Origin of the sequence: Micrococcus endophyticus, assembly GCF_014205115.1 — a bacterium.
Lineage (GTDB): Bacteria > Actinomycetota > Actinomycetes > Actinomycetales > Micrococcaceae > Micrococcus > Micrococcus endophyticus.
Window position 1 is genome coordinate 797040 of the sequence record NZ_JACHMW010000001.1, and the last position, 57671, is coordinate 854710.

The 57671-nt window shown below is 72.9% G+C and carries 48 protein-coding genes and 1 pseudogene (2 of these 49 cut by a window edge); 16 read left to right on the forward strand and 33 right to left on the reverse strand.

From position 1 onward, the window contains the following. Nucleotides 1-534, forward strand: partial view of a KPN_02809 family neutral zinc metallopeptidase gene (gene ypfJ, locus HDA33_RS03595; protein ID WP_184170992.1) — the 3' portion only. 402 nt of this gene lie to the left of the window's left edge; only the last 534 of its 936 coding nucleotides appear in the window; its start codon lies beyond the left edge, outside the window; its stop codon occupies nucleotides 532-534. Between the two features lie 87 nt (nucleotides 535-621). Here the strand turns inward: ypfJ and HDA33_RS03600 are convergent, their stop codons facing one another. The 6 genes from HDA33_RS03600 to HDA33_RS03625 all read right to left on the reverse strand — a co-directional run bounded on the left by HDA33_RS03600 (nucleotide 622) and on the right by HDA33_RS03625 (nucleotide 6155). Beyond that, entirely contained in the window at nucleotides 622-1263 is a 642-nt protein-coding gene (locus HDA33_RS03600; RefSeq protein ID WP_184170995.1) for a hypothetical protein, read from the reverse strand. Between the two features lie 267 nt (nucleotides 1264-1530). Beyond that, nucleotides 1531-1857 carry a metal-sulfur cluster assembly factor gene (locus tag HDA33_RS03605; protein WP_017489214.1) on the reverse strand — a complete coding sequence of 109 codons (327 nt, stop codon included), beginning with the start codon at nucleotides 1855-1857 and terminating at the stop codon, nucleotides 1531-1533. 1 nt (nucleotide 1858) lies between these two features. Continuing rightward, nucleotides 1859-2623: a Fe-S cluster assembly ATPase SufC gene (sufC, locus tag HDA33_RS03610; RefSeq protein WP_158494616.1), complete on the reverse strand. Its 765-nt coding sequence runs from the start codon at nucleotides 2621-2623 to the stop codon at nucleotides 1859-1861. Between the two features lie 47 nt (nucleotides 2624-2670). Continuing rightward, a complete protein-coding gene (sufD, locus tag HDA33_RS03615) occupies nucleotides 2671-3909 on the reverse strand; it encodes a Fe-S cluster assembly protein SufD (protein ID WP_184170998.1) in 1239 nt (412 codons plus the stop codon). Nucleotide 3910: 1 nt separating this feature from the next. After that, nucleotides 3911-5383: a Fe-S cluster assembly protein SufB gene (sufB, locus tag HDA33_RS03620; protein ID WP_017489211.1), complete on the reverse strand. Its 1473-nt coding sequence runs from the start codon at nucleotides 5381-5383 to the stop codon at nucleotides 3911-3913. Between the two features lie 76 nt (nucleotides 5384-5459). Further along, nucleotides 5460-6155 carry a helix-turn-helix domain-containing protein gene (locus tag HDA33_RS03625; protein WP_261982033.1) on the reverse strand — a complete coding sequence of 232 codons (696 nt, stop codon included), beginning with the start codon at nucleotides 6153-6155 and terminating at the stop codon, nucleotides 5460-5462. 139 nt (nucleotides 6156-6294) lie between these two features. On the opposite strand from HDA33_RS03625, the gene HDA33_RS03630 reads away from it, so the two are divergent. Genes HDA33_RS03630 through HDA33_RS03640 form a run of 3 tightly spaced genes read left to right on the forward strand, consistent with a single transcriptional unit; the run spans nucleotide 6295 to nucleotide 9144 of the window. Further along, nucleotides 6295-7263 carry an ABC transporter ATP-binding protein gene (locus HDA33_RS03630; RefSeq protein WP_158494618.1) on the forward strand — a complete coding sequence of 323 codons (969 nt, stop codon included), beginning with the start codon at nucleotides 6295-6297 and terminating at the stop codon, nucleotides 7261-7263. Continuing rightward, entirely contained in the window at nucleotides 7260-8078 is an 819-nt protein-coding gene (locus tag HDA33_RS03635) for an ABC transporter permease (protein WP_246416858.1), read from the forward strand. The genes HDA33_RS03630 and HDA33_RS03635 overlap by 4 nt, the downstream gene beginning before the upstream one ends. A gap of 49 nt (nucleotides 8079-8127) precedes the next feature. Next, complete coding sequence (locus HDA33_RS03640) at nucleotides 8128-9144, forward strand: COX15/CtaA family protein (protein ID WP_184171001.1); 1017 nt, start codon at nucleotides 8128-8130, stop codon at nucleotides 9142-9144. Nucleotides 9145-9333: 189 nt separating this feature from the next. Here HDA33_RS03640 and HDA33_RS03645 read toward each other — a convergent pair whose 3' ends face one another. Further along, the gene (locus HDA33_RS03645) at nucleotides 9334-10317 is read right to left on the reverse strand and encodes a heme o synthase (RefSeq protein WP_184171003.1); all 984 of its coding nucleotides are present in this window, start codon (nucleotides 10315-10317) and stop codon (nucleotides 9334-9336) included. Nucleotides 10318-10596: 279 nt separating this feature from the next. Between HDA33_RS03645 and tkt the strand changes: the two genes are divergently transcribed. The 5 genes from tkt to HDA33_RS03670 all read left to right on the forward strand — a co-directional run bounded on the left by tkt (nucleotide 10597) and on the right by HDA33_RS03670 (nucleotide 18143). Further along, a complete protein-coding gene (gene tkt / locus HDA33_RS03650; RefSeq protein WP_184171006.1) occupies nucleotides 10597-12771 on the forward strand; it encodes a transketolase in 2175 nt (724 codons plus the stop codon). A gap of 103 nt (nucleotides 12772-12874) precedes the next feature. Beyond that, entirely contained in the window at nucleotides 12875-13993 is a 1119-nt protein-coding gene (gene tal, locus HDA33_RS03655) for a transaldolase (RefSeq protein WP_184171009.1), read from the forward strand. Between the two features lie 58 nt (nucleotides 13994-14051). Further along, entirely contained in the window at nucleotides 14052-15653 is a 1602-nt protein-coding gene (locus HDA33_RS03660) for a glucose-6-phosphate isomerase (protein ID WP_184171012.1), read from the forward strand. Further along, nucleotides 15643-17205, forward strand: coding sequence for a glucose-6-phosphate dehydrogenase (zwf, locus tag HDA33_RS03665; protein WP_184171014.1), 1563 nt, complete (start codon nucleotides 15643-15645; stop codon nucleotides 17203-17205). Before HDA33_RS03660 ends, zwf begins: the two co-directional genes overlap by 11 nt. After that, nucleotides 17202-18143 (forward strand): glucose-6-phosphate dehydrogenase assembly protein OpcA, encoded by a 942-nt coding sequence (locus HDA33_RS03670; RefSeq protein ID WP_017488101.1) that lies wholly within the window; start codon nucleotides 17202-17204, stop codon nucleotides 18141-18143. The genes zwf and HDA33_RS03670 overlap by 4 nt, the downstream gene beginning before the upstream one ends. A gap of 109 nt (nucleotides 18144-18252) precedes the next feature. Here HDA33_RS03670 and secG read toward each other — a convergent pair whose 3' ends face one another. The 11 genes from secG to uvrA form a co-directional block, all read right to left on the reverse strand. Continuing rightward, nucleotides 18253-18504, reverse strand: coding sequence for a preprotein translocase subunit SecG (gene secG / locus HDA33_RS03675; protein WP_184171017.1), 252 nt, complete (start codon nucleotides 18502-18504; stop codon nucleotides 18253-18255). A gap of 86 nt (nucleotides 18505-18590) precedes the next feature. Next, nucleotides 18591-19382 carry a triose-phosphate isomerase gene (tpiA, locus tag HDA33_RS03680; protein WP_184171020.1) on the reverse strand — a complete coding sequence of 264 codons (792 nt, stop codon included), beginning with the start codon at nucleotides 19380-19382 and terminating at the stop codon, nucleotides 18591-18593. A 2-nt stretch (nucleotides 19383-19384) separates the two neighbouring features. Further along, complete coding sequence (locus HDA33_RS03685; protein ID WP_184171023.1) at nucleotides 19385-20632, reverse strand: phosphoglycerate kinase; 1248 nt, start codon at nucleotides 20630-20632, stop codon at nucleotides 19385-19387. Nucleotides 20633-20740: 108 nt separating this feature from the next. Next, nucleotides 20741-21751 (reverse strand): type I glyceraldehyde-3-phosphate dehydrogenase, encoded by a 1011-nt coding sequence (gene gap / locus HDA33_RS03690; protein ID WP_184171026.1) that lies wholly within the window; start codon nucleotides 21749-21751, stop codon nucleotides 20741-20743. A gap of 174 nt (nucleotides 21752-21925) precedes the next feature. Next, nucleotides 21926-22552: a superoxide dismutase gene (locus tag HDA33_RS03695; protein ID WP_158492510.1), complete on the reverse strand. Its 627-nt coding sequence runs from the start codon at nucleotides 22550-22552 to the stop codon at nucleotides 21926-21928. Between the two features lie 158 nt (nucleotides 22553-22710). After that, complete coding sequence (gene whiA, locus HDA33_RS03700; RefSeq protein WP_184171029.1) at nucleotides 22711-23676, reverse strand: DNA-binding protein WhiA; 966 nt, start codon at nucleotides 23674-23676, stop codon at nucleotides 22711-22713. A gap of 32 nt (nucleotides 23677-23708) precedes the next feature. Further along, on the reverse strand, nucleotides 23709-24755 hold the full coding sequence (locus HDA33_RS03705) for a uridine diphosphate-N-acetylglucosamine-binding protein YvcK (RefSeq protein WP_184171032.1): 1047 nt from the start codon (nucleotides 24753-24755) through the stop codon (nucleotides 23709-23711). Then, nucleotides 24752-25648 carry an RNase adapter RapZ gene (gene rapZ / locus HDA33_RS03710; protein WP_184171037.1) on the reverse strand — a complete coding sequence of 299 codons (897 nt, stop codon included), beginning with the start codon at nucleotides 25646-25648 and terminating at the stop codon, nucleotides 24752-24754. Before rapZ ends, HDA33_RS03705 begins: the two co-directional genes overlap by 4 nt. Next, the gene (gene uvrC, locus HDA33_RS03715; protein ID WP_184171039.1) at nucleotides 25645-27570 is read right to left on the reverse strand and encodes an excinuclease ABC subunit UvrC; all 1926 of its coding nucleotides are present in this window, start codon (nucleotides 27568-27570) and stop codon (nucleotides 25645-25647) included. Before uvrC ends, rapZ begins: the two co-directional genes overlap by 4 nt. Continuing rightward, on the reverse strand, nucleotides 27563-28234 hold the full coding sequence (locus HDA33_RS03720) for a lysophospholipid acyltransferase family protein (protein WP_184171043.1): 672 nt from the start codon (nucleotides 28232-28234) through the stop codon (nucleotides 27563-27565). The genes uvrC and HDA33_RS03720 overlap by 8 nt, the downstream gene beginning before the upstream one ends. Nucleotides 28235-28322: 88 nt before the next feature. Further along, nucleotides 28323-31310, reverse strand: a complete 2988-nt coding sequence (gene uvrA, locus HDA33_RS03725; protein WP_184171046.1) for an excinuclease ABC subunit UvrA — start codon at nucleotides 31308-31310, stop codon at nucleotides 28323-28325. A 113-nt stretch (nucleotides 31311-31423) separates the two neighbouring features. Between uvrA and HDA33_RS03730 the strand changes: the two genes are divergently transcribed. Continuing rightward, nucleotides 31424-32107, forward strand: a complete 684-nt coding sequence (locus tag HDA33_RS03730) for an MBL fold metallo-hydrolase (RefSeq protein ID WP_017488113.1) — start codon at nucleotides 31424-31426, stop codon at nucleotides 32105-32107. A gap of 10 nt (nucleotides 32108-32117) precedes the next feature. Here HDA33_RS03730 and HDA33_RS03735 read toward each other — a convergent pair whose 3' ends face one another. Continuing rightward, the gene (locus HDA33_RS03735; protein WP_184171049.1) at nucleotides 32118-33005 is read right to left on the reverse strand and encodes a methyltransferase domain-containing protein; all 888 of its coding nucleotides are present in this window, start codon (nucleotides 33003-33005) and stop codon (nucleotides 32118-32120) included. A 41-nt stretch (nucleotides 33006-33046) separates the two neighbouring features. Between HDA33_RS03735 and HDA33_RS03740 the strand changes: the two are divergent. Continuing rightward, nucleotides 33047-33388, forward strand: a pseudogene (locus HDA33_RS03740) (DEAD/DEAH box helicase); the annotation flags it as partial. Between the two features lie 104 nt (nucleotides 33389-33492). Here HDA33_RS03740 and HDA33_RS03745 read toward each other — a convergent pair. Genes HDA33_RS03745 through HDA33_RS03755 form a run of 3 tightly spaced genes read right to left on the reverse strand, consistent with a single transcriptional unit; the run spans nucleotide 33493 to nucleotide 35962 of the window. Next, nucleotides 33493-34578: an ABC transporter permease gene (locus HDA33_RS03745; RefSeq protein WP_184171051.1), complete on the reverse strand. Its 1086-nt coding sequence runs from the start codon at nucleotides 34576-34578 to the stop codon at nucleotides 33493-33495. Continuing rightward, entirely contained in the window at nucleotides 34575-35183 is a 609-nt protein-coding gene (locus tag HDA33_RS03750; protein WP_184171054.1) for an ATP-binding cassette domain-containing protein, read from the reverse strand. The genes HDA33_RS03745 and HDA33_RS03750 overlap by 4 nt, the downstream gene beginning before the upstream one ends. An 8-nt stretch (nucleotides 35184-35191) precedes the next feature. After that, on the reverse strand, nucleotides 35192-35962 hold the full coding sequence (locus tag HDA33_RS03755; protein ID WP_184171056.1) for a hypothetical protein: 771 nt from the start codon (nucleotides 35960-35962) through the stop codon (nucleotides 35192-35194). Between the two features lie 109 nt (nucleotides 35963-36071). On the opposite strand from HDA33_RS03755, the gene HDA33_RS03760 reads away from it, so the two are divergent. Next, a protein-coding gene (locus tag HDA33_RS03760; RefSeq protein ID WP_184171058.1) for an IS3 family transposase occupies nucleotides 36072-37222 on the forward strand; the annotation gives its coding sequence in 2 pieces (ribosomal slippage) (nucleotides 36072-36342 and nucleotides 36342-37222; 1152 coding nt in all). Here the strand turns inward: HDA33_RS03760 and HDA33_RS03765 are convergent. Then, nucleotides 37199-37735 carry a hypothetical protein gene (locus HDA33_RS03765; protein ID WP_184171062.1) on the reverse strand — a complete coding sequence of 179 codons (537 nt, stop codon included), beginning with the start codon at nucleotides 37733-37735 and terminating at the stop codon, nucleotides 37199-37201. The genes HDA33_RS03760 and HDA33_RS03765 overlap by 24 nt on opposite strands. Before the next feature lie 62 nt (nucleotides 37736-37797). Further along, nucleotides 37798-38295, reverse strand: coding sequence for a hypothetical protein (locus HDA33_RS03770; RefSeq protein WP_184171065.1), 498 nt, complete (start codon nucleotides 38293-38295; stop codon nucleotides 37798-37800). 291 nt (nucleotides 38296-38586) lie between these two features. On the opposite strand from HDA33_RS03770, the gene HDA33_RS03775 reads away from it, so the two are divergent. Further along, nucleotides 38587-41220, forward strand: coding sequence for a DEAD/DEAH box helicase (locus HDA33_RS03775; protein ID WP_184171067.1), 2634 nt, complete (start codon nucleotides 38587-38589; stop codon nucleotides 41218-41220). A gap of 17 nt (nucleotides 41221-41237) precedes the next feature. After that, nucleotides 41238-42770 (forward strand): alpha/beta fold hydrolase, encoded by a 1533-nt coding sequence (locus HDA33_RS03780; protein ID WP_338104362.1) that lies wholly within the window; start codon nucleotides 41238-41240, stop codon nucleotides 42768-42770. Nucleotides 42771-42864: 94 nt separating this feature from the next. On the opposite strand, the gene HDA33_RS03785 is transcribed toward HDA33_RS03780, so the two are convergent. The 8 genes from HDA33_RS03785 to coaE (HDA33_RS03820) form a co-directional block, all read right to left on the reverse strand. Continuing rightward, a complete protein-coding gene (locus HDA33_RS03785; protein ID WP_184171070.1) occupies nucleotides 42865-44124 on the reverse strand; it encodes a TerC family protein in 1260 nt (419 codons plus the stop codon). 280 nt (nucleotides 44125-44404) lie between these two features. Beyond that, a complete protein-coding gene (locus HDA33_RS03790; protein WP_184171073.1) occupies nucleotides 44405-45163 on the reverse strand; it encodes a hypothetical protein in 759 nt (252 codons plus the stop codon). Further along, nucleotides 45160-45849, reverse strand: coding sequence for a SatD family protein (locus HDA33_RS03795; RefSeq protein ID WP_184171075.1), 690 nt, complete (start codon nucleotides 45847-45849; stop codon nucleotides 45160-45162). The genes HDA33_RS03790 and HDA33_RS03795 overlap by 4 nt, the downstream gene beginning before the upstream one ends. Next, entirely contained in the window at nucleotides 45846-47174 is a 1329-nt protein-coding gene (locus HDA33_RS03800; RefSeq protein WP_338104242.1) for an MFS transporter, read from the reverse strand. The genes HDA33_RS03795 and HDA33_RS03800 overlap by 4 nt, the downstream gene beginning before the upstream one ends. Further along, entirely contained in the window at nucleotides 47171-49300 is a 2130-nt protein-coding gene (gene uvrB / locus HDA33_RS03805) for an excinuclease ABC subunit UvrB (protein WP_184171078.1), read from the reverse strand. Before uvrB ends, HDA33_RS03800 begins: the two co-directional genes overlap by 4 nt. 38 nt (nucleotides 49301-49338) lie before the next feature. Further along, nucleotides 49339-49986 carry a dephospho-CoA kinase gene (gene coaE, locus HDA33_RS03810; protein WP_184171081.1) on the reverse strand — a complete coding sequence of 216 codons (648 nt, stop codon included), beginning with the start codon at nucleotides 49984-49986 and terminating at the stop codon, nucleotides 49339-49341. After that, nucleotides 49983-52352, reverse strand: a complete 2370-nt coding sequence (gene coaE, locus HDA33_RS03815) for a dephospho-CoA kinase (RefSeq protein ID WP_184171084.1) — start codon at nucleotides 52350-52352, stop codon at nucleotides 49983-49985. Before coaE (HDA33_RS03815) ends, coaE (HDA33_RS03810) begins: the two co-directional genes overlap by 4 nt. A 169-nt stretch (nucleotides 52353-52521) precedes the next feature. Continuing rightward, nucleotides 52522-54906, reverse strand: coding sequence for a dephospho-CoA kinase (gene coaE, locus HDA33_RS03820; RefSeq protein ID WP_184171086.1), 2385 nt, complete (start codon nucleotides 54904-54906; stop codon nucleotides 52522-52524). Between the two features lie 172 nt (nucleotides 54907-55078). Between coaE (HDA33_RS03820) and HDA33_RS03825 the strand changes: the two genes are divergently transcribed. Then, nucleotides 55079-55768, forward strand: a complete 690-nt coding sequence (locus tag HDA33_RS03825; protein WP_184171089.1) for an IMPACT family protein — start codon at nucleotides 55079-55081, stop codon at nucleotides 55766-55768. Beyond that, nucleotides 55761-56978, forward strand: coding sequence for a class I SAM-dependent methyltransferase (locus tag HDA33_RS03830; RefSeq protein WP_246416860.1), 1218 nt, complete (start codon nucleotides 55761-55763; stop codon nucleotides 56976-56978). The genes HDA33_RS03825 and HDA33_RS03830 overlap by 8 nt, the downstream gene beginning before the upstream one ends. Nucleotides 56979-57136: 158 nt before the next feature. Here the strand turns inward: HDA33_RS03830 and rpsA are convergent, their stop codons facing one another. Continuing rightward, nucleotides 57137-57671: the end of a 30S ribosomal protein S1 gene (gene rpsA / locus HDA33_RS03835; protein ID WP_017489147.1), read on the reverse strand. Its footprint extends 923 nt past the window's final position; only the last 535 of its 1458 coding nucleotides appear in the window; the start codon falls outside the window, past its right edge; its stop codon occupies nucleotides 57137-57139.

Here is a 57671-nt window from a genome sequence, read left to right on the forward strand (position 1 = left end):
GCGTCCTCGGCCATGGGCCCGTTCTACTGCCCGGCGGACGAGTCCATGTACTTCGACACCTCGTTCTTCGAGACCCTGCAGTCGGACTTCGGCGCCGAGGGCGGCCCGCTGGCGGAGCAGTACATCGTGGCCCACGAGTACGGCCACCATGTCCAGCACGTCACCGGCTACCTGCAGTACTCGCGGGACGGCAGCACCGGCCCTGAGTCGGGCGCCGTGCGCGCCGAGCTCCAGGCCGACTGCCTCGCGGGCATGTGGGCCGGCGCCGCGACCACCACCGTGGACCCCGAGTCCGGCGAGCCCTACCTGCAGCCTATCTCCCGCGAGCAGCTGCGCCAGGCGATCGATGCCGCGGCCGCCGTGGGCGACGACCGCATCCAGGAGATGTCCACCGGCCGCGTGAACCCGGAGGCCTTCACCCACGGCTCCTCCGAGCAGCGCATGGCGTGGTTCCTGCGCGGCTACGAGACCTCCCAGCAGGAGCCGGACTTCCGCCAGTGCGACACCTTCCGCGCATCCTCGCTGGACATCTGAGCCGCACCTGCGCAGCACGACGGCGCCCCCGCCCTCCCCACGGAAGGCGGGGGCGCCGGCGTCGGTCCGGGTGCGGGGACGGGCCGCTCAGCGCTCGAGCAGCTCCTCGGTCCGGCGCTGCACGTCCGCCAGCGTGACGGCCCCGTCCGGCAGGATGAACTCCCCGTCGCCGGGCACCATCACCGTGCTCAGCGTCCCGCCGGCATCGGGCCCGATCACGCCGGACCGGCTCACCGTGAACAGGGCGTCCGGTGTGTCCGCGGGCATCAGGTACCAGAGGTACGACTCGGTGGGCGGCTCCGCTGTCGGGGCAGGGCCGGCGACCCACACCCGGACGGTGTCCCCCGCCTCCCCGGTGATCCGCTCCTCCACCCGCACGGTGAGCAGGGAGGAGGTCTGGTCACCGTCGGCCGGGGCGACGACGACGCGCCCGTCCACCTCCCGGACGCCGGCCGCCGCCATGACGGGACCGCGCACGATCACCGTCGACTTCTCCGTCAGGTCGTCGAAGCTCAACGCCGGGTCGATCTCGCTGACCATCGTGGCCTGGTAGCGCGCCCAGAAGGCCTCCTCCGCCGACGGGGAGGCGCCCGTCGAGGTCGGCGCCGGCGCGGCGGCGGAGTCCCCGTCGACGGGCCCGGCCGCCTCGGCGGCGCAGCCGGTCAGGGCGAGTGCGAGGGCCGTCGCCAGGGCGACCACGGGGCGGGCTGAGCGGGCGATCAGGACCATGCGGGGACCCCTGTCCAGGATGCACCCCTCCCGGTGAGGGGCCTGTGCCCGATTGTCCACCGACGGCCCGGCCAGCGCCACCACGCGCGTCCATCCGGACCTTCGGACCGGAATCCGGCGCCCATACCGGTCGGAAGGTCCGGATGGGCGGCAGGTGCGGGCGGGAGTCCCACCGGTCCCCCGGCATGACGACGCCGGCCCGCACCTCCCCGTGGAGGTGCGGGCCGGCGTCGTGGTCCGGGGCGCGCACGCCCGGGACGGGAGGGGTCAGATGTTGAAGCCGAGGGCCCGCATCTGGTCGCGGCCGTCCTCGGTGATCCGCTCGGGACCCCACGGCGGCATCCAGACCCAGTTCAGGCGCCACTCGTCCACCATGGTGCCGATGGCGCGCGAGACCTGGTCCTCGATCTCGTCGGTCAGCGGGCACGCCGCGGTGGTGAGGGTCATGTCCACGAGCAGCGCGCCGTCCTCGGCGTAGTGCAGCCCGTAGAGCAGGCCCAGGTCCACGACGTTGACGCCGAGCTCCGGGTCGATCACGTCCTTGAGGGCCTCACGGACGTCCTCCGTGGGCACCTGGTTCGCGGTCTCGGTCATCTCAGACCCCCGCCGCGGCCTTCTCGAAGCGGGCGTAGCCCTCGGCCTCGAGCTGCGCGGCGAGCTCCGGGCCGCCGGACTCGGCCACGCGGCCGTCCACGAGCACGTGCACGTGGTCCGGCTTGATGTAGTTGAGGATGCGCGTGTAGTGGGTGATGAGCAGGGTGCCCATCTCGTTCTGCTCGGCGGCTCGGTTCACGCCCTCGGAGACGATGCGCAGCGCGTCCACGTCGAGGCCGGAGTCGGTCTCATCGAGGATGGCGAACTTCGGCTTGAACAGCTCGAGCTGGAGGATCTCGGCGCGCTTCTTCTCGCCGCCGGAGAAGCCCTCGTTGACGTTGCGGTTCATGAACGCCGGGTCGATCTGCAGGGCCTCGAAGGCGCCCTTGACGTCCTTGGTCCAGGTGCGCAGCGAGGGGGCCTCGCCGTCGAGGGCGGTCTTGGCGGTGCGCAGGAAGTTGGTCATGGTGACGCCCGGGATCTCCACGGGGTACTGCATGGCCAGGAACAGGCCGGCCTGGGCGCGCTCGTCGACGCCCATCTCCAGCACGTCCTCGCCGTCGAGGGTGATGGAGCCGGAGGTGACCTCGTAGCGCGGGTGGCCGGCGATGGTGGAGGCCAGCGTGGACTTGCCGGAGCCGTTGGGGCCCATGATGGCGTGGGTCTGGCCGGTCTCGATGGTGAGGGAGAGACCCTTGAGGATCTCCTTGGGGCCGTTCTCGGTCTCGATCTGCACGTGCAGGTCGGTGATCTGCAGGGTTGCCATGGGTGGTTCTCCTAGTGAGGAAGCGTGGTGGGGTTCTTCGGCGGCGGTCAGAGCGCGGCGATGCGCAGCTCGTCCTCCATGACGGCGGTGAGCTCGTCCTCGACGTCGCGGACGCCGATCTTCTGGATGATCTCGTTGAGGAAGCCGCGCACGATCAGGCGGCGGGCCTCGGTCTCCGAGATGCCGCGGGCCATCAGGTAGAACAGCTGGGTCTCGTCGAAGCGGCCCGTCGCCGAGGCGTGGCCCGCCCCCTCGATCACGCCGGTCTCGATCTCCAGGTTCGGCACCGAGTCGGCGCGCGCCCCGTCGGAGAGCAGCAGGTTCTGGTTCTTCTCGTACGTGTCCGTGCCCTCGGCCTCCTTGCGGATGAGCACGTCGCCCACCCACACGGTGCGGGCGTCGGCCCCCTGCAGGGCGCCCTTGTAGAGCACGTTCGAGACGCAGCGCGGCTGGTTGTGGTCCACGAACAGCCGGTTCTCCAGGTGCTGGCCGGCGTCGGCGAAGTACAGGCCGTACATCTCGGCCTCGCCGCGCTCGGCGGCGAACCGCGAGGTCGGGGTCAGGCGCACCACGGAGCCGCCGTGCGAGACGGCCACGTGCTTGAACCGCGCGTTCGTGGCCACGGAGGCCTGCTGGGCGGACACGTGCACGGCGTCGTCCTCCCACGCCTGCAGCGAGACCACGTTGAGGCGGGCGTCGCGGCGCACGTCGAACTCGACGTTCTGGGCCAGCACGGCGGTTCCGCGGTGGGCGAGCACGACGTCGGCCTGGGCGTTCTCCTCGACGATCACGGTCAGGTGCATCGCGGCCGGCTCGGCGGAGGAGCCGACGACGTCGATGCGCACCGGCTCGGCGACCTCGCCGGAGACGGTGACCACGGTGGCCTGGGCCACGGAGTTCCAGGCGGCCGCGGACACCCGGTCGTCCGGGGTGAGGACCGAGCCGACGCGGGCGTCGTCCCGGGCCACGGTCTCCACGCGCACGCCGACCTGCTCGGCCACGGTCACGGACGGGGCGGCGCCGGTGAGGCGGGCGTCGTCGCCCTCGGGCAGGTGCAGCCCGCCGAGGCGCTTGAGCGGGGTGAAGCGCCAGTCCTCCTCGCGCCCGGTGAGCACGGGGAAGTCGGCCAGCTCGTAGGAGCTGACGCGGTCGGCGCGGGACCCGGCGGCGTTACGCTCGGGCGCGCCGGCGCGCGGGGACGACGTCTGGGCCACGGTGAGCTTCTCGCCCTCCTCGCCCATGCCGGGGATCATGCTGCCCTGGGTGTTCTCCACGGTGTCGGTCATGTCAGCCCACCGATCCTTCCATCTGCAGTTCGATCAGCTTGTTGAGCTCGAGGGCGTACTCCATGGGCAGCTCGCGCGCGATCGGCTCGATGAAGCCGCGCACGATCATGGCCATGGCCTCGTCCTCGGAGAGGCCGCGGCTCATCAGGTAGAAGAGCTGCTCCTCGGACACCTTGGAGACGGTGGCCTCGTGGCCGAGGGTCACGTCGTCCTCGCGGATGTCGATGTAGGGGTACGTGTCCGAGCGGGACACGGTGTCCACCAGCAGGGCGTCGCAGACCACGGAGTTGGCCGAGTTCTTGGCGCCCTCGGTCACCTGCACGAGGCCGCGGTAGGCGGCGCGGCCGCCGTTGCGGGCCACGGACTTGGACACGATGGAGCTCGAGGTGTTCGGCGCCATGTGGACCATCTTGGAGCCGGTGTCCTGGTGCTGGTCCTTGCCCGCGAACGCCACGGAGAGGGTCTCGCCGGTGGCGTGCTCGCCGGTGAGGTACACGGCGGGGTACTTCATGGTCACCTTGGAGCCGATGTTGCCGTCGACCCACTCCATGGTGCCGCCGGACTCGACGACGGCGCGCTTGGTCACGAGGTTGTACACGTTCGTGGACCAGTTCTGGATGGTGGTGTAGCGCACACGGGCGTTCTTCTTCACCACGATCTCCACGACCGCGGAGTGCAGCGAGTCGGAGTTGTAGATCGGGGCGGTGCAGCCCTCGATGTAGTGGACGTAGGAGTCCTCGTCCGCGATGATCAGCGTCCGCTCGAACTGGCCCATGTTCTCCGTGTTGATGCGGAAGTAGGCCTGGAGCGGGATCTCCACGTGCACGCCCTTGGGCACGTACACGAAGGAGCCGCCGGACCACACGGCCGTGTTCAGGGAGGCGAACTTGTTGTCGCCCACCGGGATCACGGTGCCGAAGTACTCCTCGAAGATCTCGGGGTGCTCCTTGAGGGCGGTGTCCGTGTCCAGGAACACGACGCCCTGCTCCTCCAGGTCCTCGCGGATCTGGTGGTAGACGACCTCGGACTCGTACTGGGCGGCGACGCCGGCCACGAGGCGCTCGCGCTCGGCCTCGGGGATGCCGAGGCGCTCGTAGGTGTTGCGGATGTCCTCGGGCAGGTCCTCCCAGGTCTTGGCCTGGCCCTCGGTGGAGCGAACGAAGTACTTGATGTTGTCGAAGTCGATCCCGGACAGGTCCGGGCCCCACGCGGGCATCGGCTTGCGCTCGAAGTACTTGAGCGCCTTCAGGCGCAGGTTCCGCATCCACTCCGGTTCGTCCTTCTTGCCGGAGATGTCGCGGACGACGTCCTCGTTGAGGCCACGGACGGCCTTCTCGCCCGCCGCGTCGGAGTCGGCCCAGCCGTACTGGTAGGCGCCGATGGCGTTCAGTTCGGGGTTCTTGTCGAGGATCTCCTGGATCACGCCGGGGTCGGCGTTCTCCACGGGGTCCCGCTGGACGATCTGGTCAGTCATCTCAGCCTCTCTCGTTGTCACTGCGGTCGATGTCGGTCTGGGTGGTCTCGGGGAGCCGGGGCGGGGCCCGCGCGGCTCAGTCTCGGCCCAGCGGCACGTGCGTGGTGCACACGTGGGCGCCGGCGGCGAGGGTGGACAGGCGGCGCACGTCCACCTGCAGCAGGCGGGCGAACAGCTCGGTCTCCTCTTCACAGAACTGCGGATGGCGCGCCGGGATTCCCTGGAAGGGGCAGTGGCCCTGGCACACCTGGTCGGCGCGCAGGGTGGGCGCCAGGCCCGCGCCGAAGTGGCGCAGCGTTCCGGCGAAGCCGGCGTCGTCCAGCACCGAGGCCAGGATGCGGGTGCGCTCCTGGAGCTCGGTGTCCCGGCCGTCGACGGCGGCGGCGAACCGCTCCTCCACGTCACGGAACGCGCGGCGGGCGGTGCGGCGGACCTCCTCGTCCCCGCCGAGCTCCTCGAGCCGGGCTAGGGAGTGCAGGGCCACGGCGAGGTGGTCCTTGGGCAGGTGCTCCTGGGCGTGGGAGGTCACGACGTAGCGGCGGGAGGGCCGGCCGGCCCCGCGCGCCGAGGTGACCCGCTTGACCTCCACGAGGGCGTCCTCCTCGAGGGCGTCCAGGTGACGTCGGACGGCCGCGGCCGTCAGCTCCAGCTCCCTGCCGATCTCCGCCGCGCTCACCGGTCCCCGGGTGAGGACCAGCTGGAGGACGCGCTCGCGCGTGCCCTCGGCGGGCGCCGGGGCGGCACGATGCGAAGGCAGGTCGGAATACACCACGCCATAATGACCTATTGATCTGGAACCGTTCAAGTGAGGCACGCCTGTCCTGGCGCGGACCCCGGCGTGGCCTCCGTCACCCCCGGCCGAGGGCGCCGTCGTCGGCCCGTCTGCGCGCGGGGCCCGGGCCTAGACTGGGATGGTGCCCCGACCTGTCCTGACCCCGGATCCCGCACCGCGCGACGAGCCCGTCCTGCGCCTGCGCGACGTCCACCGGAGCCTCGGCCGCGGCCGCGCGCGCACCCCCGTCCTGCGCGGCGTGGACCTCACGGCCCGCGCCGGCGCCGTCACCGTGCTGCTCGGCCCCAACGGCGCCGGCAAGTCCACCACGCTCGGCCTCTGCCACGGCATGGACCGCCCCGACGCCGGCGCCGTCCGGGTGTTCGGCGCGGACCCCTGGCGCGCGCCCGCGGACCTGCGCGCCCGCATCGGCGTGATGTGGCAGGAGGGCGGCCTGCCGCCCTCGGTGCCCGCCCGCCGGTTCGTGGGCCACGTGGCCTCCCTCTACCGGGACCCGATGCCCGTGGAGCCGCTGCTCGAGCGCCTGCTGATCGCCGACGTCGCCGGCCGGCCCCTGCGCCGGCTCTCCGGTGGCCAGCGCCAGCGGGTCGCCCTCGCCGCGGCCCTCGTGGGCCGCCCGGACATGCTGTTCCTGGACGAGCCCACCGCGGGCCTGGACCCCGAGACCCGCCCCGTGGTGCACGAGGTGGTCCGGGAGCAGACGGCGCGCGGCGCCGCCGTCCTCCTGACCACCCACCTGCTCGACGACGCCGAGCGGCTCGCGGACGACGTCGCCATCCTGCGCGCCGGCCGCGTGGTCCGCGCCGGCTCGCTCGCCGACCTGACCCGCGTGGCCGAGGGCGACGTGGTGGACGTGGACTTCGGCGACGCCGCCCCCGAGGCCGTGCGCGCCTGGGCGGACGCCCTCCCCGAGCCGCTGCGGGCCGCCGGCCTCGCCGAGCCCGCCCGCCTGCGGGTGGCCGGCGTCCACGGGCCCGCCGAGCTCGCCGCACTCGCCGCGAGCTGGCACCGCCACGCCCTGATGCCCACCCGCTTCGAGCGCGCCGGACTGCGCCTCGAGCAGATCCTCCGGGAGACCGCCGCATGAGCCCCCCCACCGCCCCCGGCTCCGCCGCGCAGCACGCCGCCGAGCCCCGCACCGCCGGGCAGGTCCCTGCGTCGGGCACCGCCCCCCACGCCGGGGCCGCCCCGCTGGCCACCCGCGTGCTGCGCCAGGCCGCCTACGAGACCGGCACCGCTCTGCGCAACGGCGAGCAGCTGCTCGTCACGGTGGTCCTGCCGCTGCTCGCCCTGGTGGGCGTGCACGTCACCGGCCTGCTGGACGAGCCCGGCCGCTCCGGCCTCGACGTGGCCGTCCCGGGCGTCCTGGCCCTGGCCGTCATCAGCTCCGCCTTCACCGCGACGGCGATCGCCACCGGCTTCGAGCGCCGCTACGACGTGCTCGCCGCCCTCGCCACGACGCCGCTGGGCACGCTCGGCCTCGTGGCCGGCAAGGCCCTGTCCGTGGTCGCCCTGCTGCTGGTGCAGGTCGCCGTGATCGGCGGGGTCGGCCTGGCCCTCGGCTGGCGCCCCGAGGCGGCGGGGATCCTGCCCGCCGTCGTCGCCCTCGCCCTCGGCGCGGCCGCCTTCACCGCGCTGGGCCTGCTGCTGGCCGGCACCGCGCGGCCCGAGGCCACCCTCGCGGCCGCCAACCTGCTGTGGGTGCTCTTCGGCGCCGTCGGCGGCACCGTGTTCCCCTCGCGCGTGCCCGGCGTGGACCTGCTGCCCTCCGGCGCCCTCGGCTCCGCCCTGCGCGCCGCCCTCGTGGACGGCGCGTGGGCCCCGATCCCCCTGCTCGTGCTCGCCCTGTGGTGCGCCGTGGCCGTGGCCGCGGCGCTCCGCTGGTTCCGCTGGCGGCCCTGAGCCGCCGGCGCTCCCCGCACCGACCCCACCCGACCACCGGAAGGACATCGTGTCCCCCACCCCCACCGAGGCCCGGACCTCGCAGGCCGGCCTCGCCGCCCGCCTGCCCGACCGCATCACGCGGGGCACCTTCGCCCTGGCGGTGGCGTCCCTGGCCTCCGAGATCGGCATCATCGTGACCGGCGGCGCCGTCCGCCTGACCGGCTCCGGCCTGGGCTGCCCCACCTGGCCGAAGTGCACCCCGGAGTCGCTCACCAACACGCCCGAGATGGGCATCCACGGCTACATCGAGTTCGGCAACCGCACGCTCACCTTCGTGCTGGTGGTCATCGCCGCGGCCATGTTCCTGTCCCTGTGGCGCCTGCGCCGCACCCACCGGAGCCCGTTCTGGCTCTCCGTGGGCCTGCTGGCCGGCATCCCTGCGCAGGCGATCGTCGGCGGCATCGTGGTGCTCACCGAGCTCGACCCGTGGTGGGTGGCCGGGCACTTCATCGTCTCCTCCGTCATGGTGGCCGTGGCCACGCTGCTCGTGATCCGCATCGGGGCCGAGCGCCGGGCCGGCCGGGCCGGGGTGCGGGTCGTGGACGGCGTCACCACCGGCGCCTCCCGCGCCGCCGCCTGGGCCACGTTCGCCTTCACCTGGGCGGCCGTCTACCTCGGCACCGTGGTGACCGGCACCGGCCCGCACGGCGGCGACCCGGACGCCCCGCGCCACGCCTTCGACCCGCTGCTGGTCACCCGCGTGCACGTGATCCCGGTGTACCTGCTCATCGCCGCCGCCCTCGTGCTGCTGTTCACCGTGCGCCGCGCCGAGGGCGCCTCCCGCCTCCAGCGGGCGGCCGTGCTGCGGCTGCTGCTGGCCATCGCACTCCAGGCGGCCATCGGCTACACCCAGCACTTCACGGGCCTGCCTGTGGTCCTCGTGATCCTGCACATGCTCGGCTCCGCGCTGCTCGTGGCCGCGGCCACCGAGGTCTGGGACCGCCAGCGCTCCCGGTACGTCACCGCCGGCCCCGCTGCGCTCCTCGACGCCGACCCCACGCCTGAGACCGCCAACGCGCGCTGACGTCCCCGCCGGGGGCCTCGCCGACGCCGCCGGCCCACGCGGGCCGGCCCTCGGACGGGCACGGGCCCGCGGGACTCCCCTACGAGAACGGCCCCGCCACCTCCATCGCGGAGGGGGCGGGGCCGTCCTCGTCCCGGGGTCCGGGAGAGGTGTCCGTCCTGAGCAGCGGGCGGTGGGGCCGCGGGCGCGTCAGGCGCCGAAGCGCATCAGCGGCTCTCCCACGAACGGGTCGACGGCCAGCGCGATGAACAGCAGCGTGAGGTAGGTGATGGAGAGGTGGAAGACCTTCATGGCCTTGCGGTCCTCGAAGTCCTCGCGCCGGGCCTGACCGTGCAGCACGTGCGACTCCCATACGAACCAGCCGCCGACCACGAGGGCCACGGAGGTGTAGACGATGCCGGCCCAGCCCATCGGGACGAGCAGCAGGGAGCAGACCACGGTGGCCCACGCGTACAGGACGACCTGGTTGGAGACGTGGCGCGCGGAGGCGATGGCGCCGAGCATCGGCACGTCCGCCTCCTGGTAGTCGCGCTTGTACTTCATGGACAGCGGCCAGTAGTGCGGCGGGGTCCACAGGAAGATCACCGTGAACAGCACGATGGCCGGCCACTCCACGGTCCCGCGCACGGCGGCCCACGCGATCAGCACGGGGAAGCAGCCCGCGATGCCGCCCCACACGATGTTCTGCTCGGTCCGGCGCTTGAGCACCAGCGAGTAGACGACCACGTAGAAGAAGATCGCCGCGACGCCCAGGGCGGCGGCCAGCCAGTTGGCGCCGAAGCCGAGGACGAGGATGGAGACCACCGTCTGCACCCAGGCGAACACGAGGGCCTCGCGCGGGGTGACCTCGCCGGTGACGAGCGGGCGGTTCTCCGTGCGCTTCATCACCCGGTCGATGTCCCGGTCGATGTAGCAGTTGAACGTGCCGGAGGCGCCGGCGGCCAGCGCGCCGCCCACGAGGGTGGCGGCCATGGTGAGCACGTCCGGGAACCCGCGCTGGGCGAAGATCATGGTGGGCAGCGTGGTCACGAGCAGCAGCTCGATCACCCGGGGCTTGGTCAGCTCCACGTACGCCCGCACCTTGCGGGACAGGCTCGGCTTGGACCGGTCGACGACGCCGGGCGGGGCGGTCTCGACGCGGGCGGCGGACGACGACTCCAGGGAGGATGACATCTGCTTCTCACGGTGGGGGGACGGGGGGACGCCCGTCCCGTGGGTGTGGGACCGGCGCCGGGCGCGGTCCGCCCGCGGGCGGGCCTGCAGGCCAGTCTACCCGGGCCGGGGCGTCTCCGAGGGGCCGGAGACGACGTCATGGGTCCCGCGGGGCGGGCCGGACCCGCGCCCCGCCGCTAGGCTGGGCGGGACGGCCTCTGCGCGCCGCGCCCGCCCGGCGGGCGCGCGGCGCACCGGCCCTGCCGACCACCGCTCCCGACGCGCCAGGAGAGAACACCCGTGACCGACGCCCAGCATCCGTCCACCGCCCCGGCCCTGGACCGCACGGCCCCCGCCCGCGACTTCGTCTACTCGGAGCAGGACTGCCGGATGGTGGACACCCTGAAGGTCCTCTCCGCCGAGGCGGTGGAGCAGGCCGGCCACGGCCACCCCGGCACGGCGATCTCCCTGGCCCCCGTGGCCTGGCAGATGTACCAGAACGTGATGCACCTGGACCCGCAGGACGACCGCTGGGAGGGCCGCGACCGCTTCATCCTCTCCGCCGGCCACGCCTCGCTCATCCAGTACCTGCAGCTGTTCGCCGCCGGCGCCGGGCTCGAGCTCGAGGACATCCGGGCGCTGCGCACCGAGGGCTCCAAGACCCCGGGCCACCCGGAGTACGGCCACACCCACGGCGTGGAGGTCACCACCGGCCCGCTCGGCCAGGGCCTGGCCATGGGCGTGGGCTTCGCCTACGAGCAGCGCCGCCTGCGCGGCCTGATGGACCCCGACGCCGCCCCCGGCACCTCCCCGTTCGACCACCACGTGTTCGTGCTCGCCTCCGACGGCGACATCCAGGAGGGCGTGTCCGCCGAGGCCTCCTCGCTGGCCGGCCACCAGGAGCTCGGCAACCTCGTGGTGGTGTACGACGCGAACCGCATCTCCATCGAGGACGACACGGACATCGCGTTCACCGAGGACGTCTCCGCCCGCTACGAGGCGTACGGCTGGCACGTCCAGGAGGTGGACTGGACCAATGGGGCCCTCGGCCACGCCGTCACCGAGTACACCGAGGACGTCGAGGCGCTCTACGAGGCGCTCGTCGCCGCCAAGGCCGAGACCGGCCGCCCGTCCCTGATCAAGCTGCGCACCGTGATCGGCTGGCCCTCCCCCACCAAGCAGAACACCGGCGGCGTGCACGGCTCCAAGCTGGGCGCCGAGGAGTTGGCCGGGCTCAAGGAGGGCCTCGGCTTCGACCCGGCCGAGAGCTTCGACGTCGACCCCGAGGTCCTGGCGAACTCCCGGTCCATCGCGGAGCGCTCGGCCGCCTACCGCCGCACCTGGGAGGAGGCCTTCCAGGCGTGGCGCGAGGCCCACCCGGAGAACGCCCGGCTCTACGACCGGCTCACCGGGCGCGAGCTGCCCGAGGGCTTCGCCGAGGCCTTCCCCTCGTGGGACGCGGACGAGAAGGGCCTCGCCACGCGCGCCGCCTCCGGCGAGGTGCTCACCGCACTGGCCCCCGTGATGCCCGAGCTGTGGGGCGGCTCGGCCGACCTGGCCGGCTCCAACAACACCACCATGAAGGGCGAGCCCTCCTTCATCCCCGCCCGCCGCTCCACGGCCACGTGGCAGGGCGACGAGCACGGGCGCACCCTGCACTTCGGCATCCGCGAGTTCGCCGCCGGCGCCATCGTCAACGGCATCACCATCGGCGGGCTCACCCGCGCCTACATGGGCACGTTCCTCACGTTCTCCGACTACATGCGCCCCGCCGTCCGGCTCGCCGCCCTCATGGGCACCCCCAGCGTGTACGTGTGGACCCACGACTCGATCGGCCTGGGCGAGGACGGCCCCACCCACCAGCCGGTGGAGCACCTGGCCGCGCTGCGCGCCATCCCCGGCCTCGACGTCGTGCGCCCCGCGGACGCCAACGAGACCGCGTGGGCGTGGCGGACCGTGCTCGAGAACCGGGACCGGCCGGCCGGCATGGTGCTCTCCCGCCAGAACCTGCCCGTGCTCCCCCGGGACACGGACGGCTTCGCCTCCGCCGAGGGCGTGGCCCGCGGCGCCTACGTGCTCGTGGACGCCGTCGACGGCTCCGGCGCGACCGCCCCCGCGCGCGTGCTGCTGATCGCCACCGGCTCCGAGGTCTCCGTGGCCGTGCACGCCCGCGAGCTGCTCCAGGCCGAGGGCGTGCCCACCCGCGTGGTCTCCGCCCCGTGCCTCGAGTGGTTCGCCGAGCAGGACGAGGCGTACCGCGCCGAGGTCCTGCCGGACGGCCCGGACGCGCCCGTGCGCGTCTCCGTGGAGGCCGGCATCGCCATGCCGTGGTTCGAGCACACCGTCACCGCCTCCTCCCGCGGCGCGCGCGTGAGCCTCGAGCACTACGGCGAGTCCGCCGACGGCGCCCGCCTCATGGAGAAGTACGGCTTCACCGGCGAGGCGGTGGCGCAGGCCGCCCGCGGCCTCCTCTGAGCCGGCCGGCACAGCGCGGCCCGCGCACCGCGGCCGACATCGACCCGGCGCCCCTGCGGCGCCCGCAGCACGTCCACCCCCGACGGGAAGGCAACCGAGCACCATGAGCACTCAGCAGAACCCGAACACCGCCGCGCTGGCCGAGGCCGGCGTCTCGATCTGGCTGGACGACCTGTCGCGCAAGCGCCTGGACGAGGGCACCCTCGAGGAGCTGGTGGCCACCCGCTCCGTCACCGGCGTCACCACGAACCCCTCGATCTTCGCGGTGGCCCTGGCCGACGCCGGCTCCTACGAGGGCCAGCTGCGCGAGCTCGCCGCGGCGGGGGCGAACGTGGACGAGGCCGTCACGGCGCTCACCACCCAGGACGTGCGCCGCGCCGCGGACGTCCTGGCCCCCGTGCACGAGCGCACCGGCGGGGCGGACGGCTTCGTCTCCCTCGAGGTGGACCCGCGCCTGGCCCGCGACGCCGAGGGCACCGCGCGCCAGGCGCAGGAGCTCGCCGCCGCCGTGGACCGTCCCAACCTCATGGTGAAGATCCCCGCCACCGTGGAGGGGCTCGCGGCGATCACGGACGTGCTGGCCGAGGGCATCAGCGTCAACGTGACCCTGATCTTCTCCCTGCCCCGCTACCGCCAGGTGCTCAACGCGTGGCTGGCCGGGCTCGAGAAGGCCCGGGAGAACGGGCACGACCTCTCCCGCATCCACTCCGTGGCCTCGTTCTTCGTCTCCCGCGTGGACACCGAGGTCGACGCGCGGCTGCGGGCGCTGGGCACTCCCGAGGCCGAGGCCCTCACCGGCCAGGCCGCCCTGGCCAACGCCCGCCTGGCCTACCGCGCCTTCGAGCAGGCCCTGGACTCCGAGCGCTGGCGCCTCCTCGAGGCGGCCGGCGCCCCCGTGCAGCGGCCGCTGTGGGCCTCCACGGGCGTCAAGGACCCCGCCCTGCCGGACACCCTCTACGTGACCGGGCTCGTGGCGCCCCGCACCGTCACCACGCTGCCGGAGCAGACCCTCGAGGCCGTCGCCGACCACGGCGAGGTCGCCGGCGACACCGTCACCGGCGGCTACGCCGAGGCCGACGCCCTGCTCGACGCCGTCGGCGCGGCGGGCGTGTCCTACCAGGACGTCGTGGACGTGCTGGAGACTGAGGGCCTGCAGAAGTTCGAGTCGGCGTGGGAGGAGCTGCTCGGCTCCGTCCGCGACGGCCTCGCCGCCCACCGCTGACCCGCACCGCCCCCGTCCACCCCCGCCGCCCGCACCCGCCCCCCCGGAAGGACACCCCATGAGCACCCTCGGCCTCAGCGCCACCGGATCCGCCCTCGAGGCGATCGACCGCCACTTGCCCACCCTCCTCGAGGACCGGGTCGCCTCCCGGCTCGGCGCGCAGGACGCCGGCCTGTGGGGCGAGGCGGCCCGGGAGGAGTCCGCCAGGCGCCTGGGCTGGATTGACCTGTTCGAGGACTCCCGGGCCCTCGTGCGGCACATCGACGCCCTGTCCCGCGAGCTGCGCGCCGAGGGGGTGGACCGCGTGGTGCTGGCCGGGATGGGCGGGTCCTCCCTGGCCCCCGAGGTCATCGCCGCCACGGCGGGCGTGGAGCTCGAGGTGCTCGACTCCACCGACCCCCTGCAGGTCTCCCGCGCCCTCGAGCGCGACCTCGAGCGCACCGTGCTCGTGGTCTCGTCCAAGTCCGGCTCCACCGTGGAGACCGACTCGCAGCGCCGCGTGGTGGAGGCCGCCTTCCGCGAGGCCGGCATCGACCCCCGCAGCCGCCTCGTGGCCGTGACCGACCCCGGCTCCCCGCTGCACGCCGAGTGCGAGTCCGCCGGCTGGCGCGCCGTGTTCACCGCCGACCCCACCGTGGGCGGCCGCTTCTCCGCGCTCACCGCGTTCGGCCTCGTGCCCACGGGCCTGGCCGGCGTCGACGTCGCCGCCCTGCTGGACGACGCCGAGGCGGTCCGGGACGTGCTCACCGCGGACGACGCGGACAACCCCGGCCTGCAGCTGGGCGCCGCCCTCGGCGGCACCGTGCCGCTGCGGGACAAGCTCGTCTTCACCGACCACGGCTCCGGCATCGACGGGCTGCCCGCGTGGGCCGAGCAGCTCATCGCCGAGTCCACCGGCAAGGACGGCACGGGCCTGCTGCCCGTCGTCGTGGCGGACGGGGACCCCGAGACCGGGTGGGATGCCCCGGATTTGCTCCAGGTCCAGCTGGTGGGCGAGGACGCCCCCGCGGCGCCGGCCCACGGCGTGCAGGTCTCCGGCTCGCTCGGCGCCCAGCTGCTCCTGTGGGAGGTGGCCACCGCCGTGGCCGGCCGCCTGCTGGGGATCAACCCGTTCGACCAGCCGGACGTGGAGGCCGCCAAGACGGCCGCCCGCTCCCTCCTGGACGCGCCCGCCCGGGAGCGCACGGCGGACCGCACGGTGGACGGCGTGGAGCTCTCCGGACCCGAGGCCGTCGTGTCCGCCGCCGACCTCGCCGGCGTGCTGCGCGCCGCAGCGGACCTCGTGCCCGAGGACGGCTACCTCGCGGTGCACGCCTACCTCTCGCGCCACGACGACGCGGAGCTCGAGGAGGTCCGCGCGGACCTCGCCCGCCTGGCCGGCCGCCCGGTCACCTTCGGCTGGGGGCCGCGGTTCCTCCACTCCACCGGCCAGTTCCACAAGGGCGGGCCCGCCGTCGGCGTGTTCCTCCAGGTCACCGGCGACGCCGACCTGGACGTCGAGGTGCCCGGCCGCCCGTTCTCGCTGGGCCGGCTCATCGCCGCCCAGGCCGCCGGCGACGCCCGCGTGCTCGCCGAGCACGGCCGCCCCGTCGTGACCCTGCACCTGCCCCACCGCGCCGCAGGCATCGACGCGATCCGGACCGCCGCACGTGCCCGGTGAGTCGAAGGCCGCCGCCCGCAACCCGCTGCGCGACCCCCGGGACCGGCGCCTGACCCGCATCGCCGGGCCCTCCGCGCTGGTGCTGTTCGGCGTCACGGGCGACCTGGCGAGGAAGAAGCTGCTCCCGGCCATGTACGACCTCGCGCAGCGGGGCCTGCTGCCGCCGTCGTTCTCCCTCGTGGGCTTCGGCCGCCGGGACTGGTCCGACGAGGAGTTCGCCGAGTACGTGCGCGCCGCCGTGGAGGCCTCCGCCCGCACGACGTTCGACGAGACCGTGTGGGACCAGTTCCGGGGCGGGCTGCGGTTCGTCTCCGGCGCGTTCGACGACGAGGCCGCGTACGTCCGCCTGGGCGAGGTGCTCGGCGAGCTCGAGTCCTCCCGCGGCACCCGCGGCAACACCGCCTTCTACCTGTCCATCCCGCCGGACTGGTTCGAGGACGTCTCCCGCCACCTGGCCGACCAAGGGCTCGCCGACCGCTCCCAGCCGGCGGACGGGCCGTGGCGGCGCGTGGTGATCGAGAAGCCGTTCGGCCACGACCTGGCCAGCGCGCAGGAGCTCAACGCGGTGATCGAGCGGGTGTTCCCCCCGGACGCCGTGTTCCGCATCGACCATTACCTGGGCAAGGAGACCGTCCAGAACATCCTGGCCTTCCGGTTCGCCAACCGGATGTTCGAGCCCATCTGGGACGCGGAGCACGTGGACCACGTGCAGATCACCATGGCCGAGGACATCGGCATCGGCGGCCGCGCCGGCTACTACGACGGCGTGGGCGCCGCCCGCGACGTCATCCAGAACCACCTGCTCCAGCTGCTCGCGTTCACCGCCATGGAGGAGCCGATCTCCTTCGACGCGGACCACCTGCGCACGGAGAAGGAGAAGATCCTCGAGGCGGTGCAGGTCCCGGACACGCCCGCGGGCCTCGAGGCCGCCTCGGCGCGCGGCCAGTACACCTCCGGCTGGCAGGGCGGCGAGCGGATCACCGGCTTTCTCGACGAGGAGGGCTTCAACCCGGAGTCCGTCACCGAGACCTACGCCGCGCTCAAGATGGGCATTCGGACCCGCCGCTGGCAGGGCGTGCCGTTCTACCTGCGCGCCGGCAAGCGGCTGGGCCGCCGGGTCACCGAGATCGCCGTCGTGTTCAAGAAGCCGCCGCACCTGCTGTTCCCGGTCCACGAGGGGGACGAGTTCGGGCAGAACGTGATCGTGATCCGCGTGCAGCCGGACGAGGGCGTGACCATCCGGTTCGCCTCCAAGGTGCCCGGCACGCAGTCCGAGGTCCGGGACGTCACCATGGACTTCGGCTACGGCCACGCCTTCACGGAGGACTCCCCCGAGGCGTACGAGCGCCTCATCCTGGACGTGCTGCTCGGCGAGCCGCCGCTGTTCCCCCGGCAGGCCGAGGTGGAGCTGTCCTGGCGGATCGTGGACCCGTTCGAGGAGCACTGGGCGAGCCTGGGCACCCAGCCCGAGCCGTACGCCCCCGGCACGTGGGGCCCGCCCTCGGCCGACGCCCTGATGGCCCGCGACGGACGTGCTTGGAGGCGACCGTGAAGATCCGCATGCACGACACGACCACCTCGCAGGTGGCCAAGCGCATCACCCAGCTGCGGGAGAAGGGCGGCGTGGTCGCCCTCGGCCGCGTGCTCACGCTCGTGATCAGCACGGACGACGCCGGCATCGAGGCGGCCGTCGAGGCCGCCAACGCCGCCTCGCTCGAGCACCCGTGCCGCATCGTGGTCCTCGCCCTGGGCGACCCGGCGGCCCCCACGCGCCTCGACGCCGAGATCCGGGTCGGCGGCGACGCCGGCGCCTCGGACGTGGTGGTGCTGTGGTGTGCCGGCGAGAACGCCCACGCGGACGAGTCGCTCGTCTCCGGGCTGCTGCTGCCGGACGCGCCCATCGTCGCTTGGTGGCCCGGCGTGCCCCCGGCGGTGCCCTCGGAGACCGCCCTCGGCCGCCTCGCGCACCGCCGGATCACGGACACCGCCTCCGCCGCCCGGGCCGAGCCCGCCCTGTGGACGCTGCGCCAGGGCCATCGCGACGGCGACACCGACCTCGCGTGGACCCGCCTGACGCTGTGGCGCATCCAGGTGGCCGGGATCTTCGACACCCTCGACGTCGCCGCCCTGCGCTCGGTGACCGTGGACGGGGCGCCCGACTCCCCCAGCACCATGCTCCTGGCGGCCTGGCTCACGCTGGCCCTGAAGGTGCCCGTGACGATCGCCCACTCCAAGGCCGGGCACGGCATCCGCGCCGTGCGCCTGCGCTGCCAGGACGGGGACGTGGTGCTCTCGCGCTCCCAGTCCCAGGTGGCCCGCCTCTACCAGCAGGGCCGGCCCGTGCAGCGCATCTCACTGCCGCGCCGCACGGACCAGGACTGCCTGGCCGAGGAGCTGCGCCGGCTCGACCCGGACGAGGTGTTCGGCGCGGTGCTGCACCGCGGCCTGCCGCGCACGGACCTCTCCCCCGTGCAGGCCTCCGAGCGCTGAGCGCCGCGGTCCTGCGCACGGAGGACTCGGCCGTCCCCCGGACGGCGAGAGGCCCCGCATCCCGGTCCGGGATGCGGGGCCTCTGGCGTGGGCCGGGGACCGCGGGGTGTCAGGACTCCAGGGTCAGGCGCGGGAGCACGCCGAGCGTCACGATCAGCAGGGCCCAGGCGGCCACGGTGCCCACCGTGAGGCGGGTCAGCAGGCGCTGGGCGGAGCCGGAGGAGCTCATGGAGGTGGTGACCCCGCCGCCGAACATGTCCGAGACGCCGCCGCCGCGGCCCTTGTGCAGCAGGACGAGCAGGACGATGACCACGCTCAGGACGACCACCAGGATCTGGAGGATCAGGGTCAGCATGTCCACGGGAGGGCTCCTCGGTTCGAGGTGCGGCCCCGGGGCGTGAGCTCCGGGGCCGGCACGGGAGAATTCGGTCGGTCAGGCGGGCGCGTTCAGGCCTGGTCGAACCGGACGATCTTAGCAAACTCCTCCGCGTCCAGGCTGGCGCCGCCCACGAGGGCGCCGTCCACGTCCGGCTGCGTGAGGAGCTCGGGGGCGCTGGTCGACTTCACGGAGCCGCCGTAGAGGATCCGCAGCCCGGCGGCGACGTCGTCGCCGTGCAGCTCGCCCACGCGGGCCCGCAGGGCGGCGCACATCTCCTGGGCGTCCCCGGCGCCGGCGACCTCGCCGGTGCCGATCGCCCACACGGGCTCGTAGGCGACCACGGTGCGGGCGACGTCCTCGGCGGACAGGCCGACGAGCGAGCCCTCGAGCTGGGCCACGGTGTGCGCCACATGGCGGCCGGCCTGGCGCACGTCCAGGCCCTCGCCGACGCAGACCACCGGGGACAGTCCGTGGCGCAGTGCGGCGGCGGCCTTGCGGGCCACCAGCGCGTCGTCCTCTCCGTGGATGGTGCGGCGCTCGGAGTGGCCCACGATCGCGTACCGGCAGCCCAGGGCGGCCAGGAACGCGCCGGAGACGTCGCCCGTGTAGGCGCCGGAGTCCTCGGGCGAGAGGTCCTGGGCGCCGTAGGCCACGTCCAGGCGGTCGCCCGTGACGAGGACCTGCACGGCCCGCAGGTCGGTGAAGGGCGGGAACACCGCCACCTCCACGTCCTCGTGGTCGTGGTCCGCGTCGGTGAGGAGCCACGCGAGGCGCTGCACCAGGGTGACGGCCTCGCGGTGGTCCAGGTTCATCTTCCAGTTGCCCGCGATCAGCGGGACGCGCGCGGTGGTCTCGGCCATGCTCACGCCTCACCCTCGCCGCTCAGCGCGGTGACGCCGGGCAGCTCCTTGCCCTCGAGGTACTCGAGGGAGGCGCCGCCGCCGGTAGAGATGTGGCCGAACGCGTCGTCGGCGAAGCCCAGGGTGCGCACGGCCGCGGCGGAGTCGCCGCCGCCCACCACGGACAGCCCGCCGGCGGCGGTGGCCTCGGTGAGGGCCTGCGCCACGGCGCTTGTGCCCTCGGCGAAGGCCTCGAACTCGAACACGCCCATGGGGCCGTTCCAGAACACGGTCTTGGCGCCGCGGATCTGCTCGGCGAAGGCGCGGGCGGTCTCCGGGCCGATGTCCAGGCCCATGGCGGAGGCGCCGTGGGCGCCGGAGGTCAGCGCGTCCACCGGGAGCACCTCGTGCTCGGCGTCGGCGGCGAAGCTGGAGGCCATCACGATGTCCGTGGGCAGCACGATGCGGGCGGCGCCGGCCTCGGAGCGGCGCAGGTACTCGCGCACGGTGTCCAGCTGGTCCTCCTCGAGGAGGGAGGCGCCGACCTCGTGGCCCTGGGCCTTGAGGAAGGTGAAGAGCATGCCGCCCCCGATCAGGAGGGTGTCGGCCTTGTCCAGGAGGTTGTCGATCACGGCGAGCTTGTCCGAGACCTTCGAGCCGCCGAGCACCACCGCGTAGGGGCGCTCCGGGGACTGCGTCAGGCGGGTGAGCACCTCGAGCTCGGCAGCCACGAGCGGGCCCTGGTGCGCGGGCAGCTGCGCGGCCACGTCGAACACGGAGGCGTGCTTGCGGTGCACGGCGCCGAAGGCGTCGCCCACGTAGGCTCCGTCCTCGCCGGCCAGGGCGGCCATCTCGGCGGCGAGCGCGGCGCGCTCGGCGTCGTCCTTGGAGGTCTCGCGGGCGTCGAAGCGGACGTTCTCCAGCAGGAGCACGTCGCCGTCGGCCAGGGCTTCGGCGGCGGCGCGCGCGGAGGGGCCGGTGACGTCCTCGGCCAGCGCGACGTCGGCGCCCAGCAACTCGCCCATGCGCGCGGCCACGGGCCGCAGGGAGTACTTGGGGTCCGGCTCGCCCTTGGGGCGGCCCAGGTGCGCCATCACGATCACGCGTGCACCGGCGTCGGCCAGCTGCCGGATCGCGGGCAGCGAGGCGCGGATGCGCCCGTCGTCGGTGACGGTCTCCCCGTCCAGCGGGACGTTCAGGTCGGACCGGATGAGCATGGTGCGGCCGGCGACGCCGGCCTCGAGCAGATCGTTCAGGGTTTGTGCGGGCATGATGCCTCCTGGGGTGCCGGAGCGGGGGTCGGTTCGCGCTTCAGTCTAGGCCGACGGCCCGGGCCGACGGGGGAACCGTCGGCCCGGGCCGTCGGGCGCCGTGCGGTCTCAGAGCTTCGAGCCCATGAGGTCCGCGAAGTCCACGAGCTGGGAGGTGTAGCCGTACTCGTTGTCGTACCAGCCGATGATCTTCACGGTCTGGGCGATGGACTTGGTCAGTGGGGCGTCGAAGGTGCACGCCGCCGAGGAGGTGATGATGTCCGAGGACACGATCGGGTCCTCCGAGTAGACCAGGCGGCCCTGCAGCGGACCGGACTCCGCGGCCTTCTTGAACGCCGCGTTGATCTCCTCGACCTCCACGTGGCGGGTCAGCACCACGGTCAGGTCGGTGGCCGAGCCGGTGATGGTCGGCACCCGCATGGCGAAGCCGTCGAGCTTGCCCTTCAGCTCGGGGATGACCTCGCCGATGGCCTTCGCCGCGCCCGTGTCGGTGGGCACCATGTTCTGGGCGGCGGCCCGCGCCCGACGGCGATCCTTCTTGTGCACGTTGTCGTGCAGGTTCTGGTCGCCGGTGTACGCGTGGATCGTGGTCATGATGCCGTCCACGATCCCGAATTCGTCGTTGAGGACCTTGGCCATGGGGGCCAGGCAGTTGGTGGTGCAGGAGGCGTTGGAGACGATGTCCATCGTGGCCGAGTCGTACTTCTTCTCGTTCACGCCCATCACGAAGGTGCCGTCGACCTCCTTGCCGGGGGCGGACAGGAGCACCTTCTTGGCGCCGGCGTCCAGGTGCGCCTTGGCCTTGGGGCCGGTGGTGAAGATGCCGGTGCACTCGATCACGATGTCCACGCCGAGCTCGCCCCACGGCAGCTTGGCCGGGTCGGGCTCGGAGAAGAAGGCGACGTCGCGCCCGTCGATGCGGAAGCCCGTCTCGGTGAGCTCGAGCTCGCCGGGGTAGCGGCCCAGGATGGTGTCGTACTGGGTCAGCCAGAACAGGTCCTCGTTGTCGGCGAGGTCGTTCACGGCCACCAGCTCGAGGTTCTCGTACCCGCGGTCGCGGAGCACGCGCACGATGTTGCGGCCGATGCGGCCGTAGCCGTTGATGGCGATCTTGGTCATGGGAATGCCTCTCGTTTCGGTTCTGCGTTCGGTTCAGGGCCGTTTCACGGCACGGGGCGCCGACGTCGTGGGATCACGACGTCGGCGCCCCGGTGCGCAGGTGGTGGATCAGGCCGGCAGGATCAGGCCGGAGGTGGTGGATCAGGCCGGCAGGATCAGGCCGGAGGTGGTGGATCAGGCCGGCAGGATCAGGCCGGAGGCGCCCTGGCGGGCGGCCTCGAAGCGGGCCTGTACGTCGGCCCAGTTCACAATATTCCAGATCGCCTTGACGTAGTCAGCCTTGACGTTCTGGTAGTCGAGGTAGAAGGCGTGCTCCCACATGTCCAGCTGGAACAGCGGGATGGTGGCCACGGGCACGCCGTTCTGCTGGTCGTAGAACTGCTCGATGACGAGGTTGCCGCCGATCGGCTCGTAGGCGAGCACGGCCCAGCCGGAGCCCTGGATGCCCAGCGCGGCCGCGGTGAAGTGGGCGCGGAACTTGTCGAACGAGCCGAAGTGCTCGTCGATCGCGGCGGCCAGCTCGCCGGTCGGCTTGTCGCCGCCCTCGGGCGAGAGGTTCTTCCAGAAGATGGAGTGGTTGGTGTGGCCGCCCAGGTTGAACGCGAGGTCCTTGGACAGCTGGTTCACGGCGGCGAAGTCGTCGGCGTCGCGCGCGGCGGCGAGCTTCTCGAGGGCCGTGTTGGCGCCCTTGACGTAGGTGGCGTGATGCTTGGAGTGGTGCAGCTCCATGATGCGAGCCGAGATGTGCGGCTCCAGTGCGGCATAGTCGTAGTCCAGCTCCGGAAGGGTGTACTCCGTCATGCTTCCTCCTTTGGTCAGGCGGGACGGCGGGCGGGTCGCCCGCGGCCTCGACCGGGACAACCCGGGCATCCCGCGGCGTATTCCGTACGGGTCCCATCATGGCCCTCCGGGGCCGCGCGTTGCCAGGTCCGGCCGCCCGTTGCCGGAGGCGGAGGGGCTCAGTCCTCGGCGGGCGCGTCGGTGCCGGGCACCCCGCGCTCGGCGGCGCGCTTGTCCGCCATGGCCAGCAGGCGGCGGATGCGGCCGGCGACGGCGTCCTTGGTCATGGGCGGGTCCGCGAGGCGGCCGAGCTCGTCCAGGGAGGCCTGCTTGTGTTCGAGGCGCAGCCGGCCGGCGTAGCGCAGGTGCTCGGGCACCTCGTCCCCGAGGATCTCGAGGGCCCGCTCGACCTTCGCGCCGGCGGCCACGGCGGCCTGGGCGGAGCGGCGCAGGTTCGCGTCGTCGAAGTTCGCCAGCCGGTTGGCGGTGGCGCGCACCTCCTTGCGCTCGCGGCGCTCGCGCCACAGGGCCGCGGTCTGCTCCGCGCCCACCGCGGTCAGCAGCGTGGCGATCGCCTCGCCGTCGCGCACCACCACGCGGTCCGCCTGGCGCACCTCGCGCGCCTTGGCGGCGACATCCAGGCGACGCGCGGCGCCCACGAGCGCGAGGGCGGCCTCGGGGCCCGGCGTGGTCACCTCGAGCGCGGCGGAGCGGCCGGGCTCGGTGAGGGAGCCGTGGGCGAGCAGGGCGCCGCGCCAGACCGCGGCGGTGTCCGCCGTCGTGCCGGTGACGAGCGCCGGGGCCAGCCCGCGGACGGGGCGGCCGCGCTGGTCGATGAGGCCGGTGCGGCGGGCCAGGTCCTCTCCCCCGCGCACCACCCGGATCACGTAGCGCTGCCCGCGGCGCAGGTTGCCCCCGGAGACCACGACGATCTCGGTGGCCAGGCCGTACAGCTCGGTGATGGAGGCCCTCAGGCGGCGGGCGCTGGCCCCGTGGTCCAGCTCGGCCTCGACGACCACGCGACCGGAGACCAGGTGGAGACCGCCGGCGAACCGCAGCATGGCGGCCGTCTCGGCGCGCCGCTCGGGCGTGGCGGCCACCGGCACGCGGGCCAGCTCCTCCTTGAGGGACATGGTCAGGGCCATGCGGGGCTCCTTCTCGGCGCGGGCCGCGCGGGTCAGTCGGTCATGGCCTCGTCGATCGCCACCGCGAGGCGCAGCGGGTCGTGGACCTGGGGGTCCTGGGCACTGCTCACTCTACTGAACGCCACGCGGGCCCCCATCCGGGCGGCCTCGGCCTCGACGGCGGCGCGGTCGGTGACGGCGTCCACGTCCGCGATCACCACGTCCAGGCGCAGGTCCGGGGCGTGGGAGTGCAGCACCCGCAGGTGGTCCGCGTGCGTCAGGCCCGTGGTCTCCTGGTCGCCCGTGCGCAGGTTGAGCACCATGAGGCGCCGCGCCGCGGTGGCGTCCAGCGCCTGGCGCACCTCCGGCATGAGCAGGTGCGGCAGCACCGAGGTGTAGAGCGAGCCCGGGCCGAGCACCACCCAGTCGGCGAGCTCGATGGCGGCCAGCGCCTCGGGCGTGGCGGGCGCGTCGGACGGGCTCAGCCGCACGTCCGTCACCCGGCCCTCGAAGGCGGCGACCGCGAGGGCCACCTGCCCCTCGACGCGGCGGGTGCGCAGGCCGCCGTCGGGGCCCGCGCTGAGCACGTCCCCGCCGATGGTCAGCGGGACGCGGGAGACCGGGAGCACCTCGCCGTGGGCCCGCAGCAGGGCGCCGGCCCAGCGCAGCCCGTCCACGGGGTCCCCCAGCAGCTCCCACAACGCCACGATCAGCAGGTTGCCGAGCGCGTGGTTGTCCAGGGTCGCCTCCTCCGCGTCCACCTCGGTGGAACGGAAACGGTGCTGCATGACCTGGGCCCACGTGCGCCCCCAGTCCGTGTCGTCGCACAGGGCGGCCAGCGCCATGCGCAGGTCCCCGGGCGGCAGGACCGCCATCTCGCGGCGGATCGTGCCGGAGGAGCCGCCGTCGTCGGCCACGGTGACGATCGCGGTGAGGTGCCCCGCCACGTGCCTCAGGGCCGTGAGCGAGGCGGAGAGGCCGTGTCCGCCGCCCAGGGCGGTCACCCGGATGGCGGGGCGGGTCATGCCGCCGGCGGGGCCGCGCACGGCCGTTCCGACGCCGGGGGGCAGGGGCAGCTGCCCCGTCAGCGGGGAGGTCACTCGCGCCCCATGTCCCGGTGCTGGACCTGCACCGTCACGTGGGGCACCTGCGCCAGGCGCCGCGCCAGCTCCTCGGCCACCGCCACGGAGCGGTGCTTGCCGCCCGTGCAGCCGATCGCCAGGGTCGCGTAGTGCTTGTTCTCGCGGCGGTAGCCCTCGAAGACCGGGGCGAGCATGGCCGTGTAGGAGCGCAGGAAGTCCTCCACCCCCGGCCGGGTGAGGACGTAGTCCGAGACCTCGGCCTCCGTGCCCGTGTGGGGGCGCAGCGCCGGCACCCAGTGCGGGTTGGGGATGAAGCGCATGTCCGCCACGAAGTTCGCGTCCGCGGGGACGCCGTACTTGAAGCCGAAGCTCATGAGGGTCAGGCGCAGGGTCACCGGCCCGGAGTCGGAGAACAGCTCGGTGATCTCGGTGGCCAGGCCGTGCACGTTCAGCTCGGTGGTGTCCACCACGACGTCGGCGCGCGCCTTGAGCTCGGCGAGCACGTCGCGCTCGGCGCGGATCCCGTCCAGCAGGCTCGCGTTGCCCTGCAGCGGGTGGGGCCGCCGGCCGGCCTCGAAGCGGCGCACCAGCACGTGCTCGTCCGCCTCGAGGAACACCATGCGGTACTCCACCCCGTTGTTCTCCAGCTGCTGCAGCGCGGCGTGCAGCTCGGGGAAGTAGGCGCGGGAGCGCACGTCCACCACGATCGCCAGGCGCGGGAACGCCTCGGGCGAGCGGGCCACGAGGTCGGCGAGCGTGATGAACAGCGGCGGCGGCATGTTCTCCACCACGTACCAGCCGTGGTCCTCCAGGGCGTGGGCGGCCGTGGTGCGGCCGGCTCCGGACATGCCCGTGATCACGAGCACCTCGGACGTCGGCGGCTTCTCGGGCCGCAGGCTCTCCTCGCTCATGGCTCCACTGTATCCGGCTGCTCGGCGGGGGCCAGGGCGGCGTGGACGGTCTGCGCGAGCGTGGGGCCGATGCCCGCCACCTCCGTCAGGCGCTCCACGCCGGCGGCCCGGATCTGCGCCACGGAGCCGAAGTGGTTCAGCAGGGCCGTGCGCTTGGCGGGCCCGAGCCCGGGGATCCCGTCCAGGGCGGAGGCGGTCATTGCCTTGGCCCGGCGGCCGCGGTGCCCGGCGATCGCGAACCGGTGCGACTCGTCGCGGATGCGCTGGAGCAGGTAGAGCCCCTCGGAGGTGCGCGGCAGCACCACGGGGAACTCGTCCCCGGGCAGCCAGACCTCCTCGAGGCGCTTGGCCAGGCCCACCACGGGCAGGTCGTCCAGGCCGAGCTCCTCGAGCACGGCCGCCGCGGCGGCCACCTGGGGCGGGCCGCCGTCGACGACGACGAGGGAGGGCGGGTACGCGAACCGCCGGTCCCGGCCCTCCTCCTCGCCCTCGAGCTGCCCCGAGAGCGGGGCCCCCTCGGCGCGCTCCTCGGCCAGCCGGGCGAAGCGGCGGCGCAGCACGTCCTTCATCGAGGCGGTGTCGTCCCGGGCGGCCTCCCCCGTGACGTTGAAGCGCCGGTAGTCCTTCTTCTTCGGCAGCCCGTCCTCCATGACCACCATCGAGCCGACCACGTTGGTGCCCTGCGAATGCGAGATGTCGTAGCACTCGATCCGCAGCAGCGGCTCGGGGATCTCGAGCGCCTCCTGCAGCTCGCGCAGCGCGGCCGAGCGCGTGGTGAGGTCCCCGGAGCGCCGGGACTTGTGCAGCTTCAGCGCCATCTCGGCGTTCTCGCGCACGGTCTCCATCAGGTCGGCCTTGGTCCCGCGCCGGGGCACCCGCACGTTCACCCGCGCCCCGCGCAGGCCGGAGAGCCACTCGACGAGCTGGGCGGCGTCGTCGGGCTCGGCCGGGACCAGGATCTCGTGCGGGATCCGGTCCTCACCCGCGAGGTCGCCGTAGACCTGCTGGAGCAGGTGCGTCACCATCTCCGGCTCGGAGACGTCCTCCACCCGCTCCATGACCCAGCCGCGCTGGCCCCGGATGCGGCCCTGGCGCACGTGGAACACCTGGACGGCCACCTCGAGCTCGTCCGCGTGCAGGGCGAAGATGTCCGACTCCGTGCTCTCGGGCAGCACCACGGCGTTGCGCTCGAACACGCGGCGCAGGGCCGCGATGTCGTCCCGCAGGCGGGCGGCGTCCTCGTAGCGCAGCTCCTCGACGGCGCCCTGCATCGCCCGCTCCAGCTCGCGGATGAAGCGCTGGGCGTCCCCGGCCATGAAGTCGCAGAAGTCCTGGGCCAGCTCGCGGTGCTCCGCGGGGCTGATCCGCCCCACGCACGGGGCCGAGCACTTGCCGATGTAGCCGAGCAGGCAGGGCCGGTCCTGGGCGCGGGCGCGCTTGAACACGCCCGCCGAGCACGTGCGGACCGGGAAGACGCGCAGCATCAGGTCCACCGTCTCGCGGATGGCCTTCGCGGGGTGGAACGGGCCGAAGTACTTCACCCCGGGGCGGCGGTCCCCGCGCATCACCTGCACGCGCGGGAACTGCTCGTTCATGGTGACGGCCAGGTACGGGTACGACTTGTCGTCCCGGTACATGATGTTGAACCGCGGCCGGTACTCCTTGATCCAGGTGTACTCCAGCTGCAGCGCCTCGAGCTCGGAGCCGACCACGGTCCACTCCACCGCGGCCGCGGTGAACACCATGGTCCGCGTCTTGGTGGTTAGCCGGGCGGGGTCCTGGAAGTAGGAGCCGAGGCGGGCGCGCAGGTTCTTGGCCTTGCCCACGTAGACGACGCGGCCGTCCGCGTCCCGGAACCGGTAGACGCCGGGCGAGGTGGAGATCTCGCCCGGGGCGGGGCGGTAGGAGGCGGGGTCAGCCACGGGCGCCCGGGGCGGCGTTGTACGCGTCCACGCGCTCCTGCCCCGAGAGCGCGCCGATGGCGTCCATGATCGCGGCGGTGGCGTCGCGCCGCTGCGGCAGGGTGTGGCGCCGGCCGGGGTGGCCGAAGTCCAGGGGGGCGCCCACACGCACGGCGAAGCGGTGGGGGCGGAACCCGTTGGTGTCCGGCGGCTGCAGGTGCTGGGTGTCCACGAGGCCCACGGGGACCACGGGGGCGCCCGTGGTGAGGGCCAGCCAGGCGGCGCCGGTGCGCCCGCGGTAGAGGCGGCCGTCGCGGCTGCGGGTGCCCTCCGGGTAGATCCCCACGCCCTGGCCCGAGTCGAGCAGGCCCACGAGGGACTCGAGGGCGGCGACGGAGGCCGCCTGCTCGCCACGGCGCACGGGCACGGAGCCCACGGACTCGAAGAACCACCGCTGGGCCCGGCCGCGCACGCCGGCGCCGGTGAAGTACTCCTCCTTGGCGAAGAAGTGCACGGGCCGCGGGGCCAGCGCCTGCAGGATCACGGAGTCGAAGAAGGACAGGTGGTTCGAGGCCATGATGAACGGCCCCTCGGCGGGGACCTGGTCCATGTCGGTCACCTCGGGGCGGCAGGTGAGGCGCAGCAGCGCGGCGGCGCTCCTGCGCACGGGCTCCGACGTCGCCATGTCTCTCCTTCGTGCTCGTCCGGCCTCTCCCGTCGCGGGGCGTGCCCCGCGACGCGGCCCGCGGCGGGGGCCGCGGGCTGCGCCCATGCTACGCGAGCAGCTCGGCCAGGAACCGGCCCGTGTGGCTCGCCTCCACCCGGGCGACCTCCTCGGGGGTGCCGGTGGCCACGATCGTGCCGCCGCCGGAGCCGCCCTCGGGGCCCAGGTCGATCACGTGGTCGGCGCACTTCACCACGTCCAGGTTGTGCTCGATGGTGATCACCGTGTTGCCCTTGTCCACGAGGGACTGCAGCACCTGCAGCAGCTTGCGGATGTCGTCGAAGTGCAGGCCCGTGGTGGGCTCGTCCAGCACGTAGACGCTGCGCCCGTTGGAGCGCTTCTGCAGCTCGGCGGCCAGCTTGACGCGCTGGGCCTCGCCGCCGGAGAGCGTGGTGGCCGGCTGGCCGAGGCGCACGTAGCCCAGGCCGACGTCCACGAGGGTGTCCAGGTACCGGGAGATGCGGGTGTAGGCGCTGAAGAACTGCGCCGCCTCCTCGATCGGCATGTCCAGGACCTCGGCGATGTTCTTGCCCTTGTACGTCACCTCGAGGGTCTCGCGGTTGTACCGGGCGCCGTCGCACACCTCGCAGGGCACGTACACGTCCGGCAGGAAGTTCATCTCGATCTTCAGCGTGCCGTCGCCCGAGCAGGCCTCGCACCGGCCGCCCTTGATGTTGAAGGAGAACCGGCCCTGTTGGTAGCCGCGCACCTTCGCCTCGGGGGTCTCCGCGAACAGCTTGCGGATCGCGTCGAACACGCCCGTGTACGTGGCCGGGTTCGAGCGCGGCGTGCGCCCGATCGGGCTCTGGTCCACGTGGACCACCTTGTCCAGGTGCTCCAGGCCGTCCACGGCGCGGTGCCGGCCGGGCACGAGCTTGGCGCCGTTGAGGCGGTTGGCCAGGACCTTGTAGAGGATCTCGTTGATCAGCGTGGACTTGCCGGAGCCGGAGACGCCGGTGACGGCGGTGAGCACCCCCAGCGGGATGTCCACGGACACGTCCTTCAGGTTGTTCTCCCGGGCGCCGCGCACCGTGAGCGTCCGCCCCTCCTGCGGGGCGCGGCGCGTCTCCGGCGCGGTGATGGCGCGGCGGCCGGCGAGGTAGTCGCCCGTGATCGAGGCGGTGTTGGCCTTGAGGTCCTCGAGGGAGCCGGAGTGGACCACCTCGCCGCCGTGCTCGCCGGCGCGCGGGCCGATGTCCACGATCCAGTCCGCCTCGGCGATGGTGTCCTCGTCGTGCTCCACCACGATCAGCGTGTTGCCCAGGTCCCGCAGCCGCAGCAGGGTCTCGATGAGGCGGCGGTTGTCCCGCTGGTGCAGTCCGATGGACGGCTCGTCCAGCACGTACAGCACGCCCACCAGGCCGGAGCCGATCTGGGTGGCCAGGCGGATGCGCTGGGCCTCGCCGCCGGAGAGCGTGCCGGCCGGGCGCTCGAGGTTCAGGTACTCCAGGCCCACGTCCAGCAGGAACGCCAGGCGCGCAAGGATCTCCTTGAGCACCTGGTCCGCGATCTGCCGCTCGCGCGCGGACAGCTCGAGGCCGGCGAGGAAGTCCCGCGCCTCGCGCAGGGGCAGGCGGGTGGCCTCGGCGATCGACAGCCCGCCCACGAGCACGTTCAGCACCGTGGGGTTCAGGCGCGCGCCGTGGCAGACGGGGCACGGGATCTCCCGCATGAAGGACTCGTAGCGCTCGCGGGCGCCGTCCGACTCGGTCTCCCCGTGCTTGCGCAGCACGTAGGGGACGACGCCCTCGAAGCCGGTGGTGTAGCGGCGCTCGCGGCCGAACCGGTTGCGGAACGTCACCTCGACCTTGAAGTCCTTGCCGTGCAGCACCGCCTCGCGCTGGGCCGGCTCGAGCTCGCGCCAGGGCGTGTCCAGGGAGAAGCCCATCTCCTTGGCCAGGCCGCCGAGCACGCGCAGCCAGTAGTCCGAGGTGGACTTGCCCAGCGACCACGGCACCACCGCGCCCTCGCGCAGGGACAGCTCGTCGTTGGCCACCACGAGGTCCGGGTCCACCTGCAGACGGGAGCCGATGCCGGTGCACTCGGGGCAGGCGCCGAACGGGTTGTTGAAGGAGAAGGAGCGGGGCTCGATCTCGTCCACGGTCTGCTCGTGCCCATTGGGGCAGGAGAGCTTCTCGGAGAAGGAGCGGTAGCGGGGGTTGCCCTCGGCGTCCCGGCCGCCGAACTCGGCGGTGTTCTTCTTCCCCTTCTCGGCCACGACCTCCACGTCCACGAACTCGGCGACCACGAGGCCGTCCGCGAGCTTGAGCGCGGTCTCCACGGAGTCGGTGAGGCGCTGGCGGATGCCCTCCTTCATGGCCAGGCGGTCGACGACGACGGCGATGGTGTGCTTGACCTGCTTCTTCAGCACGGGCGGGTCCGAGAGCTGGACGGTCTCCCCGTCCACCACGGCGCGGGCGAACCCCTGCGTGGACAGCTCCGCGAACAGGTCCACGAACTCGCCCTTGCGGCCGCGCACCACGGGCGCCAGCACCTGGAAGCGGGTGCGCTCGGGCAGCTCCTCGAGCTGGTCCACGATCTGCTGCGGCGTCTGGCGGCTCACCGGCTCGCCGCACTGCGGGCAGTGCGGCACGCCGACGCGAGCCCAGAGCAGGCGCAGGTAGTCGTAGACCTCGGTGATGGTGCCCACGGTGGAGCGCGGGTTGCGGTTGGTGGACTTCTGGTCGATGGACACGGCCGGGGACAGGCCCTCGATGAAGTCGACGTCCGGCTTGTCCACGCGGCCGAGGAACATGCGCGCGTAGGAGGAGAGGGACTCGACGTAGCGGCGCTGGCCCTCCGCGAAGATCGTGTCGAAGGCCAGGGAGGACTTGCCCGAGCCGGACAGCCCCGTGAACACCACCATGGCGTCCCGGGGGAAGCTGACGTCCACGTCCTTGAGGTTGTGCTCGCGCGCGCCCTGGACGACGATGCGGTCCCGCTCGCCGGAGCGCGCACCGCCGGGGCCCGAGGCGAGGCCCCCCTCGCGGGGCTCGACGGCGGCGGCGGACGGGGTGGTCGTGGAGTTCTTCGGCACCCGCCCAGCATAGGTGCGGGGGCGGACGCGTCAGGGGGCGATCGCCTCTGGGCGAACCGCTCCCCGCCCGCGGGGCGCTGGCGCGCCGGGGCCCCGTCCGTACACTGGGGCGCATGCCCGCCACCGTCGAGAACCGCCTGCTGCACGACCTGCCCGCCGTCACGGTGCGTGCCTGCTCCGTGTCGAAGATGGACAACAACGTGTACCTGCTCACCGCCAAGACGACGGGGGCGCAGGTCCTCATCGACGCTGCGGACGACGCCGAGGCGATCGAGGCCCTGCTGGCCTCCGCCGAGGGCGACACGCCCTGCGCCACCCGCCTGGCCGTCGTCGTGACGACGCACCGCCACTGGGACCACGTCCGCGCCCTCGGGACGATCGCCGCGGCCCACCCGGAGGCCGTGCTGGCCGCCGGCGAGGACGACGCCGACGCGATCGAGGAGGAGGCCGGGGTGCGCATCGGCGATCGGCTGCCCCACGGGGGTGTCGTGGCCGTGGACGGGATCGAGCTGGACGTGATCGGCCTGCGCGGCCACACCCCGGGCTCGGTGGCCCTGGCCTACCGCTCCGACGCCGAGGAGCCGGCCCTGCTGTTCACCGGGGACAGCCTGTTCCCCGGCGGCGTGGGCAACACGGAGAAGGACCCGGAGCGCTTCGCCTCGCTGATCGACGACGTCGAGGCGCGCCTGTTCGGCGAGTACGAGGACGACACGCACGTCCACCCGGGCCACGGCGCCTCCACCGTGCTCGGCGACGAGCGCCCGCAGCTGCCCGCCTGGCGCGACCGCGGCTGGTGAGCCGCCCGGCTCACTCCCCCGGCCGGCGCCCCACCACGAACAGCCGCCGCGACGGATAGATCGTCAGCGGCCCGCCGTCGGCGTCCGTGACGCCGGGCACCGGCGGATACGCCTGCGCCATGGCCCGCCGGTAGCGGGCCACGAACAGCTCCTGCAGGCCCGCGCCCTCCGCGGCGTCCTCCTCGGCGTCCCAGCGGGCCAGGGCCTGCAGGCTCGGTCGCAGGGCCGCGCCCGAGGTCCACCGGAACACCGGGTCCTCGCCCGTCAGCACCTGCTGATACTCCGTCTCCCACACCTGCGGGGACCAGCCCGCCTCGAGGAACAGCCGCGTGTACTCTTCCGGCGGCGCGACGGTCCGCGTGGTCTCCACGCCGTGCAGCGCCTCGGAGAACGCCGGGTCCTCCGCGAGCTCGACGATGGCCGTGTGCGAGGGCTGCTGGTACGGCCGCGGGATCTGCGCGGCGAACCACGCCCCCGGGCGCAGGTCCCCCAGCCAGCGGCGGATCAGGCGGCGGTGCGTGGGGATCCACTGGAGCATCGCGTTCGAGACGACGACGTCCACCAACGCGTCCGGCCGCCACTGCGAGGCGTCCACCCGCTCGAAGCGCAGGTTCTGCGGGGCGCCGGGCTCGGCCAGGCCCGCGCGGGCCCGCTCGAGCATGGCCGTCGAGTCGTCCAGGCCGAGGACCTCGGCGTCCGGCCAGCGCGCCGCGAGCGTGCGCGTCAGGGTGCCGGGCCCGCAGCCCAGGTCCACCACGACGCGCGGGGACTCGGCGTCCACGCGGGCCACCAGGTCGTGGAAGGGCCTCGCCCGGTGCTCGGCGAAGCCCTCGTAGCGCGCGGGGTCCCAGGTGAACCCGGCGGAGTCGCGGCCGGTGGCCTCGTGCTCGGTGCCCATGGCGGCACGGTACCGCGCGCACCGCGGATACGCTGGCCCTGATGACTTCCACCGCAACGAACCCGCCCTCGCTGACCGACCGCGTCGACGCCCTCCCGCCGTCCCCCGTCGCCGACGACGTCTTCAGGGCGTTCACGGCCTGGACGGACGAGCGCGGGATCGCCCTCTACCCGGCGCAGGAGGAGGCCGCCCTCGAGCTCGTCCAGGGCCGGCACGTGATCCTCGCGACCCCCACCGGCTCCGGCAAGTCCCTCGTGGCCCTCGCCGCCCACGCGGACGCCCTGGCCCACGACGCCGTCTCCTACTACACGGCCCCCATCAAGGCCCTCGTCTCGGAGAAGTTCTTCGCGCTCGTGGACGTGTTCGGCGCCCGGGGTCGTGGACGCGCCGTGGCCGGGGTGGACCACCCTCGGCGCCGAGCGCCCGCAGCTGCCCGCCTGGCGCGAACGCGGCTGGTGAGCCGCCCGGTCCGGCACCGGCGATCGACCTACTCCCCGCGCCTGCGCAGGAGAGTCGAGACAGTCGGACGCAGGATGCGGGCCGCAGCCAGCCACGAGGCGATCACCACGACCACGAGCATGCCGGTCACCAGCAGCCCGACCGTCGACAGGCTCGGCGCAGCCGTGCGCCAGGCCACGGAGGGATCCACCAGGCCCGTCTGACCTGCTCGGGAGAGCAGGAGCCACGCCCCGCCCCATCCCAGCCCGATCCCGACGGGTGCGACGGCGAGACACGTCAGGATCTGCTCGAGCGTCACCATGCCGAGGAGGCGTCTCTTCGCGGCGCCATGCACCTGCAGGTGGGCGAACTCGCGGCGCCTGGACACCACGGACCAGCGGGCACAGGCGAAGGCCACACCCGCCGCGATCACGCAGATGACGAGGGTGATGAGGCCGAGGATGCCGGTGGAGCGGGAGGCGTCCCGTGCTGCCTGCGCCTGTTCGGCCAACGTCTGGGACACGTACTGCTCGGGCAGCTCCGTTCCTGCGGGGACGGTGACGAGGATCTGCTCCGATCCCGACCGCGAGGGTGGAGTGCACGTGGAGACGACGTCGTCGGGCGTGAACAGGGGGAAGCCCCGGGGGAACACGCCGACCACCGAGGCCGTGGCGCCCGTGAGACCCGTGGCCTCCACCTCCTCTCCGAGGCGATCGGCCAGCGGGCTGTCCCGGTGGACGCCCCACTCGCAGGAGCCCTCCCGCGGACGGCGCCCCTCGACGTAGGGCACACCCAGGACGTCCATGTCCGAGTGCATCTGCACCATCTCCCCCGCCACCTCGATCAGCGCGTTCTCATCGACCTGGACCGATGTCGCTCCTGTGGCGTCCGCCAGCGCCTGGATCTCCGCGCCGGACATGGGACGGTCCGCCCCGGAGATCCCCTGCACCACATGAGTGCTCCCCCACTCCGGGGATTCGTAGAGCGACGCGGCTGCGTTCCGCGCGTCGAAGGCCGGGACGGCGACGGTCAGCACACCGCCCATGAGAATCGACAGCACCGCCCCCAGCGTGAGTGCAGTCGTGCTCCGCCCACGCAGGTTCGCCACCGCCGCCTCCGCGACGGGGATCCTCATGGCGACACCTCGGCCAGGTCCAGACGACGCGTCGCCCAGCCGTCCCACACCGGATCATGGCTGCACACCAGGACGATGCTCGACTCAGGCAGGGACTGGAAGGCGTCCAGCACGGCGTCACGATTCAGTCGATCCAGGCTGGAGGTCGGTTCGTCGGCGATGACCAGGGGCATTCCGCGCGCGATCGCGATGGCGACAGACACCCGCTGTCGCTCGCCACCGCTGAGTTGACGAGGATGCGTGCCGTCGACGGGAACGCCCCAGGAGCGCAGCAAGGCCTCGGCCTCCGGGTGTGCGTCACCGCACGCACTGCGCAGATTGCGCCGAATGCTCCAGTGGTCGATCAAGGCCGGTTCCTGCAGCACGAAGGAGCTCAACTCGCGTCTGAGCCGTACGGACGTCGCCGACTCGCCGTCGAAGAGCACCTCGCCCGACTCCGCTTCATCCAGGCCGCCCAGTGCATGCAACAGGGCGGTCTTGCCGGAGCCTGACGGTCCATGCACCCAGAGCCGCTCGCCGGAGCGGAGTTCCAGATCGAGAGGCACACGGGCGCACGTGCCGTGGCGAGTGCGCAGCCCGCGTATCTCGAGTTTGTGGTCACCCATGTCCGCCCTCATTCACGACCCATCCACATGTTGTACACCGTGTAGAGAAGGGACGCGCGAAGGTCGGGGATATCGAGCACTTCGTCCTGGGCGACAAGCCATGACACGCCCTCCGCCCCTTCCTTGATCGAGACCTCCGACGTCATCGCGTCCGCGGCCGCCAGCGCCGTCGCATACCACAACTGCTGCCGGGCGCTGACCGACGATGCAAGTGCGTCCTCAAGGAAAGCTATCTCATCACCCGTCGCTGCAACGACGAGATCCGTCGAGAGTCGAGAGGTGATCAGCCAGCTGGCGAGGGCCGCCCCGTCGCCCTCGGCTCTTGACTTCGGGATCCCGAACTGTACCGATTCCGCTCGGCCGGTGTCCCGAGCAGCCATCACGATGAAAGGATTGTAGGGGCCCTCCGGGTCCTCAAGAGCGACCGACTTCGGTTCTACTCCGAAGGGAGGTTCACTGTCGGTGAGGACATGGCAGGCGTTGGCGAGAAGTCGCATATCGGCCCCTCCGCTGTCGCCGACCGCACGGACCGCATCCAAGAGAGCCGCTTTGTCGATGTCGCCGCAATTTCCTCCCGAGAGGTGCAAGAGCGCCCATGTCGTCATGAGGTCGCCCCACACATCCGCATCACCGATGAAGATGCCCTGGACGTGATCCTGCGCGAGGCTGTCCTTCGTCATGCGCAGCACCCGGGCTTCGGCAGGGGCACGGCCCCGCGCCACGGCGGCGGCCTTCCACAGCCCGTGGGCAGCTGCGAGATACCGGTCCTCGGCCTCCAAGGAGGCGAGGGCGTCGTCGAGGATCGTGGGCTGCCCCCGTTTCGTAGGTCCAGTCGTTATGAGAGTCGTCCTGTTGCCCGCGGTCGCGGGCAGGGAGACTGGTCAGATCATGACGAACAGCAGGAAGCGTCACACCCCGGAGCAGGTCGTCCGTAAGCTCGGGCAGGCCGACAGGATGCTCGCCGATGGTCAGGACGTCGCGGCGGTGTGCCGGGAGCTCGGGGTGTCCGAGCAGACGTACTACCGGTGGCGGAACCAGTACGGCGGCCTCAAGGCCGACGACGCAAAGCGCCTGAAGGAGCTGGAGAAGCAGAACGCGACCCTGAAGCGTCTGCTCGCGGAAGCGGAGCTGGAGAAGGCCGCGCTCAAGGAGCTGGCTGAGGGAAACTTCTAAGCCCGGACAGGCGCCGCGCCGCCGTCGATCACCTCAAGCGCAAGTTGCGGGTGAGCGAACGGATGGCGTGCCGTCTGGTCGGGCTGAGCCGCTCCGCGTACCGGCGACCGCTCAAGGGCGACACGGTCGCGGACCCGGATCGGGCGCTCAGGCAGTGGCTGCGCGCCTGGGCGAAGGACCATCCCCGCTACGGGTATCGGCGGGCGTATCACGACGCCCGCGCCGAGGGGTGGGTGGTGAACCACAAGAAGATCCAACGCCTGTGGCGTGACGAAGGGCTCCGGGTCCCGCAGCGGCGTCGACGCAAGCGCGTCGGGTCCTCGACCGTCGACGCGCCGACGGCGGACGCGCCGAACGTGGTGTGGGCGGTGGACTTCCAGTTCGACGCCGACGAGCACGGACGACCGATCAAGATCTGCTCGATCGTCGACGAACACACCCGGGAGTGCATCGGCGACCTCGTGGAGCGCTCGATTACCGCCGACCGACTCACCGCCCACCTCGAGGACCTCGTCGCCGCCCGGGGCGCCCCGGCGGTGCTCAGGTCGGACAACGGGCCGGAGTTCATCAGCGAGGCGATGGCCGACTGGGCCGGCACCCGCACCGGCCTGTCCTACATCCCTCCGGGCTCGCCGTGGCGCAACGGGTACGTCGAGTCGTTCAACAGCCGGATCCGCGACGAGTGCCTCAACATCAACAGCTTCTACTCGCTGCTGCACGCACAGGTCATCATCGGCGACTGGAAGGACGAGTACAACCACCACCGCCGGCACTCCTCGCTCGGCTACCTAACCCCAGCCGAGTACGCTCGGCAGTGCACCCATCAAATGGAAACCGACGACTCACAGAACGTCCGGACCGAATGAAGGGGGCGGCTCAATCGCAGCATCGACCTCGGCGGGTCGCCCGCACGCCACCCATAGGTAGGCGTCGTCGAGGGACTCCTGCCGGTGGGGACACACGGGTTGCGGCCGTGCGGCGCCCCCGTCCCAGGTCTCGCCGTCGGACCAGTCGAAGAGGCGCGCTAGGACGCCCGCGGTGACGGCATCGTCAGCCCAGTGGTCGCCCTGACAACTGTGGGGTGGCTGCTCCGCCGCTGTGCCGGTGACGATGGCGAGCCTGGTCCACCAGGAGGGGGGCAGGTCCAACTCCGACAACATGGCCCTGGCCATGGCGAGGTCGGGAGTCTGGTACTCCACCCCGAGGTACTTCGCGGACAGGAGCCGGTCGAGGGTGAGGGTGACGTCCGGCCGCATCGTGAACGCCGCCGGGTCGGCGAGAAGGCCGTTCTTACCCAGCCAGCTCGCACGAATGGTGTCACCCGAGGAGCCGGTCCGAACCTCAGGGTCCGCGATCACCTGCACGGAGCAGGCGCTCACGGACCCTGAGATCAGACCGACGACGCCCCAAGCGAGGAATCGCCGTCGAGAAGGCATGTGGTCTACCAGAGGCCGATCTGAGTGCACTTGGCCGAGACCTCACCGTAGGAGCCCGGGCCGTTTCCGGTGAGGCACGACTTCGTGGTGATGCCTACCGCAGTCCATGACGGCGTGGCCGTCCCTCTGAGTTCCACCAGATTCGAGACATACTTGGTCCACTTGACGGTGGCCATCTTCGACTGGTTCCCCGACAGAGTCGCAGACGGCGTCTTGGAGACGTTGACAGTCGCATTGATTCCGTTGGCGGAGATGGTGGTGGTGTTCGTGATCCGGTCCATGATACGGCCGCCGTTCTTCTGCAACTGCACCTTGGTGTACCAATCACATGACTTGATGTAGGTGTTGCACTCCCACGCCGAGACATAGAGGGTGCCATAGGGCACCGTGAACGACTGGGACGACGAAGCCGCGTGAGCACCCGACGCGCCAGCGACCGCTGCCACAGCGACGGCGGATCCGGCAAGTGCCTTCTTGATGAAATGAGAACGCGTGAAACTCAACCTCCGCGAGAAAAGAAACTGCTATGAAGTGACACCCCCGGGTCCTTCGCCTGCGTCACGAGACGTGCATCACACCCACAGGGTTGCGAAGCAAGAACGAATTAGATTCACAGGATATCGATTCTGCAACGCGATGGACGCCGGGGTCGTGGAAGGGCCCTGCCCGGTGCATGGTCAAGACCACGCAGCGAGCGGGTTCCCACCTGAACTCGTCGGAGCCGCGGCCAGTGGCCCCGTGTTCGGCTCCCGTGGCCGCCGCGGCCGTCCGGGCCGGCGGATACTCTGGGGACGATGACTTCTCCCGCCACGAACCCGCCCTCGCTGACCGACCGCATCGACGCGCTCCCGCCGACCCCGGACGCCGACGACGTCTTCGGCGCCTTCGCGGCCTGGATCGAGGACCGCGGCATCTCGCTCTACCCCGCCCAGGAGGAGGCCGCCCTCGAGCTCGTCCAGGGCCGGCACGTGATCCTGGCGACGCCCACCGGCTCCGGCAAGTCCCTGGTGGCGCTGGCTGCACACGCCGACGCGCTCGCCCACGACGCCGTCTCCTACTACACGGCGCCGATCAAGGCGCTCGTCTCGGAGAAGTTCTTCGCGCTGGTGGACGTGTTCGGCGCGGAGAATGTGGGCATGGTCACGGGTGACTCCACCGTCAACGGTGACGCGCCGATCATCTGCTGCACCGCCGAGATCCTCGCCAACCGCGCGCTGCGCGAGGGCTCGGGCATGGAGATCGGCACCGTGGTGATGGACGAGTTCCACTACTACGCGGACCCCTCCCGTGGCTGGGCCTGGCAGGTCCCCCTCCTCGAGCTGCCGCAGGCCCGGTTCCTGCTGATGTCGGCCACCCTCGGCGACACGACCCGCCTCGAGGCGGACCTGTTCGAGCGCACCGGGCGGGAGGTCGCCGTCGTCGCCCACGCGGAGCGGCCGATCCCGCTGACGTTCGAGTGGTCCGAGGTGCCGCTGCAGGAGAAGGTCGAGGAGCTCGTGAGCACCCACCAGGCACCGGTGTACATCGTGCACTTCTCGCAGCTGGACGCCGTGGAGACGGCCCAGGGGCTGTCTTCGATCTCGGTGACGTCCAAGGAGGAGAAGGAGGCGATCGCCGCGCGGATCGCCGGCTTCCGGTTCTCCGCGGGCTTCGGGCACACCCTGAACCGCCTCGTCCGGGCGGGCATCGGCGTGCATCACGCGGGCATGCTGCCCAAGTACCGCCGCCTCGTGGAGAAGCTGGCCCAGGACGGGCTGCTCAAGGTCATCTGCGGCACGGACACGCTCGGCGTCGGGATCAACGTGCCGATCCGCACCGTGCTGCTCACCGCGCTGTCCAAGTTCGACGGCGAGAAGACCCGCCTGCTCCAGGCCCGCGAGTTCCACCAGATCGCCGGCCGGGCGGGCCGGGCCGGCTTCGACACCTCCGGCACCGTGGTGGTCCAGGCCCCCGAGCACGTGATCGAGAACAAGGCCGCCGAACGCAAGGCCGCGGCGAAGTTCGCGAACGTCAAGGACGAGGCCGAGCGGGCCAAGCGCATGAAGCAGTCCGTGAAGTCCGGCAAGCGCAAGAGCCCGCCCGCCGGCTTCGTCTCGTGGGGCCCGGCCACCTTCGAGCGCCTCGTGGCCGCCGAGCCCGAGCCGCTGGTCTCCCGCATGCAGATCACCCACTCCATGCTCCTGAACATCCTCGACCGGCCCGGCGACCCGGTCATCGCGGTCCGGCGCCTGCTGCGCGGCACCCACGAGACCCCGGCCCGCCAGGCGGTGCTCATGCGCCGCGCCATCGGGATCTTCCGGGAGCTGCTGGCCGCCGGCGTCGTCGAGCGTCTGCCCGAACCGGACGCCGAGGGCCGCACCGTGGACCTCACGGTGGACCTGCAGCCGGACTTCGCGCTCAACCAGCCGCTCTCCCCCTTCGCCCTCGCCGCGCTCGACCTGCTGGACCCGGCCGAGCCCGACCACGCCCTCGACGTCGTCTCCGTGATCGAGGCGACGCTCGACCCGCCGCGCCAGGTCCTCTCCGCCCAGGTGAAGAAGGCCAAGGGCGAGGCCGTCGCTGCCATGAAGGCCGAGGGCATGGACTACAACGACCGCATGCGCGCCCTCGACGAGGTCACCCACCCGCAGCCGCTGGCGGACCTGCTCGAGCAGCAGTTCGAGGTCTACCGCGCCAGCGCCCCCTGGCTCGCCGAGTTCGAGCTCACCCCCAAGTCCGTGGTCCGGGACATGTTCGAGCGGGCCATGGGCTTCGGCGACTACGTGCGCTTCTACGGGATCGCCCGCTCCGAGGGCGTGCTGCTGCGCTACCTCACCGACGCGGTGAAGGCCCTGCGCCAGACCGTGCCCGAGGCCTCCCGCACCGAGGAGCTGCAGGTGCTGCTCGACTGGCTCGACGAGATGGTCAAGCAGACCGACTCCTCCCTGCTCGAGGAGTGGGAGGACCTCGTGGCCGGGGACATCGAGGAGCTGCGCCGCGACCACGAGGCGCTCGCCCCGCAGGAGCCCGCCCGCCTCACGGACAACGGGCCGGTGTTCCGCGTGATGGTGCGCAACGCCCTGTTCCAGCGGGTCCGCCTGTTCGGCGACGAGCGCGACGAGGAACTCGCCCGCCTCTCCGGGGACCTCAGCGCGGACGACTGGGCCGACGCCCTCGACGCCTACTTCGGCGACCACGAGGACATCGACGACGGCCCCGCCGCCCGCGGGCCCGAGCTGTTCCGGGTGGCCGAGTCCCCCGACGTCGCCCCGCCCGTGGAGCTCGCCGGCTCGCGCTGGTGGGCGGTCCGGCAGGTGCTCAAGGACCCGGACGGCGTGCACGACCACGGCATCAACGCCGTGGTGGACCTGGACGCCTCCGACGGGGCCGGCCACCCCGTGATCCGCGTCGTCTCCGTGGGCGCCCCCGAGTCGGGGTGGGGCCTGTGAGCGCCCCCGCGCCCCGCGTGCCCGGCGACCCCCGCGGCTTCGCGCCCCTCGAGCCCGCCCGGCACCGGGTGGGCGAGCGCACCGAGCTCTACGACGGCACGGTCGCCGTGGACCACTGGTTCACCGTCCCCGTGGACCACGCCCTGACCCTGGCCGAGGCCGAGGCGCAGGACGCCGCCGGCACCGGCGTCGGCCCCCACGGCCGCGGCACCCTCACGGTGTTCGCCCGCGAGATCCGGGCCGCCGGGGACGCCGACGGCGCCCGCCCCTGGGCCCTCTACCTCCAGGGCGGGCCGGGCGGGGCCGGACCCCGCCCGGCGCGCGGGGGCGGCTGGATCGGCGCGCTGGCCTCGGAGCACCGCGTGCTGCTGCTGGACCAGCGCGGCACCGGGCGCTCCACCGCGGCCTCCGTCGCCGCCCTCACCGCCCCGGGCGCGTTCGCCTCGGACGAGGCCCTCGCCGAGCACCTCGTGCACCTGCGGGCCCCCTCGATCGTGCGCGACGCCGAGATGGTCCGGCTCGCCCTCGGCGCCGCCCCGTGGACCACCCTCGGCCAGAGCTTCGGCGGCTTCTGCACTCTCACCTACCTCTCCTTCCACCCCGAGGGGCTGCGACGCTGCCTGGTCACCGGCGGCCTCGCCCCGCTCACCGGCCACGCCGACCGCGTCTACCGGGCCACCTACGCGCGGATGCGCGACCGGGCGCACGAGTTCTTCGCCCGCCACACCGGGGACCGCGCCGCGTGGGCCGAGGCGGTGGCCCTGATCCGCGCCGCCGAGCAGGCCGGGGAGCCCGTGCGGCTGCCCGACGGCGGGCCCCTCACCGTGGCCCGCGCCCAGGCCCTGGGCATGCTCCTGGGCGGCAACACCCGCGTGGACCGGCTGCACTGGATCCTGGCCGAGGCCGTGGATCGCAGCGGCCCCGCCCCGCGCCTGTCCGAGACGTTCCTGGCGGCCGTGGCCGAGCACAACGACCGGCACGTCAACCCGCTCTACACCGTGCTGCACGAGTCCATCTACGCCCAGCCCGCGGAGCTGGCCGGCGGCCGCGCCGCGACCGACTGGTCCGCCGCGCGGGTGCTGGCGGAGCACCCCGACTTCGACCCGGGCGCCGCCGACGCGCCCCTGCCCACCGGCGAGCACGTCATGCCCGCCTCCCTCGAGCTCGACCCGCACCTGCGGCCGCTGCGCGGCGCCGCCCGCCTGCTCGCCGAGCGCACGGACTGGGGCCCGCTCTACGATGTCGAGGCCCTGACGCGGAACACCATCCCGGTGGCCGCGGCCGTCTACACGGACGACGTCTACGTGGACCGCGACCTGTCCCTCGAGACCGCGGGCCGCGTCCGCGGGCTGCGCGTGTGGGAGACCGACGCGTTCCACCACGACGGGCTCGCCGACGACGGCCCCGCGATCGTGCGGCGCCTGCTCGAGATGACGGGGGAGGGCGCCGCGCCGGCAGCCGCCGGGGGCGCCGAGCGCTCGGACGCCGAGCCCTCGGACTCGGCACCGGCGGCCTCGGAGACGACGACGGCCCCCGGCCCGGTCGACTGACCGGGACGAGGGCCGAGGCGGAAAGACGACGACGGCGCCGGGGCGGGGAGCATCGGCGCCGTCGTCGTCTCAGCGGGTCATCTCAGCGGGTCGCTCAGACGGTGGGCCCGTCCTGGCGGACGATCCGCTTGGAGACGCCGCGGGCGTCGTCGTCGCGCGGGTCGGCCAGCCGGGTCTCGTGGGCCGTGCGGATGATGCCGGACCAGGTGTCCTTGTGCTCGAGGAGCTCGTCGCGCCACTTCTGGTCGAGGCCCTCGGCCTTCGCCGTCCACTCGTCCATGAGGGCGGCGGCGCGGCTGCGCTCGGCCGGGTCGGCCGTCTCGTCCAGCTTGGAGTAGCGGTAGGAGAACTTCTCGGCGTTCTGCAGGGCGCGCAGGGCCTGGCCCTTGGGCGAGTACAGGGACACCACCACGGTGATCGCCAGGATGACGACGACCACCACGAGGGACAGCGTCGTGGGGATCTCGACCACGGGCACGTTCTCGCCGCCGTTGATGAACGGCAGGTTGTTCTCGTGCAGCGCGTGCAGGATGAGCTTGACGCCGATGAACGCCAGCAGCGCGGAGAGGCCGTAGGCGAGGTAGACGAGGCGGTCCAGCAGGCCGTCGATGAGGAAGTACAGCTGGCGCAGGCCCATGAGCGAGAAGGCCGTGGCGGTGAAGACGATGTACGCCTCCGTGGTCACGCCGAAGATCGCCGGGATGGAGTCGAAGGCGAAGAGGATGTCCGTGGCGCCGATGGCGATCATCACGAGCAGCATCGGGGTCATGACCCGCTTGCCGTTCTCGAGGGTGAACAACTTGTCGCCGTCGAAGCGGTCCGAGGCGGGCAGGAACCGCTTCACCATGCGGACCATGATGTTGTCCGCCTCGTCCTTGGCGTCGTCGGCGTCGCCGGCCATCTCGCCCTTGAGCTGGCCGCCCGCGATGATGATCAGGAACAGGCCGAAGAGGTAGAAGACGTCCGACCAGGCCGCGATCAAGGCGGCGCCGAGCAGGATGAAGATCGTGCGCGAGATCAGCGCGAAGGTGATGCCGAACAGCAGCACCTTCTGCTGGTACTCGCGGGGCACGCGGAAGCTGGCCATGATGACCAGGAAGACGAACAGGTTGTCGACGCTGAGCGCCTTCTCCAGCAGGTAGCCGGTGTAGTACTCGACGGCGTGCTGCGTGTCGCCCACGGCGAAGAACACGAGGCCGAAGAGGAGCGCGAGGCCCACGTAGATCCCGGACCAGATCGCGGCCTCGCGGATCGTGGGCGTGTGGGCCTTGCGGACATGGGCGAAGTAGTCGAACGCGAGCAGCCCGACGATCAATGCGATCGTCAGGCCCCACGTGAGGCCGTTGATTTCCACGGGTGCACCTTTCGGCGTCAGGGGACAGTTCTGCGCCGCAAGTCTCTCCGCCCCCCGTGGTCTCCACGGCGCCGGCCTCTGTGTCCGGCCGGTCGGCGCGCGCTCCAAAGCGGGCCCGTCCGGCGTGCTGACGTCCACAGTGTTCGGGATACTCCCCTACGTCGAGGGGAAGTCTATACCGTGCCCCCGACCCGCCCGGGGCGCGAGAACGGTGATATTCCAGGAATATCAGCATTCCTGTAGCACTGCGGCGCGGCAGAGGGCGCGGCCGACGCCGCGCTCAGGACAGGGCCGGGGCGACCAGGCCCACCCAGACCAGGACACCGCCGGCAGCCGCGATCCCCCAGCTCGCGAGGGAGCCGACGAGGAACTCCTCCGCCCGGGAGCCCTCCCCGCGGTCCGCGGAGATCTCCGGGAAGCGCACGAGGCCCTTCGCCGCCATGAGCGCGGCGACCACCGGCCACGCATGGGCCAGCCCGAGCACCACCATCAGCACGCGCTCCATCGGGCCGATGTACCGGCCGCCGCGCAGCGGCGGGGCCTCCGTCTCGTCGGCGGAGGTCTCCGGCGCCGGGACCGCCTCGACGGGCGCGTCTGATTCCGGGGCCGGAGCGGCGTCGGCGCGCCGCCCCGCGAGCAGCAGGACGGCCCGCGTGATCCGGTTGGCGGTCTCGCCCAGGGCGAGGCCCACCGCCACGACGGTGAACGCGACGGGGACGGCCGGCCCGGCGGTCCGGGCGAGCCCGATCTCCGCGACCGCGACCAGGGCGACGACGGCCGCCACGCCCAGCGTGCCCAGCGGGGCCCCCGCCCCGAGCCGCCACCACGCGGCGAGCAGGGCCAGTGCGACGAGGACGCCGCCGATCGCCAGGGCGGGGGCACCGGGGACGAGGACGACGAGCAGCACCCCGGCCAGCACGGCGGCCGCGGCGCCCGCGGCCAGGGCGAGGACCTCCCGCCGTCGAGCGGCCCAGGCCCGGGGCAGCAGCGCGGCGGCGAGGTCGTGGACCCCGAGCGCGATCAGCGTCAGCGCGATCATCCGACGTCCCCCTCGTCTCCGGCCCCCTCGCCCGCGGCGCCCGCGTGGCCGAAACTCCCAGCGGCGGCCTCAGCCAGCGCGGCGTCCAGCTCGAGCAGGCGGTCGATCCCGGAGCGCGTCACGGCCTGCGAGACCGCGGACTGGGTGATCCGCTCCGCGCGGGCCGCCTGCGTCTGCGTGGCCCCGCCCAGCAGCGCGGCGGCGAGACGGCGCTCCCGGGCCTTGAGCCGGCCGAGCACGTGGTCGCGCAGCAGGAGCACCCCGTCCACGGCGGCCGTCAGGGACGGGTCGGCCGCGACGAACGCCGTCGCCGCCCCGTCCGCGCGGGCGTGCGCCCGCTCGACCGCCGCGCGCGCCCGGTACCAGGCGGTGCCGTCCTCGATCCGGTCCCCCGCGCCGTCGTCCAGCGACCGGCGCTCCCCCACGCCGATGCCGAAGCGCAGCTCGAGGCCGGGCGGCAGCGCGAGGGACACGCGGACCACGGCGCGCACGGCTTGCGGCCACGCGCCATGGAGGGCCTGGAACTCGTCCCCCACGGTGGCCCAGGCCGCCCGCAGCGGCGGGACGTCCTTCTCGGCCACGGCGAAGGCGGCGAGGATCTGCTCCTGCGCCGCCTCCCGGTCCGCGAGGCGGCGGGAGCCCACGATGTCCGCGATGACGGCGGCGGCCTGGGGTGCACGGGTCATGACGTCACAGTATCACTGATAGGATATGCTTCATCATCGTTTTCATAACGCGAGCGGGCCCGCAGGACCCAGACCAGAAGCGCGGCGCTGAGAAGGCCGGCCGCCACGGTGAGCCCCGTGAAGCCCCACCAGGCCAGCACCAGCCCGGACAGGCCCGCCGTCACGGCCGCCGCCGCGCCCATGCCGAAGTCCGTGACCCCCTGCACCAGCACGCGCCTCGGCCCCGTGGCCACCTCGGACACCCACGCCGAGCCGGCCACGGTGACCGCGCCCCAGCCGAGGCCGAGGAGCACCAGGGCCGCCGTGACCGCGCCGGTGCTGGCGGCCCCGACCGCGCCGACGAGCGTGGCCGCCAGCAGCCCGGCGAAGCCCGCCGCGGTGACCGCCAGCCGGCCCCAGCGGTCCGCGGCCCGGCCCCAGACGGGCGAGAGCGCATACATGCCGGCGATGTGCAGGGAGATCACCACGCCGATGACCACCAGCGTGTCCGCGCCGCCCGCCCCGGCCCCGTGCGTGCGGCTGAGGTGGACCGGCGTCATGGCCATCACGCCGACCATCACGGCGTGGCCCACCACCACGGCGGCCACGCCCACCCGGATCCGCGGGTCGCCCACGACGGCACCCACCCCGGCCCGCAGCCGCGGGGGCTGCGGCGACGCGACGCCGCCGAGCCCCGCCTCCCGGCGCAGCGCCAGCGGGTCGGGGCGCAGGCCCGCCTGCAGGATCGCGACCGCCGCCAGCATGCCGGCCACGGAGAGCAGGAAGACGCCCGCGGTGTCCGCCAGCCCCACCGCCCGGGCCAGGACCACGCCCGGGCCGATGAGGTTCGGCCCCGCCACGGCGCCGATGGTGATGGACCAGACCACGAGGCCGAGGTCCCGGCCGAGGCGCGCCGGCGTCGCCAGGTCGGTGGCCGCGAACCGGGCCTGCAGGTTGCCGGCCGCGCCCAGGCCCACCCCGAACGAGCCGGCCAGCAGCAGGCCGAAGCCGCCGATCCCGGGGGCGGCGAGCATGCACGCGGCGCCAAGGGCCGCCACGAGGTATGCGACCGTCAGGGCCGTGCGGCGGCCCCGGGCCAGCGCGAGCCGGGCCAGGGGCAGCGCCGAGAGGGCGCCCGCGGCGGAGATCATCATGGTGGTGGTGCCGCCCAGGGCGGCGTTGCCCGTGAGCTCCACGGCCAGCACGGAGCCGACGGCGAGCGCCGAGCCGTTGCCGAGTCCCGAGAACACCTGGCTCGCCGCGAGGGTGCGGACCACGCGGCGCTGGCCGGCGGCCAGGGCGGCGCCCTCCTCCGCGACCTGCGCGGTGTCCGGCGCCGCCGTCACTGCTCCCGCCGCATCTGCCGCAGCTCCTTCTTGAGCTCGCCGACCTCATCGCGCAGGCGGGCCGCGAGCTCGAACTGCAGGTCCGCCGCCGCCTGGTGCATCTGCTGCGACATCTGCTCGATGAGGTCGGCCAGGTCCTTGGCCGGCAGGGAGGCCGCGTCCACGGCCGGGCCTCCGCCGGCGCGCTCCTGCCCCTCCTCGCGGTCCAGGGAGCTGAGGCCGCGGTGGCCCATGCCGTAGTCGAACCCGGACTTCACCCCGCCCATGCCCTTGAGGAAGTCCGCCGTGTCCGCGTCCTCCCGGGCGAGCTGGTCCGTGATGTCCGCGATGCGCTTGCGCAGGGGCTGGGGGTCGATCCCGTGCTCCTCGTTGTACGCGATCTGCACGGCCCGGCGCCGCTCGGTCTCCTCGATGGCCCGGCGCATGGAGTCGGTGACGTTGTCCGCGTACATGTGGACCTCGCCGGACACGTTGCGGGCCGCGCGGCCGATGGTCTGGATGAGGGAGGTGGTGGAGCGCAGGAAGCCCTCCTTGTCCGCGTCCAGGATCGCCACGAGCGAGACCTCGGGCAGGTCCAGGCCCTCGCGCAGCAGGTTGATGCCCACGAGCACGTCGAAGGTGCCCTTGCGCAGCTCGCGCAGCAGCTCCACGCGGCGCAACGTGTCCACATCCGAGTGGAGGTACTCGACCTTCACCCCCGCCTCGAGCAGGTAGTCCGTGAGGTCCTCGGCCATGCGCTTGGTCAGCGTGGTCACCAGGACGCGCTCGTCCTTGGCCGTGCGCACGCGGATCTGCTCGAGCAGGTCGTCGATCTGACCCTCGGTCGGCTTGACCACCACCTGCGGGTCCACGAGGCCGGTGGGCCGGATGATCTGCTCGACGTAGCCGTCCGCCTGGCCGAGCTCGTAGGCGCCCGGCGTCGCGGAGAGGTACACGGTCTGCCCGATCCGCTCGAGGAACTCGTCCCACTTCAGCGGGCGGTTGTCCATGGCCGAGGGCAGGCGGAAGCCGTGCTCCACGAGGGTGCGCTTGCGGGACATGTCCCCTTCGTACATGGCCCCGATCTGCGGGATGGTCACGTGGGACTCGTCCACCACGAGCAGGAAGTCGTCCGGGAAGTAGTCCAGCAGGCAGTGCGGGGCGGAGCCGGCGGGACGGCCGTCGATGTGGCGCGAGTAGTTCTCGATGCCGTTGCAGTAGCCCATCTGCTGCATCATCTCGAGGTCATACGTGGTGCGCATGCGCAGCCGCTGCGCCTCGAGGAGCCGGTCCTGGGACTCCAGCTCCTGCAGCCGCTCCCGCAGCTCGTCCTCGATGGTGGTGATCGCCCGGCCCATGCGCTCGTCGCCGGCCACGTAGTGCGAGGCCGGGAAGATGTACATCTCCGTCTCCTCGCGCACCACCTGGCCGGTGAGCGGGTGCAGGGTCTGGATGGACTCGATCTCGTCCCCGAAGAACTCGATGCGCACCGCGAGCTCCTCGTACATGGGGATGATCTCCACGGTGTCCCCGCGCACCCGGAAGGTGCCGCGGTGGAAGTCGACGTCGTTGCGCACGTACTGCATCTGCACGAATCGCCGCAGGAGCACGTCCCGGTCCATCTCCGCACCGCGGCGCAGGGTGACCATCTGCTCGATGTACTCCTCGGGTGTGCCGAGGCCGTAGATGCAGGAGACGGTGGCCACGACGATCACGTCCCGCCGGGTCAGCAGCGCGTTCGTGGCCGAGTGGCGCAGCCGCTCGACCTCCTCGTTGATGGAGGAGTCCTTCTCGATGAAGGTGTCCGTCTGCGGGACGTACGCCTCAGGCTGGTAGTAGTCGTAGTAGGAGACGAAGTACTCGACCGCATTGTTGGGCAGCAGCTCGCGGAACTCGTTGGCCAGCTGCGCCGCGAGCGTCTTGTTCTGCACCATCACCAGCGTGGGCCGCTGGAGGCGCTCGACGAGCCACGCCGTCGTCGCCGACTTGCCCGTGCCGGTGGCACCCATCAGGACGACGTCCTTCTCCCCCGCCTCCACGCGCTCGGCGAGTTCGGCGATGGCCTTCGGCTGGTCACCGGAGGGCTGGTACGGGGAGATGACCTCGAACGGGGCGACGACGCGGTTGATCTTCTGGGCCAGGCTCATGGCAGAACCCTACGTCGCGCCCCCGGACACCCCGGCGGTCAGTCCGCCGAGGGCTCAGCCGCGTCGGGGGCGAGGAACCGGTCCCACACCTGGTTCGCCACGGACGCGAGCCGCTCGAGGTCGGCGTCGTTGACGATCACCACGTCCGCGGCGGCCCGCCGCTGCTCGTCCGTGGCCTGCGCGTCGATGCGCGCCTGGGCGTCCTCGGGGGTCATGCCGCGGTCCTCGACCATGCGGCGCAGGCGCTCCTCCAGGGACGCCTCCACCACGATGACCAGATCGAACGCGTCCTGCTGGCCCGTCTCCACGAGCAGCGGCACGTCCTGGACCACGACGGCGTCCGGGCCCGCCGCCGCGACGATGCGGCGGGCGGCGGCCCGGATCCGGGGGTGCACGATGCGGTTCAGGCGCTGGCGCGCCTGCGGGTCCGAGAACACGATGCGCGCCAGGGCCACGCGGTCGAGCTCCCCGTCCGAGGAGAGCACCCGGTCGCCGAACTCGTCCTGCACCGCGGCCAGCCCGTCCGTGCCCTTCTCGAGCACGAGCCGGGCCAGGGCGTCGGAGTCCACGAGCAGCGCGCCGCGCTCCTGGAGCACGCGGGCCACGGCGGACTTGCCGGCGGCGATCCCGCCGGTCAGGCCGACGTGGACGCGGGGGCGGTCGGCGACGGGGACGGACTCGGTCATGGGCTCACTCCTCGGGCGGCCTCGATCTGAGGCTGGATCTTGGCCTCCCAGTATGCCCGCACGGCCTCGTGCAGGTCCTCGAGGGTGCCGTCGTTCTCGATCACCGTGTCGGCGATCTCGGCGCGCTCGGCGTCGAGGGCCTCCTCGTCGATGAAGGCCCACGCCTGCTCCCGGGGCAGGTCGTGGGAGTCCATGAGCCGGGCCACGCGCTGCTCGGCCGGGGCCGAGACGGCGAGCACCTGGTCGAAGTCGCCGGCGGAGCCGGTCTCGGCCAGCAGCGCCAGGTCCACCACGAGCACGGAGTCCTCGCCGATCGCCCGGGCGCGGCGGTTCGCCTCGTCGCGCACGGCCGGGGAGACGATCTCGTACATGCGGGTGCGCGCCGTCGTGCTCTCCGCCGTGAGGCGGTTGAGGGTGCGGGCGTCGAGCGTGCCGTCCGCGCGGACGACGTCGTCCCCGAACACCTCGCGCAGCTCCTCCAGCACCGGGCTGCCGGGCACGAGGATCTCGCCCATGAGGTCGTCGAACTCGACGACGACGGCGCCGAGGCGCTCGAGCTCCTCGCCCACCACGGTGCGACCCGCGGCGATGCCGCCGGTGAGGCCCACGGTGACGAGGGCCTTCGCGGCCACGGTGCGCTGCTGGTGCCACGTGTTCGGCGTGTGGGTGTCGTGCTCCGGCTCGGTGCCCACCTCGAACTCGGGGCGGATGACGTAGTCGGACACGTCCACGCCGTCCTCGCGGGCGCGGCGGTGGTACTCCTCCGCCGGCAGCACGGGCTTCCACTGGCGGGTGCGCAGGGGGCGGGCCGTGCCCGCGTCCTCGCGCAGCGCCTGCAGCAGCAGGCCCGCCTGGGTGACGGTGATCAGCAGGATGGGCAGGCCGATCACGATGATGACCTCCTGCAGCGCGGCCAGGCCGTTCTCGCCGGCGGTGAGGATGATCGCCGCGCAGACGGCGCCGATGGACACCGCCCAGATCACGGACTGCCGGCGCGGGGCCGGGTCCTCGTGGCCGTTGGCCATGGCGTCCATGACGAGGGCGCCGGAGTCGATGGACGTGATGAAGAACACGGTGATGACCACGAGCGCGAGGACGGCGGCCACGGTGTAGAGCGGCATCTCCTGCAGGTGCTGGAACAGCGCCGCCTGCACGTTGCCCTCGGTCACGATGGTCTCGGTGAGGTCGCCGCCCGTGCCCGGCCCGGCGGCCGTGGCGCGGTCCGACTGGAAGGCGGAGTAGCCGTAGATGCCCATCCAGATGATGACGAAGGCCGTGGGCAGGCCCAGGCCGGCGGCGATGAACGAGCGGATGGTGCGGCCGCGGGAGATCTTCGCGAAGAACATGCCCACGAACGGCGCCCACGTCACGGTCCAGGCCCAATAGAACACCGTCCAGTCGCCGGACCACTGGCCCGAGTTGTAGGTGTCGTTGAAGGTGGAGAGCATGGGCAGCATGGTCAGGTACTCGCCGACGGCCTGCACGGTGCCGCGGATGACGTCCATGCTGGAGACGGCCCACATCATCACGTACACGAGCAGCGCGATGGCCATCAGGATGTTCGCGTAGGACAGGCGCTTGACGCCCTTGTCCATGCCCGCCAGCACCGAGGCGGTGCCCACGGCCGTGATGACGGCCAGGATCAGCGCCTGCACCCAGCCCGCGACGGGGGTGCCGAAGACGTAGTTCATGCCGGCGTTGATCTGCAGCGCGCCCAGGCCCACGGAGACGCCGAGGCCGAACACGGTGGAGACCACGGAGACGATGTCGATGGCCTTGCCGATCGGGCCGTGGATGCGGTCGCCCAGCAGGGGCTGGAAGGCGGAGGACACGCGCGGGGGCAGCTTGCGCTTGTACGTGAAGTAGCCGAAGCACAGGCCCGGCACGAGCAGGATCGCCCACATGTGGATGCCGAAGTGGAAGTTGGCGATCGCCATGGCCTGGGAGGCCGCCTGATCGGAGAACGGCTCCGTGCCGGCCAGCGGCGGGTTGGCGTAGTGGTTCATCGGCTCGGCGATGCCCCAGAACATCAGGACCGCGCCGACGCCGGCGGCGAACATCATGCCGAACCAGGTCAGGCCCGAGTACTCCGGCACCGCGTCGTCGTCGCCCAGCTTCACCCGGCCGTACCGCGTCACCGCGAGCAGGAGCAGGAAGGCCACGAGGACGGAGAGGCTGAGCGTGTAGATCCAGCCGGCGTCGTAGCGCAGCCAGCTGGAGACGACGCCGAATCCGGCCTGCACCGGGCCCGGGAACAGGCCCATGGCGAGGGTGAAGACCACCACGACGGCGGCGGAGCCGAAGAAGATCGCCGGTGTCGTGCGCAGCCCGAGGGCGTCGTGCAGGCGGGTGAGCGGGGATGTCATGAGTCTCCCGGTACGGGGTCGCCGACGCTCCGCGGCGGCCGGTCCAAAGGGCGCGCCGAGGGGCGGGTGCCGTCGGGCACGCGGTCACGACGGTACGGGGACCCCGCCCCGGGGCGCCACCCGCGACCGTCCCCGCTCGCCGCGGCGCGGCGGGCGGGGACGGTCCGGGTCAGCCGGCGGAGGCGGGGTCCGGGGCGCCGGCCGCGCTCGCGCGCGCCGGCTCCACGACCTCGTCCCACCAGTCCCGGACGGAGCGCTCCAGCTCGGCCCGGTCCCCCTCGTTGGCCAGCACGGTGTGCGTGCCGCCCAGCGCGGGGCGGCGCTGCTCGTCCGCGTCCACCTCGGCCCACGCCTGCTCGCGGTCCAGCCCGCGCTCGTCCATGAGCCGGGCCACGCGGACCTCGGCGGGGGCGAGGACCTCGAGCACCTGGTCGAAGTCGCGGACGTCGGCGGCGTCGACCAGCAGGGCGAGGTCCACCACCAGGACGGACGACTCGCCGGCGTCCGTGGCGCGGCGGTCGGCCTCGGCGCGGACCACGGGGGCCACCACCTCGTGGAGGCGGGTGCGCGCGGCCGGGGACTCCGCGGTCAGGGCGTCGAGCGCGAGCCAGTCGACGGTGCCGTCGTCGGCCACCACCTCGGCCGTGAAGACGTCCCGCAGCTCGTCCACGGCCGGGTGGCCGGGCACGAGGATCTCGCGCATGAGGTCGTCGTAGTCCACGACGACGGCGCCGAGCCGCTCGAACTCCGCGGCCACGGCCGACTTGCCGGAGGCCACGCCGCCGGTGAGGCCGACGGACACAGCCGCGCGGCGGGCCGCCGACTGCTGGGCGTGCCACGTGTTGGGCGTGTGGGTCTCGTACTCGGGCTCGGTGCCGACCTCGAACTCCGGACGGATGGCGTACTCCTCCCGGACGGTGGCGTCCTCGCGGGCGCGGCGGTGGTACTCCTCCGGGGGCAGCACGCGCTTCCACTGGCGGGTGCGCAGGGGCCGGGCCGCGCCGGCGTCCTCGCGCAGGGCCTGGAGCAGCAGCAGCGCCTGCAGGACGGTGAGGACCATGACAGGGAAGCCGATCACGATGATGACCTCCTGGAGCGCGTTCAGCCCGTCGTCGCCCGCGGTGACGATGATCGCGGTGCAGACCGCGCCGACGGAGACGCCCCAGAACACGCGCTGGCGGCGCGGTGCGAGGTCCTCGTGGCCGTTGGCCATGGCGTCCATGACGAGCGCGCCCGAGTCGATGGAGGTGACGAAGAAGATCACGATGACGATCAGCGCGAGGACGGCGATCGGCAGGTACAGCGGCATCTCCTGCAGGAACCGGAACAGGGCGACCTGCACGTTCCCCTCCACCGCGATGGTCTGCGCGAGCGGCCCGCCGGTGCCCGCCTCCGGGGCGGCGGCGCGGTCCGCGAAGATCGCGGAGTAGCCGTAGACGCCCATCCACACGATCACGAACGCCGTGGGCAGGCCCAGGGAGGCGAACACGAACTCGCGGATGGTGCGGCCGCGGGAGATGCGGGCCACGAACATGCCCACGAACGGGGCCCAGGACACAGTCCAGGCCCAGTAGAAGACAGTCCAGTCGCCGGACCAGGTGCCGCCGCCGAGGGTGTCGTTGAAGGTGGTGAGCAGCGGCAGGGCGCCGAGGTATCGGCCGAAGGACTCGATGACGCCCCGGACCACGTCCATGCTGGAGGCGGCCCACATCAGGACCCAGAGCATCAGCGCGACGGCCAGGACGATGTTGAGGTAGGACAGGCGCTTGACGCCCTTGTCCAGGCCCGCCAGGGCGGAGGCGACGGCCACGGCCGTGATGACGGCCAGGATCAGGGCCTGCACCCAGCCGGCCACCGGCACGCCGACCACGTAGTTGACGCCCGCGTTGATCTGCAGGGCGCCCAGGCCCGTGGACACGCCCATGCCGAAGACCGTGGAGACGATCGCGATGACGTCGATGGTCTTGCCGATGGGGCCGTGGATCCGGTCCCCCAGGAGCGGCTGGAAGGCGGAGGACACGCGCGGGGGCAGGTTCCGCTTGTACGTGAAGTAGCCGAAGCACAGGCCCGGGACCACGAGGATGGCCCACATGTGCAGGCCAAAGTGGAAGTTGGCGATGTTCAGCGCCTGCACCGCGGCCTGGTCCGAATACGGCTCGGTCCCCTCCAGCGGCGGCAGCGCGTAGTGGGTCATGGGCTCGGCGATGCCCCAGAACATGAGCACGGCGCCGACGCCGGCGGCGAACATCATGCCGAACCAGGCGAGCCCGGAGTACTCGGGCGAGGCATCGTCGTCGCCGAGCCTGACGCGGCCGTAGCGCGAGACCGCGAGGATCAGGCAGACGGCCAGCAGGAGCGTGGCGGCGAGGGTGTAGAACCAGCCGACGTCGTAGCGCAGCCAGTGCGCCGCGGCGCCGAAGACCGCCTGGACGGGGCCGGGGAAGAGGCCCATCGCGACGGTGAAGAGGATGATGACGGCGGCGGCGGAGAAGAACACCGCGGGCGAGGTGCGCAGCCCCAGCCGGTCATGGAGACGGGTGAGCAGTGAGTTCACGTGAGATCACTTCGGGTCGGAGACGAAGCCCCCGGGGCCGTTCCAACGGGCCTCCGCAGGCTCCTGTGCCCGTGATGGCACGGCGAGCGACTCTACCGGAAGCGGTCATCGGCGCCCCCGCCCGCCCCCGCGGTCGCCGCCCGCCGGCGCGACCGCGTCTACGCTGGGACGCATGTCCGCCCCGCCCGCCCGCTGCACCGTCCTGCCGCGCCTCGCCGCCGGGGAGGACGGCTGGATCGTCCACGAGCTGGAGGTGCGCCGCAGCCGGTTCCTCACCGTCCTGGGGCGCGTCGCGGACGAGGCGCAGGCGCGCGCCATGATCGCCGCGCTGCGCCGCCGCCACCACGACGCCCGACACGTGTGCAGCGCGTTCGTGCTCGGCCCGGAGCGCTCCGTCGCCCGGTCCTCGGACGACGGCGAGCCGGCCGGCACCGCGGGGACGCCGATGCTGGAAGCCCTCACGGCGCGCGAGACCGCGCCCGGGCGCACCGACCTGACGGACGTGTGCGCCGTCGTCGTGCGGTGGTTCGGCGGCGTGAAGCTGGGGGCCGGCGGACTGGTGCGGGCCTACTCCGAGTCCGTCTCCGCCGCCCTGGACACCACGCCGCTCGTGACGCGCTCGCGCCGGGCGCTCCTCGCCGTCGACGCGCCCCACGCGCAGGCCGGGCGCTGGGAGAACGAGCTGCGGGCCGCCGGCGTCGCCGTCCTCGACGCCGGCTACGGCGCCGCGGGCGTGCGCCTGCGGGTGGGCGTCCCCGACTCGGACACGCAGCGGGCGGCCTTCGCCGCGCGCCTCGCGGACATCACCGCCGGCACCGGGCGCGCCGAGCCGATCGGAACGGAGTGGATCGACCATGACTGAGCCCCTGGCCCCGGGGGTCACCCCGGACGTCGCCCTGGGCGGGCTGCCGACCTCGCTGACCGAGGGCGTGGACCTCGGCGCCCTCTCCCGCTGGCCGCTGCCCGCCGAGGAAGGCCGGCAGGCGCACGACGCCGCCGACCTGCTGCTGCTCGACACGCTGGCCGGGTGGATCGCGTGCGGCCACTCCCCCGGGCCCGTCGCCGTCCTCGACGACCGCCACGGCGCCCTCACCCTGCCGCTGCTCGCCGCCGGGCACGACGTGCGCGTGCACCAGGACGAGGCCTCGCACGAGCGCTCCCTCGACGCCAACCTCGACGCGTGGCGCCGGGCCGGACGCTTCGGCCCCGACGCCGGGACGGTGCACCGCGCCGCCGCCCCCGAGGACGCGGTGCGCGGGGCCCGCACGGTGCTGCTGCCCCTGCCGCGGTCCCTCGACGAGCTCGACCGCCTCGCGCGGATCGCCGCCCGGGAGGCCGACCCCGGCGTCGTGCTGCTCGCCGCCGGGCGGGACAAGCACATGAGCCCGCGGATGAACGCGGTCCTCGGGGCCGCGTTCGCGGACGTGGTGGCCGGCCGCGGCCGCCGCAAGGCCCGCGTCCTCACCGCCCGCGGCCCCCGCCCCGACGTCGCGCCCCGCCCCGCCGAGGAAACCGAGCGCGACGTCCCGGGCCTGGGCCGGCTGCGCCTGGTCGCCCATGCCGGCACCTTCGGCGGGGCCGCCGCCGACCCCGGCTCCCGGCTGCTGCTGGCGGCGCTGGCCGAGGAGCCGCGCCCGCCCGGACGCGTCGTGGACCTGGGCTGCGGCAACGGCCTGCTCGGCGTGGGGGCGGCGCGGCTGTGGCCGCACGTGCGCGTCCTGGCCACGGACCAGTCCGCGGTGGCGGTCGCCTCCACGCTCGCCACCGCGCGGGCCAACGGCGTCGCCGACCGGCTCGAGGCCGTCCGGGACGACGCCCTCGCCGGCCGGCCGGACGCCTCGGAGGAGTGCATCCTGCTCAACCCGCCGTTCCACGACGGCAACGCGGTGGACCCCGCCGTGGCGCACCGCCTGGTCGCCGCGGCGGCCCGCGTGCTGGCCCCGGGCGGGCGCCTGTGGTGCGTGTGGAACTCCCACCTGCGCCACCGCCCCGTGCTTGAGGCCGAGGTGGGCCCCACGCGCCAGGTCGCCCGAGACCGCACCTTCACCGTGACGGTCTCCACCCGCCGCTGACGGGCCCGCGCCCCGTCGGGCCGACGTCCGGGTCGGCCGGGCAGGCCCGGCGCGGTCCGCAGACCCACCCGCAGACGACGACGCCCCGCCCCTCCGTGCAGGAGGGGCGGGGCGTCGGGATGCGTCACCGACCGTCAACGACGGTCAGGCGACGGCACTCAGTTGCCGGTGAGCTTCTCGCGCAGGGCGGCGAGGGCCTCGTCCGAGGCCAGGGTGCCGCCGTCCGAGGCCGGGGCCTCGGAGGAGTAGGACGAGCCGCCCATGCCCGCACCGGTGTCGGCGCCGGCGTTGGCCTCCTCCTCGAAGGAGCGGCGCACCTGCTCCTTGTGCTGCTCCCAGCGGGACTGGGCGTCGGCGTACTGCTGCTCCCAGGCGGCGCGCTCGGACTCGAAGCCCTCCATCCACTCGTTGGACTCGACGTCGAAGCCCTCGGGGTACTTGTAGTTGCCCTCCTCGTCGTACTCCGCGGCCATGCCGTAGAGCGCCGGGTCGAACTCGGTGCCCTCGGGGTCCACGCCCTCGTTGGCCTGCTTGAGGGACAGGGAGATGCGGCGACGCTCGAGGTCGATGTCGATGACCTTGACGAACAGCTCGTCGTTGACCGACACGACCTGCTCGGCGGTGTCGATGTGGCGGGAGGCCAGCTCGGAGATGTGCACGAGGCCCTCGATGCCGTCCTCGACGCGCACGAAC

What these genes read in the sequence shown, in the direction of transcription:
- HDA33_RS03600 (WP_184170995.1), bottom strand. Translation starts at nt 1,263, where the DNA reads ATGGTCCTGATCGCCCGCTCAGCCCGCCCCGTGGTCGCCCTGGCGACG.
- HDA33_RS03605 (WP_017489214.1), bottom strand. Translation starts at nt 1,857, where the DNA reads ATGACCGAGACCGCGAACCAGGTGCCCACGGAGGACGTCCGTGAGGCC.
- sufC (WP_158494616.1), bottom strand. Translation starts at nt 2,623, where the DNA reads ATGGCAACCCTGCAGATCACCGACCTGCACGTGCAGATCGAGACCGAG.
- sufD (WP_184170998.1), bottom strand. Translation starts at nt 3,909, where the DNA reads ATGACCGACACCGTGGAGAACACCCAGGGCAGCATGATCCCCGGCATG.
- sufB (WP_017489211.1), bottom strand. Translation starts at nt 5,383, where the DNA reads ATGACTGACCAGATCGTCCAGCGGGACCCCGTGGAGAACGCCGACCCC.
- HDA33_RS03630 (WP_158494618.1), top strand. Translation starts at nt 6,295, where the DNA reads ATGGTGCCCCGACCTGTCCTGACCCCGGATCCCGCACCGCGCGACGAG.
- HDA33_RS03635 (WP_246416858.1), top strand. Translation starts at nt 7,260, where the DNA reads ATGAGCCCCCCCACCGCCCCCGGCTCCGCCGCGCAGCACGCCGCCGAG.
- HDA33_RS03645 (WP_184171003.1), bottom strand. Translation starts at nt 10,317, where the DNA reads ATGTCATCCTCCCTGGAGTCGTCGTCCGCCGCCCGCGTCGAGACCGCC.
- tal (WP_184171009.1), top strand. Translation starts at nt 12,875, where the DNA reads ATGAGCACTCAGCAGAACCCGAACACCGCCGCGCTGGCCGAGGCCGGC.
- HDA33_RS03660 (WP_184171012.1), top strand. Translation starts at nt 14,052, where the DNA reads ATGAGCACCCTCGGCCTCAGCGCCACCGGATCCGCCCTCGAGGCGATC.
- tpiA (WP_184171020.1), bottom strand. Translation starts at nt 19,382, where the DNA reads ATGGCCGAGACCACCGCGCGCGTCCCGCTGATCGCGGGCAACTGGAAG.
- HDA33_RS03685 (WP_184171023.1), bottom strand. Translation starts at nt 20,632, where the DNA reads ATGCCCGCACAAACCCTGAACGATCTGCTCGAGGCCGGCGTCGCCGGC.
- gap (WP_184171026.1), bottom strand. Translation starts at nt 21,751, where the DNA reads ATGACCAAGATCGCCATCAACGGCTACGGCCGCATCGGCCGCAACATC.
- HDA33_RS03695 (WP_158492510.1), bottom strand. Translation starts at nt 22,552, where the DNA reads ATGACGGAGTACACCCTTCCGGAGCTGGACTACGACTATGCCGCACTG.
- whiA (WP_184171029.1), bottom strand. Translation starts at nt 23,676, where the DNA reads ATGGCCCTGACCATGTCCCTCAAGGAGGAGCTGGCCCGCGTGCCGGTG.
- rapZ (WP_184171037.1), bottom strand. Translation starts at nt 25,648, where the DNA reads ATGAGCGAGGAGAGCCTGCGGCCCGAGAAGCCGCCGACGTCCGAGGTG.
- HDA33_RS03720 (WP_184171043.1), bottom strand. Translation starts at nt 28,234, where the DNA reads ATGGCGACGTCGGAGCCCGTGCGCAGGAGCGCCGCCGCGCTGCTGCGC.
- HDA33_RS03730 (WP_017488113.1), top strand. Translation starts at nt 31,424, where the DNA reads ATGCCCGCCACCGTCGAGAACCGCCTGCTGCACGACCTGCCCGCCGTC.
- HDA33_RS03735 (WP_184171049.1), bottom strand. Translation starts at nt 33,005, where the DNA reads ATGGGCACCGAGCACGAGGCCACCGGCCGCGACTCCGCCGGGTTCACC.
- HDA33_RS03745 (WP_184171051.1), bottom strand. Translation starts at nt 34,578, where the DNA reads ATGAGGATCCCCGTCGCGGAGGCGGCGGTGGCGAACCTGCGTGGGCGG.
- HDA33_RS03750 (WP_184171054.1), bottom strand. Translation starts at nt 35,183, where the DNA reads ATGGGTGACCACAAACTCGAGATACGCGGGCTGCGCACTCGCCACGGC.
- HDA33_RS03775 (WP_184171067.1), top strand. Translation starts at nt 38,587, where the DNA reads ATGACTTCTCCCGCCACGAACCCGCCCTCGCTGACCGACCGCATCGAC.
- HDA33_RS03790 (WP_184171073.1), bottom strand. Translation starts at nt 45,163, where the DNA reads ATGATCGCGCTGACGCTGATCGCGCTCGGGGTCCACGACCTCGCCGCC.
- HDA33_RS03795 (WP_184171075.1), bottom strand. Translation starts at nt 45,849, where the DNA reads ATGACCCGTGCACCCCAGGCCGCCGCCGTCATCGCGGACATCGTGGGC.
- uvrB (WP_184171078.1), bottom strand. Translation starts at nt 49,300, where the DNA reads ATGAGCCTGGCCCAGAAGATCAACCGCGTCGTCGCCCCGTTCGAGGTC.
- coaE (WP_184171081.1), bottom strand. Translation starts at nt 49,986, where the DNA reads ATGACCGAGTCCGTCCCCGTCGCCGACCGCCCCCGCGTCCACGTCGGC.
- coaE (WP_184171084.1), bottom strand. Translation starts at nt 52,352, where the DNA reads ATGACATCCCCGCTCACCCGCCTGCACGACGCCCTCGGGCTGCGCACG.
- HDA33_RS03825 (WP_184171089.1), top strand. Translation starts at nt 55,079, where the DNA reads ATGTCCGCCCCGCCCGCCCGCTGCACCGTCCTGCCGCGCCTCGCCGCC.
- HDA33_RS03830 (WP_246416860.1), top strand. Translation starts at nt 55,761, where the DNA reads ATGACTGAGCCCCTGGCCCCGGGGGTCACCCCGGACGTCGCCCTGGGC.